46 protein-coding genes, 1 tRNA gene and 1 pseudogene (1 of these 48 running past the window's edge) are annotated in these 57,182 nt (G+C 70.8%); 25 read left to right on the forward strand and 23 right to left on the reverse strand.

Translation table 11 applies throughout. The features are described 5' to 3' along the window. The first annotated feature begins 45 nt into the window (after positions 1-45). From BLV24_RS12170 to BLV24_RS12195, 7 genes are all read left to right on the forward strand, one after another. Entirely contained in the window at positions 46-1,890 is a 1,845-nt protein-coding gene (locus tag BLV24_RS12170; protein ID WP_092682122.1) for a type I restriction-modification system subunit M, read from the forward strand. A 188-nt stretch (positions 1,891-2,078) separates the two neighbouring features. Beyond that, complete coding sequence (locus BLV24_RS12175) at positions 2,079-2,291, forward strand: hypothetical protein (protein ID WP_143040302.1); 213 nt, start codon at positions 2,079-2,081, stop codon at positions 2,289-2,291. After that, entirely contained in the window at positions 2,288-3,652 is a 1,365-nt protein-coding gene (locus BLV24_RS12180; RefSeq protein ID WP_143040303.1) for a restriction endonuclease subunit S, read from the forward strand. The genes BLV24_RS12175 and BLV24_RS12180 overlap by 4 nt, the downstream gene beginning before the upstream one ends. Beyond that, positions 3,649-4,083, forward strand: a complete 435-nt coding sequence (locus BLV24_RS12185; RefSeq protein ID WP_092682129.1) for an AlbA family DNA-binding domain-containing protein — start codon at positions 3,649-3,651, stop codon at positions 4,081-4,083. Before BLV24_RS12180 ends, BLV24_RS12185 begins: the two co-directional genes overlap by 4 nt. Positions 4,084-4,159: 76 nt before the next feature. Further along, positions 4,160-4,723, forward strand: a complete 564-nt coding sequence (locus BLV24_RS21585) for a hypothetical protein (protein ID WP_143040304.1) — start codon at positions 4,160-4,162, stop codon at positions 4,721-4,723. Positions 4,724-4,783: 60 nt separating this feature from the next. After that, positions 4,784-5,161, forward strand: a complete 378-nt coding sequence (locus BLV24_RS12190; RefSeq protein ID WP_342707996.1) for a transcriptional regulator — start codon at positions 4,784-4,786, stop codon at positions 5,159-5,161. 137 nt (positions 5,162-5,298) lie between these two features. Then, entirely contained in the window at positions 5,299-8,427 is a 3,129-nt protein-coding gene (locus BLV24_RS12195; RefSeq protein WP_092682133.1) for a type I restriction endonuclease subunit R, read from the forward strand. Between the two features lie 18 nt (positions 8,428-8,445). Here the strand turns inward: BLV24_RS12195 and BLV24_RS12200 are convergent, their stop codons facing one another. Both BLV24_RS12200 and BLV24_RS12205 read right to left on the reverse strand, forming a co-directional pair. Continuing rightward, positions 8,446-9,036, reverse strand: coding sequence for a recombinase family protein (locus BLV24_RS12200; RefSeq protein WP_218133404.1), 591 nt, complete (start codon positions 9,034-9,036; stop codon positions 8,446-8,448). Positions 9,037-9,553: 517 nt separating this feature from the next. Continuing rightward, entirely contained in the window at positions 9,554-10,897 is a 1,344-nt protein-coding gene (locus BLV24_RS12205; protein ID WP_092682137.1) for a DEAD/DEAH box helicase family protein, read from the reverse strand. Between the two features lie 1,750 nt (positions 10,898-12,647). Between BLV24_RS12205 and BLV24_RS12215 the strand changes: the two genes are divergently transcribed. Together BLV24_RS12215 and BLV24_RS12220 are read left to right on the forward strand one after the other, a co-directional pair. Further along, the gene (locus BLV24_RS12215; RefSeq protein WP_092682141.1) at positions 12,648-13,103 is read left to right on the forward strand and encodes a PAS domain S-box protein; all 456 of its coding nucleotides are present in this window, start codon (positions 12,648-12,650) and stop codon (positions 13,101-13,103) included. 289 nt (positions 13,104-13,392) lie between these two features. After that, on the forward strand, positions 13,393-14,346 hold the full coding sequence (locus BLV24_RS12220) for a DMT family transporter (RefSeq protein ID WP_245710545.1): 954 nt from the start codon (positions 13,393-13,395) through the stop codon (positions 14,344-14,346). Between the two features lie 41 nt (positions 14,347-14,387). On the opposite strand, the gene BLV24_RS12225 is transcribed toward BLV24_RS12220, so the two are convergent. The 4 genes from BLV24_RS12225 to BLV24_RS12240 form a co-directional block, all read right to left on the reverse strand. Beyond that, complete coding sequence (locus BLV24_RS12225; protein WP_092682143.1) at positions 14,388-15,695, reverse strand: TRAP transporter large permease; 1,308 nt, start codon at positions 15,693-15,695, stop codon at positions 14,388-14,390. A gap of 34 nt (positions 15,696-15,729) precedes the next feature. Beyond that, positions 15,730-16,233 (reverse strand): TRAP transporter small permease, encoded by a 504-nt coding sequence (locus BLV24_RS12230; RefSeq protein WP_092682145.1) that lies wholly within the window; start codon positions 16,231-16,233, stop codon positions 15,730-15,732. A gap of 110 nt (positions 16,234-16,343) precedes the next feature. Continuing rightward, positions 16,344-17,483, reverse strand: coding sequence for a type 2 periplasmic-binding domain-containing protein (locus BLV24_RS12235; protein ID WP_092682147.1), 1,140 nt, complete (start codon positions 17,481-17,483; stop codon positions 16,344-16,346). Continuing rightward, positions 17,483-18,154 carry a flavin reductase family protein gene (locus BLV24_RS12240; protein WP_092682149.1) on the reverse strand — a complete coding sequence of 224 codons (672 nt, stop codon included), beginning with the start codon at positions 18,152-18,154 and terminating at the stop codon, positions 17,483-17,485. Before BLV24_RS12240 ends, BLV24_RS12235 begins: the two co-directional genes overlap by 1 nt. Positions 18,155-18,349: 195 nt before the next feature. On the opposite strand from BLV24_RS12240, the gene BLV24_RS12245 reads away from it, so the two are divergent. After that, on the forward strand, positions 18,350-19,240 hold the full coding sequence (locus BLV24_RS12245) for an IclR family transcriptional regulator (RefSeq protein ID WP_092682151.1): 891 nt from the start codon (positions 18,350-18,352) through the stop codon (positions 19,238-19,240). Between the two features lie 22 nt (positions 19,241-19,262). Beyond that, a complete protein-coding gene (locus BLV24_RS12250; RefSeq protein WP_092682153.1) occupies positions 19,263-20,057 on the forward strand; it encodes an enoyl-CoA hydratase/isomerase family protein in 795 nt (264 codons plus the stop codon). 39 nt (positions 20,058-20,096) lie between these two features. Here BLV24_RS12250 and BLV24_RS12255 read toward each other — a convergent pair whose 3' ends face one another. The 7 genes from BLV24_RS12255 to BLV24_RS12285 all read right to left on the reverse strand — a co-directional run bounded on the left by BLV24_RS12255 (position 20,097) and on the right by BLV24_RS12285 (position 33,119). Continuing rightward, positions 20,097-21,230 carry an acyl-CoA dehydrogenase family protein gene (locus BLV24_RS12255; protein ID WP_092682155.1) on the reverse strand — a complete coding sequence of 378 codons (1,134 nt, stop codon included), beginning with the start codon at positions 21,228-21,230 and terminating at the stop codon, positions 20,097-20,099. Between the two features lie 44 nt (positions 21,231-21,274). Then, positions 21,275-22,831, reverse strand: a complete 1,557-nt coding sequence (locus BLV24_RS12260; RefSeq protein ID WP_092682157.1) for a class I adenylate-forming enzyme family protein — start codon at positions 22,829-22,831, stop codon at positions 21,275-21,277. A 355-nt stretch (positions 22,832-23,186) separates the two neighbouring features. Next, positions 23,187-28,565 carry a beta strand repeat-containing protein gene (locus tag BLV24_RS12265; protein ID WP_092682159.1) on the reverse strand — a complete coding sequence of 1,793 codons (5,379 nt, stop codon included), beginning with the start codon at positions 28,563-28,565 and terminating at the stop codon, positions 23,187-23,189. After that, positions 28,562-29,422, reverse strand: a complete 861-nt coding sequence (locus BLV24_RS12270) for a sulfotransferase family protein (protein WP_092682161.1) — start codon at positions 29,420-29,422, stop codon at positions 28,562-28,564. Before BLV24_RS12270 ends, BLV24_RS12265 begins: the two co-directional genes overlap by 4 nt. Before the next feature lie 602 nt (positions 29,423-30,024). Then, positions 30,025-30,101 (reverse strand) — tRNA-Arg (locus BLV24_RS12275). A 134-nt stretch (positions 30,102-30,235) separates the two neighbouring features. Beyond that, entirely contained in the window at positions 30,236-31,321 is a 1,086-nt protein-coding gene (locus BLV24_RS12280; protein WP_092682163.1) for a P1 family peptidase, read from the reverse strand. Between the two features lie 202 nt (positions 31,322-31,523). Then, a complete protein-coding gene (locus tag BLV24_RS12285; RefSeq protein ID WP_245710546.1) occupies positions 31,524-33,119 on the reverse strand; it encodes a sensor histidine kinase in 1,596 nt (531 codons plus the stop codon). A 255-nt stretch (positions 33,120-33,374) separates the two neighbouring features. On the opposite strand from BLV24_RS12285, the gene BLV24_RS12290 reads away from it, so the two are divergent. Next, positions 33,375-34,187: an FkbM family methyltransferase gene (locus BLV24_RS12290; protein WP_092682165.1), complete on the forward strand. Its 813-nt coding sequence runs from the start codon at positions 33,375-33,377 to the stop codon at positions 34,185-34,187. A gap of 152 nt (positions 34,188-34,339) precedes the next feature. Here BLV24_RS12290 and BLV24_RS12295 read toward each other — a convergent pair whose 3' ends face one another. After that, positions 34,340-35,773 carry a dihydrolipoyl dehydrogenase family protein gene (locus BLV24_RS12295; RefSeq protein ID WP_092682167.1) on the reverse strand — a complete coding sequence of 478 codons (1,434 nt, stop codon included), beginning with the start codon at positions 35,771-35,773 and terminating at the stop codon, positions 34,340-34,342. Continuing rightward, a complete protein-coding gene (locus BLV24_RS12300) occupies positions 35,770-36,639 on the reverse strand; it encodes a TVP38/TMEM64 family protein (protein ID WP_092682169.1) in 870 nt (289 codons plus the stop codon). Before BLV24_RS12300 ends, BLV24_RS12295 begins: the two co-directional genes overlap by 4 nt. A gap of 426 nt (positions 36,640-37,065) precedes the next feature. Between BLV24_RS12300 and rpmH the strand changes: the two genes are divergently transcribed. The 3 genes from rpmH (at position 37,066) to yidD (ending at position 38,492) form a co-directional block, all read left to right on the forward strand. Further along, complete coding sequence (gene rpmH / locus BLV24_RS12305) at positions 37,066-37,200, forward strand: 50S ribosomal protein L34 (protein WP_092682171.1); 135 nt, start codon at positions 37,066-37,068, stop codon at positions 37,198-37,200. Between the two features lie 390 nt (positions 37,201-37,590). Then, complete coding sequence (gene rnpA, locus BLV24_RS12310; protein ID WP_092682173.1) at positions 37,591-38,268, forward strand: ribonuclease P protein component; 678 nt, start codon at positions 37,591-37,593, stop codon at positions 38,266-38,268. Beyond that, on the forward strand, positions 38,265-38,492 hold the full coding sequence (yidD, locus tag BLV24_RS12315) for a membrane protein insertion efficiency factor YidD (protein WP_092682175.1): 228 nt from the start codon (positions 38,265-38,267) through the stop codon (positions 38,490-38,492). The genes rnpA and yidD overlap by 4 nt, the downstream gene beginning before the upstream one ends. 74 nt (positions 38,493-38,566) lie before the next feature. On the opposite strand, the gene BLV24_RS12320 is transcribed toward yidD, so the two are convergent. Further along, complete coding sequence (locus BLV24_RS12320) at positions 38,567-39,262, reverse strand: hypothetical protein (RefSeq protein WP_092682177.1); 696 nt, start codon at positions 39,260-39,262, stop codon at positions 38,567-38,569. 567 nt (positions 39,263-39,829) lie between these two features. On the opposite strand from BLV24_RS12320, the pseudogene ttcA reads away from it, so the two are divergent. The 6 genes and pseudogenes from ttcA to BLV24_RS12350 form a co-directional block, all read left to right on the forward strand. Then, positions 39,830-40,642 (forward strand): annotated as a pseudogene (ttcA, locus tag BLV24_RS12325) (tRNA 2-thiocytidine(32) synthetase TtcA); the annotation flags it as partial. A gap of 241 nt (positions 40,643-40,883) precedes the next feature. Beyond that, positions 40,884-41,288 (forward strand): VOC family protein, encoded by a 405-nt coding sequence (locus BLV24_RS12330; protein ID WP_092682181.1) that lies wholly within the window; start codon positions 40,884-40,886, stop codon positions 41,286-41,288. A 235-nt stretch (positions 41,289-41,523) separates the two neighbouring features. Continuing rightward, positions 41,524-42,381 carry an acyl-CoA thioesterase gene (locus BLV24_RS12335; RefSeq protein WP_245710568.1) on the forward strand — a complete coding sequence of 286 codons (858 nt, stop codon included), beginning with the start codon at positions 41,524-41,526 and terminating at the stop codon, positions 42,379-42,381. A gap of 336 nt (positions 42,382-42,717) precedes the next feature. Further along, positions 42,718-43,722, forward strand: a complete 1,005-nt coding sequence (locus BLV24_RS12340; protein WP_092682183.1) for an NADPH:quinone oxidoreductase family protein — start codon at positions 42,718-42,720, stop codon at positions 43,720-43,722. Between the two features lie 151 nt (positions 43,723-43,873). Then, positions 43,874-44,473, forward strand: a complete 600-nt coding sequence (locus tag BLV24_RS12345) for a riboflavin synthase (RefSeq protein WP_092682185.1) — start codon at positions 43,874-43,876, stop codon at positions 44,471-44,473. A 295-nt stretch (positions 44,474-44,768) separates the two neighbouring features. Next, complete coding sequence (locus BLV24_RS12350; protein WP_176954727.1) at positions 44,769-45,887, forward strand: LuxR C-terminal-related transcriptional regulator; 1,119 nt, start codon at positions 44,769-44,771, stop codon at positions 45,885-45,887. Between the two features lie 78 nt (positions 45,888-45,965). On the opposite strand, the gene BLV24_RS12355 is transcribed toward BLV24_RS12350, so the two are convergent. Next, positions 45,966-47,243 carry a serine hydrolase domain-containing protein gene (locus BLV24_RS12355; protein WP_092682189.1) on the reverse strand — a complete coding sequence of 426 codons (1,278 nt, stop codon included), beginning with the start codon at positions 47,241-47,243 and terminating at the stop codon, positions 45,966-45,968. A 268-nt stretch (positions 47,244-47,511) separates the two neighbouring features. Here BLV24_RS12355 and ribB point away from each other — a divergent pair, with 268 nt between their 5' ends. From ribB to BLV24_RS12375, 4 genes are all read left to right on the forward strand, one after another. After that, entirely contained in the window at positions 47,512-48,627 is a 1,116-nt protein-coding gene (gene ribB, locus BLV24_RS12360) for a 3,4-dihydroxy-2-butanone-4-phosphate synthase (RefSeq protein WP_092682191.1), read from the forward strand. 17 nt (positions 48,628-48,644) lie between these two features. Then, positions 48,645-49,121, forward strand: coding sequence for a 6,7-dimethyl-8-ribityllumazine synthase (locus tag BLV24_RS12365; RefSeq protein WP_092682193.1), 477 nt, complete (start codon positions 48,645-48,647; stop codon positions 49,119-49,121). Positions 49,122-49,217: 96 nt separating this feature from the next. Next, positions 49,218-49,706, forward strand: a complete 489-nt coding sequence (gene nusB / locus BLV24_RS12370) for a transcription antitermination factor NusB (RefSeq protein WP_092682195.1) — start codon at positions 49,218-49,220, stop codon at positions 49,704-49,706. A gap of 141 nt (positions 49,707-49,847) precedes the next feature. Then, positions 49,848-51,947, forward strand: a complete 2,100-nt coding sequence (locus BLV24_RS12375) for a putative bifunctional diguanylate cyclase/phosphodiesterase (RefSeq protein WP_176954728.1) — start codon at positions 49,848-49,850, stop codon at positions 51,945-51,947. 403 nt (positions 51,948-52,350) lie between these two features. On the opposite strand, the gene BLV24_RS12380 is transcribed toward BLV24_RS12375, so the two are convergent. The 6 genes from BLV24_RS12380 to hydA all read right to left on the reverse strand — a co-directional run. Next, positions 52,351-53,340, reverse strand: coding sequence for an ABC transporter substrate-binding protein (locus tag BLV24_RS12380; RefSeq protein WP_092682199.1), 990 nt, complete (start codon positions 53,338-53,340; stop codon positions 52,351-52,353). Positions 53,341-53,468: 128 nt separating this feature from the next. After that, positions 53,469-53,684 (reverse strand): hypervirulence associated TUDOR domain-containing protein, encoded by a 216-nt coding sequence (locus BLV24_RS12385; protein WP_092682201.1) that lies wholly within the window; start codon positions 53,682-53,684, stop codon positions 53,469-53,471. Then, positions 53,681-54,553 (reverse strand): ABC transporter permease, encoded by an 873-nt coding sequence (locus tag BLV24_RS12390; protein ID WP_218133416.1) that lies wholly within the window; start codon positions 54,551-54,553, stop codon positions 53,681-53,683. The genes BLV24_RS12385 and BLV24_RS12390 overlap by 4 nt, the downstream gene beginning before the upstream one ends. Before the next feature lie 101 nt (positions 54,554-54,654). Beyond that, positions 54,655-55,524 carry an ABC transporter permease gene (locus BLV24_RS12395; RefSeq protein ID WP_218133417.1) on the reverse strand — a complete coding sequence of 290 codons (870 nt, stop codon included), beginning with the start codon at positions 55,522-55,524 and terminating at the stop codon, positions 54,655-54,657. Between the two features lie 21 nt (positions 55,525-55,545). Next, positions 55,546-56,364, reverse strand: coding sequence for an ABC transporter ATP-binding protein (locus BLV24_RS12400; RefSeq protein ID WP_092682207.1), 819 nt, complete (start codon positions 56,362-56,364; stop codon positions 55,546-55,548). 6 nt (positions 56,365-56,370) lie between these two features. After that, positions 56,371-57,182, reverse strand: the 3' portion of a protein-coding gene (gene hydA, locus BLV24_RS12405) for a dihydropyrimidinase (protein ID WP_092682209.1). Its footprint extends 649 nt past the window's final position; only the last 812 of its 1,461 coding nucleotides appear in the window; the start codon falls outside the window, past its right edge; its stop codon occupies positions 56,371-56,373.

Below are 57,182 nucleotides of genomic sequence, written 5' to 3' on the forward strand. Positions count from 1 at the left end.
GTGCCCCGGTTATCCGGTCGGTCCGAACTCCAGGAGATTTCCCCCGTGTCCCATGCCGACCAAAGCGAGCTCTCCAACCTCATCTGGTCCCTCGCCGAGCTCCTCCGCGGCAACTACCGGCAGTCGGAATACGGGCGCGTAATCCTCCCCTTCGCCGTCCTCCGCCGGCTCGACTGCGTGCTGGAGCCCACCCGCGCGGTCGCCATCGAGGAACACAACAAGCGGGTCGCCGCCGGGACCAACCCGGAACCCTACGTGCTGCGAAAGACCGGCCTGACCTTCTACAACGCCGTGGACAACGACCTCGCCGGCATCGCGGGCGACCAGGACAACGTCGCCGCCCACCTGCTGGCCTATGTCGACGGCTTCTCCCCCGCCGTCCGCGACATCTTCGAGAAGTTCGAGTTCGCCGACCAGGTCGACCGCTTGCGCAAGGAGGACCTCCTCCTCGAAGTCGTCCAGCAGGTCGCCAACTTCCCGCTGCACCCCTCCAAAGTCACCAACATGCAGATGGGCCTCGTCTTCGAGGAGCTCATCCGCCGCTTCGCGGAAGCCTCGAACGACACGGCCGGGGAGCACTTCACCCCGCGCGAGGTCATCCGCCTCATGGTCCACCTGCTGTTCACCGAGGATGACGACGTGCTCGACGGCAAGCAGGTGGTGCGCACCATCTACGACCCCACAGCGGGCACCGGCGGCATGCTGTCGGTCGCCGACGAATACCTCGCCGACCACAACCCCGACGCCCAGTTGGTCATGCACGGGCAGGAGCTTAACGCCCTCTCCTACGCCATCTGCAAGGCCGACATGCTGATCAAGGGGCAGGACGTCTCCAAGATAGTCAACGGCAACACCCTTTCCGAGGACGGCCACCCGACCGAGCGCTTCGACTACATGCTCTCCAACCCGCCCTTCGGCGTGGACTGGAAGAAGGTCCAGCGGGTGGTGGCCAAGGAGCACAAGGAGCAGGGCTACGACGGCCGCTTCGGCCCCGGCCTGCCGCGGGTCTCGGACGGCTCGCTCCTCTTCCTCATGCACCTGCTCTCGAAGATGCGGCTCGCCCAGAACGGCGGCTGCCGCTTCGCGATCGTCCTCAACGGCTCCCCCCTCTTCACCGGCGGGGCCGGGGGCGGGGAGAGCGAAATCCGCCGCTACGTGCTCGAGAACGACCTGGTCGAGGCCATCGTCGGCCTGCCTACCGACATGTTCTACAACACCGGCATCTCGACCTATGTCTGGGTCCTGACCAACCGGAAGCCCGAGCATCGCCGCGGACTGGTCCAGCTGATCGACGCCTCCTCCTTCTGGGTGAAGATGCGCAAGTCGCTGGGCGCGAAGCGGCGGCAGATGTCGGAGGACCACATCGCCACCGTCGCCAACCTCTTCGGCGGCTGCTTCGAGGCCCGCCTCGCCACCGTCTTCGACGCCGAGGGCCGGGAGGTCGAGCGCGCCGTGGTGACCGACGACGACACGCCCCCCGCAGCCCCCGAGGGCGGTCGGGTGAAGCTCGCCCCCCTGTCGCTGCTCCTGCGCAACGAGTCCTTCGGCTACCGGCAGATCACCGTGGAGCGTCCGCTCCGTGACGCGGACGGCGCGGTGGTCACCGTTCAGCGCGGCAAGCGCAAGGGAGAGCCCATGCCCGACCCGGCCCTGCGCGACACCGAGAACGTGCCCCTGACCGAGGACGTGGCCGCCTACATGGCGCGCGAGGTGCTGCCCCACGCCCCCGACGCCTGGGTGGACGAGGACAAGACCAGGGTCGGCTACGAGATTCCCTTCAACCGGAATTTTTATGTGTTCGAGCCGCCCCGGCCGCTGGAGGAGATCGACGCCGAGCTCGACGCCGTGACCGCGAACATCCGCCGGATGATCGAAGAGCTGGCGTCATGAGATACGATGGTCTTCCCGTCCTTGATCACAAGGCAACCAGCAACGCTGTCGTGGCTATGCTGACTAGTCACCCAAACTTGTCTATACGCTCAGTAATTCCGCCGGATGGATTACTCAGATGTTGCGCAACGCGCGGAAACTCATCGCTTGCATTTCAACTAAATATGGTGAGATTTCATAATATTTGGGTGCACGACCGCGACCTCAGGGGCGCCAGTCTGGAAGGCATCCCGTTTGAACCCTATGACCCGAACATATACTTTGCGACCATGCCGGACCGCAGGCTGTTCAAGGAAGATTTTTTCGACAAGACCAAGCCGCTGACATGCTTCAAGGTTACCGATATCTGGCAGGCGGCGCGCATCATTCTTGCGGTTGCCGGCGATGGTTCTCCGGCATGACGAAGCGCTATGCGGAGTATCGCGACAGCGGGGTGGAATGGTTGGGGGAGGTTCCGACGCATTGGCGGCTGACCCGGCTGCGATTTGCCGTGACACTCAATCCATCACGCACTGAGGTTACTGACCTGCGCGAGGACGCGGAAGTCAGCTTCGTTCCCATGGAAGCTGTCGGCGAGCGCGGCGAGCTGAGCTTGTCTCAGACGCGGCCGGTATCCGAGGTGTCGTCAGGCTACACCTACATGCGTGAAGGCGACGTTACGTTCGCCAAGATCACCCCGTGCTTCGAGAACGGCAAGGGGGCGATCATGCGAGATCTGGTGGGCGGCATCGCGTTCGGCACCACCGAGCTTACGGTTCTCCGCGCCCGGCCGGATACCACCGACCCCGCGTTTCTGGCGCGCCTGCTCGGCTCCCCGATTTTTCGTCGGACTGGCGAGGCCGCGATGTATGGCGCAGGCGGTCAGAAGCGAGTTCCGGACATCTTCGTCCGCAACTTCAGTCTCGCCCTCCCCCCTCTCCCCGAACAGCAGGCCATCGCCGCGTTCCTCGACCGGGAGGTGGGGAAGATCGACGGGCTGGTGGAGGCGCAGCGGCGGCTCATCGCGCTGCTGGCCGAGAAGCGCCGCGCCGTCATCTCCCACGCCGTCACCCGAGGCCTGAACCCCGCCGCCCCCCTCAAACCCTCCGGCGTCGACTGGCTGGGGGACATCCCGGCGCATTGGGTGCGCACAAAAGCCGGATTCTACATCAAGGTGATCTCAGGCTTCGCATTCCCCTCCACGGGCTTCCTGCATGGGGGTGACGGCGAACGCCTCCTGAGAGGCACGAATGTTGGGGTAGGGCGTATCGATTGGGATGATGTCGTCTATTGGGCAAGAGAAGAGAACGACGGACTTGAGGGCTTTGAGCTGGAGGATGGGGACTTGGTCCTAGGCATGGACCGTCCTTGGATCAGTGCCGGCGTCAGAGTTGCGCGCATCTCAGCGAAAGATCTACCATGCCTGCTGCTTCAGCGGGTGGCATGTATTCGACCTAAGCCGGCGCTTCACAGCCGCTACCTTGAAAGCCTGCTGGCCACCGATGCCTTTGTTCACCATTTCCTTCCTGAGACCACTGGCGTGAGTGTTCCCCACATAAGCCCAAAGCAGATCGTGGAATTTCCCATTCCGCTCCCCCCTCTCGACGAGCAAGCCGCCATCGTCGCCTACGTCGACGCCCAGACCGGCCGCCTCGACGCCCTCTCCGCCGAGGCCGAGCGCGCCGTCTCCCTCCTCCTCGAACGCCGCGCCGCCCTGATCTCCGCCGCCGTCACCGGCAAGATCGACGTGCGCGACGAAGCGGAGGCGACGGAGGCCGCATGAGCGAGCCCGGCTCCCACACCCTGCGCCTCGTCCAGGCCCTGCGCGCCCGTGGACGGGAGCTCGCGTGGCTGGAGTTCAAGGAGAACAACAAGGACCCCGACCTCATCGGCCGCCTGCTCTCCGCCCTGTCCAACGGCGCGACGCTCGAGGGGCGGTCCTGCGGCTACGTGGTCTGGGGCGTGGAGGACGCGACGCGCGACGTGGTCGGAACCGACTTCGACCCCGGACGGGCCAAGGTCGGCGCGCAGGAGCTGGTAAGCTGGCTCCTCCTCAACTGCCAGCCGCGCATCCATCTCCGCTTGGCCGAGGCCCTGATCGAGGGCAAGCGGATGATGATGGAGATTATTGCGGAAGCAATAAATCAAGATGATGCGCTGGAGATTCGCCTTCTTGATGGTGAGCGACGCTCGCAAAGAAGTTTTCGTTCGTAGCTGGCAAAGTAGAGCTCGCCGCCGAAAGGCACGCACAGCCAATGGGCCTAGATATATGTTAGGAGATATTTGATCAATGTTGGCGATTATCACGGAAGAGCAGATCAGGGAGATCGAAAATAAGAGATCTCTAGTGGGTGTATTTTTGGATAGGGCCTACAATCTTGAAAAAATAGAATGGATACTTGAGGCAAGGCGTGGTTTTGATTTGCATGCTGGAGATTCCTGGCATTTACTGCTTCCTATTCAATCTGGACGTCGCGTCGGCTATCAGTTGCACGAGAAAGTTCGCCCCGAAGATTTTGGAATCCAACTTGCGGCTGCGATCATAGACAGGCTGGAGATCGGGTTCGCAGATCTTCCTTGCGTTGCCTTTAGAGCAATGGACCAAGAGTTCTTCTACCTCAAGCTCGGAGGAAGGAGTAGGCCAGAATTTTTGGAAGAAATTGGAAGAATTGCTGATATATCCAGAAGATGCCAAATAGAAAGCAATTCCGAAGGGCAAGAATTTCGTGAATATGTCAATATGCATGTGGCGAACCACATGAGAAGAAGGCGAATTCTCAGTGCCGCTAGGAGTGCGCTCCCCGCGATTGGAGCCCTGATTGGCGGAGCGGTGGACGTTAGAGAGCTCGTGTAGCTCTAGATGAGTGCGGCTACGTTCCCTTTCCGCCTTGTAAGGGGGTGAGCTGCGCGCATCCTGTGGCGGACGGGCCTGTGCGAGGAGCGGGGCAGCGGAATCGACAAGGTGGTGGAGCAGACCGAGCTTTTTCAGTTGCCGCCGCCGAGCTGGGCGGTGTCCGGGGATTGCTCGGTCGCGACGATGTTCGCGCATCGGCAGCTTCGGGAGATGGACAAGGACTTGCGCGTCCATGCCCGCTACCTTCATGCAAGCTTACGTTGGGTCTCGCATGAGCCGATCACCAACACGACCCTGCGGGACCGCTTCGGCATCGACCCGAAGAACGCGGCGGCGGCGTCCCGTATCATCCGGGATGCGCTGGAGGCGGGGGTCATCAAGCCGGTTGACCCGAGCCAGGGGAAGCGGAACGCTCGGTATACGCCCCACTGGGCCTGACTTTGTTTGATGGTTGTTTGATGAAGTGGGGCGGCCGAGTGACAGGCTCAATGCCAGCCCATTGAAGTTCCTGCAGGTTCCTGGGCCGGGTTGTTTGATGCGAAGCACGCCTGGGGGCGTTGCAGGGGGAGCGCGCCATGAACGTCCACCATGAGATCGGTCTTGAGGACGAGATCTGCGCCTCCCTCGCGGCGGCCGGCTGGCTCTACGATGAGGGCGACGCGAAGCGCTACGATGCCGAGCGGGCGTTGTTCCCCGAGGACCTCGTCGCATGGGTGCGGGAGACGCAGCCTGACGCCTGGGAGCGGCTTGAGGGGACCTGGGGGGCATCGGCCGCTGACAAGCTTTGCGACTCCGTGCGGCGCGCTCTGGACCGCTCAGGCGCCGTCCACGTCCTGCGGCGGGGCATCGAGATGGTGGGCCTGCGGCGGGAGCTGCAGCTCGCCCAGTTCCGCCCGGCCATGGGGCGCACGCCCCGCTTGCTGGAGCTCTACGCGGCCAACCGTCTGCGCGTGGTGCGGCAGGTGCGCTATGCGGTGGACGCGGGGGACTCGATTGATCTGGTCCTGTTCCTCAACGGCATCCCCGTCGCAACGGCCGAGTTGAAGACCGACTTCACCCAGTCGGTCGACAACGCCGTGGACCAGTATCGGCTCGACCGCCCCCCGCACCCCAAGGGGAAGCGGGCGGAGCCTCTGCTCGGCTTCCCCGGCGGGGCCATCGTTCATTTCGCGGTGTCGGACTCCGCGGTGAAGATGACCACGAAGCTGGAGGGGGAGAAGACCTTCTTCCTGCCTTTCAACCAGGGCGACCGCGGGGCGGCCGGCAACCCGCCGAACAAGAACGGGCACGCGACGGCCTACCTCTGGGAGGAGGTCTGGGCGCGGGAAAGCTGGCTCGAGATCATCGGCCGCTATGTGATCGAGGAACGCGACGACAAGTCCGAGATCAGGAAGCTGATCTTCCCCCGCTACCACCAGCTCGACGCCACTCGGAAGATCGTGAAGGCGGTGCGGGAGGAAGGGCCGGGGGGCCGCTTCATCATCCAGCACTCGGCGGGGTCGGGCAAGACCAACTCCATCGCCTGGACCGCGCATTTCCTGGCGGACCTTCACGACGCCGAGGACCGCAAGATGTTCGCCACGGTGATCGTGGTGTCCGACCGGCGCGTGATCGACGGTCAGCTGCAGGACGCCATCTTCAGCTTCGAGCGCAACACCGGCGTGGTCGAGACCATCAAGGGCGAGGGCGGGTCGAAGAGCGGGCAGCTGGCTGAGGCGCTGAAGGCCGGCAAGAAGATCATCGTCTGCACCATCCAGACCTTCCCCTTCGCGCTGGAGCAGGTGCGCGCCCTGACCGCGGCCGAGGGCAAGAGCTTCGCGGTGATCGCGGACGAGGCACACAGCTCGCAGACCGGACAGGCGGCGGCGAAGCTGAAGGAGATGCTGTCGGCGGAGGAGCGGGAGGCGCTCGAGGATGGCGGCGAGCTGAGCGCCGAGGACATCCTGAACGCACAGATGACGGCACGCGCGCGAGAGACCGGCGTCACCTACGTGGCCTTCACCGCCACGCCCAAGGGCAAGACCATCGAACTTTTCGGGCGGCGTCCGGACCCTGCGCAGCCCGGCGGACCGGATAACCTTCCTGGCCCATTTCACGTCTACTCGATGCGGCAGGCCATCGAGGAGGGCTTCATCCTCGACGTCCTGCGCAACTACACCCCCTACGATCTGGCCTTCAAGCTCGCCCAGCGCGCCGAGAACGGCGAGCTGGAGGACGCCTTGGCGGGGGCGGGCGATGCGAAGGTGGACAAGAAGCAGGCCACCTATGAGCTCATGAGGCTCGTCGCCCTGCACCCCTACAACATCAGCCAGAAGGTGGCGCTGATCGTCGAGCACTTCCGACGCAACGTCGCCCCGCTGCTGGGAGGGCGGGCCAAGGCCATGATCGTGGTCCACTCGCGCAAGGAGGCGGTGCGCTGGAAGCTCGCGCTCGACCGCTACATCGCGGACCAGGGCTACAAGCTGGGGGCCCTGGTGGCCTTCTCGGGCGAGGTGCAGGATGATGAGGCTGGCGGGGAGGGCCTGACCGAGAAGAGCGAGCGCCTGAACCCCGGCCTGCGCGGCCGTGACATCCGCAAGGTGTTCGACGGGGCCGACTACCAGTTGCTGCTGGTCGCGAATAAGTTCCAGACCGGTTTCGATCAACCCCTGCTGTGCGGGATGTATGTCGACCGGAAGCTGTCAGGCATCCAGGCGGTCCAGACCCTGTCGCGCCTCAACCGCTGGGCTCCGGGCAAGACCACCACCTATGTCCTCGATTTCGCCAACAGCGCAGAGGACGTGCTCAAGGCCTTCCGGACCTACTACGAGACCGCGGAGATGGCGGCCGAGACCGACCCCGAGCTGGTCTTCGACCTGCGCCGCAAGCTGGACGCCACCGGGTTCTACGATCAGCACGAGGTCGACCGAGTGGTGGAGGCCGCCCTCGCCCCCAAGGCGTCGCACAAGCGGCTGTCCGCCGCCGCCGCCCCCGTCGCCGACCGGCTGATGAAGCGGTTCGCCGCAGCCAAGCAAGAGCGTGACGACGCCCTGCGTGCGGGTGACGAGGCGACCGCCGCCAGCGCCAAGGACAGGATGGATGCGCTGCTCCTCTTCCGGTCGGACTGCCAATCTTACGTCAGCCTCTACGGGTTCCTCTCGCAGGTGCTCGATTTCGGGTCGACCGAGCTGGAGAAGCGCTCGATCTTCTACCGGCTGCTGACACCGCTGCTGGAGTTCGGACGGGACCGGGTGGTGGTGGATCTCGGCGAGGTCGAGCTGACCCACCATCGCCTGATCAAGCGGGAGGATGCCGCGATGGCGCTCGGGGCCGAGCCGGGGGCGAAGCTTGCCGGCATGACGGCCGTGGGCGGTGGTCGGGTGCAGGACAAGAACGCCGTGCTGCTGGCCGAGATCATCGACAAGCTCAACGATCTCTTCGGGGCGGCGGCCAGCGAAGAGAACAAGGTCAACTGGTTTCGGGCGCTCATGGACACTACGGCTGCGAACCCGAAGCTTAAGGCTCAGGCCCGGCACAACACGAGCGACCAGTTCGACTCCTCTCCGACGTTGGACAACTGCATCGAGGATGCGGTGCTGGGCAACGAGGAGGAGTTCGGGGCGATGACGGCGGTTGCGCTCAACAGCCCCTCCAAAATGGCTGCGCTGAAGGACCTGCTGCTCAGGGTCGGGGGGCTCTATGAGCGGCTGCGCGAGGAAGCGTAACCTCCCGAAAACAACAGATCACGTCCCACCCTGCACCTTCACCCTGACATCAGTCAGGCCTTCCAGCAGACGATAGACCGAGGCGCGGCCGATGCCGAGGCGCTTGGCAATCTCGGTAGCCCCGAGGCCTTCGCCGCGCAGTCGGGCGACCTCGTCGCGGTCGATGGTCGGCTGACGCCCCTTGTAGACCCCGCGCGCCTTCGCCCGGTCGATGCCCTCCCGCTGACGCTTGCGGATGATGGACCGCTCGAATTGGGCGAACGCCGCCATCATGTGGAGCTGGAGGCGGGCGAAGGGGTCGTCCACGGCGTCCTTGCCGGCTTTGAAGGTGAGGCGCTCCGTCACGAACGACACGGTAACGCCCTTGCCGTTCAGCTTCTCGATGATGTCGAGAAGGTCGCGCATGTCCCGGCCAAGGCGGTCGAGGCTGTGAACCTGGACCTCGTCCCCGTCCCTCGCGAAGTCGATCAGGTCGCGCAGGGCGGGGCGGTTGCGGTCCGCGCCGCTGGCCTTCTCCTCGAAGACCTTGTCGGCGTCGGGGAACTGCTGGCGGTCGAGGTTCTGGTCCTCGGAGCTGACACGGCGGTAGGCGATCATCATGGTGGGCATTCCGTCTTGCTGGGGTCTAGAGCCACCATGAATCGTGCGGGATGGATTTACAAGACACCCTTATGGAGCGCATTCCGTGTCTCGCGTAGTCGCCTTGCTGAGGTAAACCCCACCGAGACAATCGGCCGAGCAGCCCCGACGCCTCCGCCGTCCCCCCGCCCTCCCGCTGATCGACGACATCTCACAGCCCCCCGGCAGGTGAGAGATTCCAGCTGGAGCGCAGCCGGTGCGCCGCGGGTGACAGGAGGCGTCGCCCGCGAAGCCGCAAGCGCCCGCGCCGTCAGAAAGACCACCCCCCAAGGGGGGAGATCGCGGACCCTTAGATATGATTTCACCCGCTCGGATCTTTCGGTTGGAAAGTCCGGCTGCCTTGGCGAACCTCGACGCGGACGCCTCCGACGACGTTCAGGGCGGCCGTTCGGGGCCTTGCCAGCGCCCTCGGTCGCCTCAGCCGGGGGGTGGAGAGGGGGCAACCGCGGACGGCTGCTCTCCCACCCTCCCGCTCGGCCGCTGGGCGTCATCCGCTCGCGGGCTGCGGAGCCCTCCCGGTTTCAAGCCAGGTCAGCAGCAGGCCCCGCATCCGCTCCGAAGGGATGAACAGCTCGACCGGCTCGTCGTTGCGGATTGCCGACCGCCAGATCCATTGGACCATCTCCGAGAGCGCATAGGCTTCGGCGTTGAAGGGCAGGCCTCCCGCCGCGCAGTGGTTGGCCAGCACCGGGAGGGGGAAGATGTTCGCGAGGTAGGCGAGGGAGGTCTTGTGGGCATGTTCGTTGGTCGCCCTGGCGTTGACCGGGATGAAGCCCCGCGTGTAGCCCTCGCCCTGCAGCGCTTCGCGGTGGTCTTTGAAGGTGGTCCAGGCATTCACGCGGGATTTCGTCTTCGCGACCGTCCTGAAGTAGTATGTGGCCGCGCCCCGGAGCTTCTTTGCCTCGACATACCCATTGTCACTGTCCCGCTTCAGCCAACTGGACGACAACGGCTGTGAGCGGCGCGCTCCGGGCTTCTGACGGGGGCTGCCGACCCGGTTCGACTCGCCGTCGTATATCTCGAGGTTCCGAGCGATCTGAGCCAGCCGCGGACGGTCATCCACCGCGCTGCGGTCCATCAGCCTGCCCTCGTGCACCGTCTTCCGCGCCCACCGAACCCCATGCGAACGGAACCAGCTCTCCATCAGCGACCCCTCGAACAGGTAGGTGAGGACGAAGACCTCGGCGAAGGGCTCCAGGGCGCTGATCGGGAACTCCCAGATCAATGGACCCGCGGGGCTTTGGTGGAGGCTGCCTTGGATGCAGAGGCCCCGCTCCGTCGAGAACTTGCCGTAGTAAGCTGATGAGCCTGCGTCGTTCCAAGTGAGCCGGCCCCGGTCATCTCCGACCCTCATCAGGCCTCCGCCAAACAGCAGCTTGCGGTCGCCCGGCGTGATTTTGAATTCCTCCACCGTGGTCAGGGCCTCGTCGATGATCAGGACATAGCGACGCCTGCGGACCAACTCGACATGCTCGGGCGTCAAGGCCCGGAACAGGGCGTGGGTCGTGCAGATGTTCTCTCCCGAAGCGAGAAGCTCCAGCAGGTGGTCGGCCTTGCGGCAGCCGAGCTGGAGCGGTTGACGGAACCCGACGGTCGGGCATGACCGGATGACCCGCTCTACTTCTTTCAGCAGAGGGGCGACGTAGATGTAGCGCGTCGCGTCGACCTCGCCGAGAAGCCGCCGGCCTTTGGCGCGCGTGACCTCGTCTTCGAGTTTCTTCATCATCCAGGTCGTCTTTCCCGACCCCATGATGGCGTCGACCACGGTAATCTCGGGCATGGGCTTGGAAGGACGGGAGTGGGGGTGGGGGTGCATGGTGGAGGTGATCATCTTGGTCCGATCATTGAATGTGGTTGGGGTGACCTGACCCACCAGAACCCCGTCGTCCCCCTCCTTCCTCTTCTAAGGATGGGGGTCGTATCTCCCTCAAATCATTTGGGAAATTTGATCACGGTCGGGTTCGGAAGAGCACGAAACCCGCGTCGCTCGGCAAGCCGCATGACGGGGCTGCTCAAGGGAAGGGTCGCCTCGGCCGCCGATCAGGGCGAGGAGGTGCTGGTGGCTTCTGTAGTCGTTGGTGCGGAGTAATGAACCATCGACGCCTGCATCACCGGACTTCGGTCACCCCGGTCGCTGCCCTCAGAGGGTGTCGACCCGGTCCCTTGGCTGGATCGAGGCAATGATGGAGGGGGTCGGGGAGCCATGGGGCGAGGGACCATGCGCCAGCCTGCGGCCCGGATGCGGGAGAGGGGGCAGCCGACATTCGCGCCGGCGGGGCGTCTGCTTGATGGCCGCCCCAGCGCCCATGTGTCGGGGTTGGCGGCATCTGCGGCCGAGCTGATGCGCCTTTGAGCTGCGCCGGAAGCTGGGATGAGGGGGGGCGGGATGTCGGAGGCATCCGCCGGCGGGTCCGTCAGATCTGGTCGGTGGGGACGCTCGTCCCCCGATGCGGGCGGAATGTGCACGGTAGTCGACGTGGCCCTCGGCTGACGGCACCGTCTTGCTGCCGCTCATCTGCGGATGTCGGGATGTCGGAGGCGCTGTCGCCGGCCGAGAAGGTGGAGCCGGTCCTCCTGATCAAGCTGCGTCCCCAACATCAGCAGTCCATCCATGGTCCCGCCCGCCTCGCGCTGGGAAGCCCCCAAAGGCCCTTCCAGATGCCAGCCTCCCAGTTCCGCGTCTCGCTTGCAAAGCGCCCTCCTGATGGCGCTGAGGGCCTCTTGCGGGGCCTTCGGGCGGCGACGGCCTGACCACTGGCCTGTCGGCTCAACTGCGCATCTGGCGTCGTGATCGGCGCTGCGCACGGGCAATGGAATTGAAGTGCCTGAGCGTTTCCGCTATGAGGTCCGTGACGGACAACAAGGTGAATTGTGCCACATCATGTCGATTTTCTATTGAATATCAGTTGCTTAGGCTTTTGAGCGAAGAGTCCCTGTCTCTCCGCCACCATGCCCGCCTGACGGCATGAAACCACATTAATAGCCGGAACCGGGCGCGATAGCGGCCCTCAGTTCGTCCCTCACCTTTACGGTGGGAGCGATCTGAGCCATCGCGCGCGCCCGTGCGCATCACGTGACATTCACGAGTGCGAATACCTAGTTCCGCGCACCTCAAGTCGGGCTGTTGACTGCCCCCCCTTGGGAATCGTCGCGCCTCGGCTCTGGCCCCATGAGCGGGAGCCTCCTGACGGCTCGGATTCGATTCATCGTCCGAGAGGAGGAGGTTTCGCTGCGCCGTCACGACCTGAGCGACCGGGAATGCGCGATCCATCCAGCCGCCGCCGCCGCCGCAGAAGTCTCACGGCGTGCCGCGGGTGGACGAACAGCGGGTGATCCTCGGCATCCTGCGGCGATTGCGGGCCGGAACGACGTAGCGGGGGCCAAGCGATCGCGGAAGTCGGTCCGCGCAGGTTATGGATCCTGGCGAGGACGCCGACGCGCGATTCCCCTAGTGTCGCCGTCACCGCGAGGTCCCCGAACGGACCACGCGACAACGCCTCGAGACCATCGACGCCGCCCAATGCGCGCCGAGAGCCCGAGTCCGGCGCAGCCCGCGCCGCAGCAAGGGAAGGAGCCCCCCGATGAGCCAGGACCACACCCCCGTCGACCTGTTCGCCCCCGAGACCCTCGGCGCCCGGCTGGTCGAAGAAATGTCCGACGCGCTGGTCGTCTCCGACCGCGAGGGCGCGATCCGGGTCTGGAACAAGGCGGCCGAGCGCATCTTCGGCTTTTCCGAAGCCGAAGCTCTGGGCGAAAGCCTGGACATCATCACGCCCGAGCGGCTGCGCGCCCGCCACTGGCAAGGCTACGACCAGACCATGCGCACCGGGCGGACGCGCTACGGGGCCGGCGACCTGCTGTCGGTTCCCGCGATCCGCAAGGACGGGCGCACGATCTCGGTGCAGTTCTCGATCCTGCCGCTGACCGACGCGGAGGGCGAAATGCAGGGCGTGGCCGCCATCATGCGCGACGTCACCGACGACTTCGCCGAGCGCAAGGCGCTGCGCGCCGAACTGGCGCGACTGAAGCGCGGCTGACCTCCGCTCGCCCACACGGACGCTGGCCCCACGGACGCTTGTCCCACGGACGCTTGCCAGCGGGACAGGGCGCGGTCTTGCGTCGCCGTCGTCACGGCGGCGGCGGGCTTGACCCGCCCCATGCCGGGGACCTATCGCTCGCCCGAAGGCCGCGATGGCGTCGCGCCTCGACAACGCCAGCGGGCGGGGCGTGCCGCATCCCCCCTCCGCGTCGGTCGCCCCCGGTTTCGTCCTGAACGCCCGGATGCCCCGCCCTGTTCCGGCGGGGGTCGAGCATGGAGTCGTGGCGATGACCCTTGTCCTCCGCTTTCCGTTCCTTTCGTTTCGCGGCGCCGCGGGCGTCGATCCGGGCATGATCTTCATGACCGCCGCGATGCTGCTGCTGCCGGTCGGCGACACCCTGTCCAAGCTGCTGGCCGCCGAGATGGACCCGCTGGCCGTGACCTTGTTCCGGCTGCTGGCCCAGGGGGCCTTTCTGTTGCCGGCGGCGGCGCTCCTGCACGGGCGGGGCGCCGGTTTCGCGTTCACGCGCGGGGCCGTCCTCTCGGGCTGCCTTGTGGCGGGAATGCTGGCCAGCCTGATCTCGGCCTTCGCGGTGATGCCCATCGCCACCGCCATCGCGATCTTTTTCGTCGAGCCGCTGCTGCTGACCCTGCTGGCCGGCCCTCTGCTGGGGGAGCCGCCGGGGCCGCGCCGGCTGGCGGCGGTGGCGGTCGGCCTGCTGGGCGCGCTGGTCGTGATCCGGCCCGGCGGCGCCGATTTCGGCCCCGCCATGCTGCTGCCGCTGATCGCCGCGACCTGCTACGCGCTCAACATGGTCGTGCTGCGCAAGGCCGGCGCCCATACGCCGGTGCTGAACCTGCAATGCGGCGCGACCCTGGTCGCCGCGGGGATCTCCCTGCTGGCCGTGGGCGCCCTGGCGACATTCGGCGACATCCGCCTGCCGCTGACCACCCTGCCCGGCTGGAGCTGGTGGGCGATCGCCGGCTCGGGTCTCTGCGCCGCGCTGAGCTTCGCGCTGATCGGCGAGGCCTTCCGGCGGACCGAAGCGCGCACGCTGGCGCCGTTCCAGTATCTCGAGATCCTGGGCGCCACGGCGATGGGCTTCCTGGTCTTCGGCGACTTCCCCGACGCCGCCACCTGGCTGGGGGTGGCGATCATCCTGGGCTCGGGCCTCTATATCGTGCAGCGGGAGCGTCGCATTCACCGCCCCCCCGCGCCCCGGGCCGCCGGCCGGTCCTGAACGTCCGGCGTCCGCCTCGACGCCGGCCGCCGTTCCGGAGCTCAGCCGATCAGCGCGGGAAGGAAAGTGACGATCTCGGGGAACAGGACCAGCAGGACCCCGATCACCAGGTCGACGACCAGGAACCACACGATTCCGCGGAAGATGCCCGAAAGCGGGATCAGGTCGCCGACCACGCCCTTGATGACGAACACGTTCATGCCGACCGGGGGCGTGACCATGCCCACCTCGAGCAGCTTGGTCAGGAACACGCCGAACCAGATCAGCGACCAGCCCGCGTCGCCCACGATCGGCAGCACGATGGGCAGGGTCAGCAGCATCGCCCCGATCGGCTCCAGGAACATGCCCAGCACCAGGTAGATCAGGGCGATGCCCAGCACGATCATCACCGGGTCCGCCCCGAAGCCGGTCACCGCCTCGGTCAGGAACACCCCCGCCCCGCTGAGCGCCAGGAACCGGATCAGCAGCGCCGCGCCGCAGCCGATGATGAACAGCGTCGCCGTGGTCATCAGCGTCTCGCGGATCGCGTCGATGAAGGCGCTCCGGGTGAGGCTGCGGGTGACGAGCGCGATCAGGGTCGAGAAGGTCGCGCCGAGCGCGCCGGCCTCGGTCGGCGTGAAGAAGCCGCCGAACAGGCCCCCGAAGATCAGCGCGATCAGCGCCGCGATCGGGGCCACGTCGCGAAAGGCGGCGAAGCGCATCCGCCAGGTCACCTCCTCCTCCACCCGCGGGGCGAGGGAGGGATCGAGCGTCACGCGCACGACGATCAGCGCCGCGTAGCCCAGCGCCGTGATCAGCCCGACGACGGCGCCGCCCAGGAACAGCTGGCCGATAGAGACCTGCGCGATCATCCCGTAGAGGATCATCAGGATCGAGGGCGGGATCAGCGCGCCCAGCGTCCCCGCGACGGCGAGCGAGCCGGTGGCCAGCCGCGCGTCGTAGCCGTAGCGCGTCATCTCGGGGATCGCGATGCGCCCCATCGCGGCCGAACAGGCGACCGACGAGCCCGCCACCGCCGCGAAGCCCGCCGCCCCGAAGATCGAGGCGATGGCCAGGCCCCCCGGCAGCGCCGAGGTCCACAGCCGCGCGAAGCGGAACAGCCCCGCGGTCAGCCCGGCCGCGAAGCAGATGTAGCCCATCATCAGGAACATCGGGATCGAGCTCATCGTCCAGGTCGCGGCGAAGGTGTAGGGGACCAGCGACAGCGTCCCCCAGGCCGCGCGCTCGCCCCCCACGATCCACAGGCCCGCGAAGGAGACGGCGATCAGCGCGAAGGCGATCGGCACGCGCATCGCCACCAGGACGAACAGGATCGCCACGCCGGTCAGGCCGATTTCGATATTGCTCATGTCGGAAAGGTCCGGTGTCGGGCGGGGGACGGGCTCATTTCGGCGGCGCGAGCCGGCCCAGCGCGTATTCCAGCAGGCGCAGGGCGCTGATCAGGGTCATCAGCGCGCATCCCGCCGGCAGCAGGAAATAGCTCGGCCAGGTGGGGATGCGGGTCCCGAACTCGACCGAGAAACTGTTGATCCTCCACTTGGTCAGCGCGTCGAGCGAGGCGCTCCAGGTCAGCAGCGCGAAGACCGCGACGGCGATCAGCAGGGCGAAACCGGCCATGTGGCGCTGCGCGCGGGGCGGCGCGAGATGGGCGGCCGCGTCCATCGAGATGTGCCCGTCGATCGCCTGCGCATAGGCCAACGGCAGGAACGCGCAGGCCACCATGTAATAGTCCGAGACGATCAGCGTCGTCCCCGGCAGCGGGCGGCTGAGGAAGGGGCGGGTAAGCACGTCCAGCGAGACGTGAAGCATCATCAGCACCACCGCGATCCCCGCGACGATCATGGCGAGGGTCACGAGGCGGTTGGTCACGGCGAAGACGGTCTTCATCCCGTAGCTCCGGGCAGGTCAGGGTCCGCGGGAAACGGCGGGCGCGGCGGCCGTCCGGGCCGCCGCGACTGTCGAGGGGGGGCGCGGCGACCGCCGCGCCCGAGGGGGGCTCAGTTCAGGCCGTAGGTCGCGTAGTCGACCTTCGCCAGGACCTCGGTCCACAGCAGATCGGCCAGGGCCGCCTGGTCGGTGGGGTCGAGCGGATCGGTCAGACCCTTCCACTTCGCCAGCAGCTCCTGGAACGTCGCGGCCTTGGCCTCGGCGTCCCGCACGCCGTACTGCTCGGAATAGAGCTGCACGATGGTGTCCACATCGGCGCGGGTGAAGGCGGCGGTCGCCTCGACCAGCGAGGCGTCGGGCTCGTGCACCTCGATCCCCATCTCGCGGGCCCTGGCCAGGTCGGTCCGCGCCTGGCGGACATAGGCGGTGGACATGAAGGCGGCCGTCTCGGCCATGCCGCGGGCCATCATCTCGCGCTGCTCGACGCTCAGGTCGGCCCAGTAGCCCAGGTTGAAATGGCCGATGCCCGTGCCCCCGAAGGTGCCGCCGGGAACCGCGAGGGTGATCCCCTTCACCACGTCGAAGAGCGAGAAGTTCGACATCTCGCCCACCGCGTTCACGGTGCAGTCGATCAGGCCCTGGTTCAGCCCGTCATACATCTCGTTGCCCGAGATCGAGGAGGCCGTGGCCCCCATCGCCTCGGTCCAGCGCCGGAACGTGTTGGTCGAGGAGCGCAGGACCTTGCCCGCGACGTCGTCCAGGGTCGTCAGCGGCTCGCGGCACAGCAGCGAGAACTGCGTGCCCGGCGCCGTGGCCAGATAGACCTGGTTCTGCGCCGCGATCTGCATGCGGCAGTCGGGGCAGTTGAAGATGATGTATTCCATCATCGCCCCGGCCATCGCCGCCGCGATCGAGGTCGGCTGGCCGTCGATATTGGCGGCCATCGACAGGTCGGCGGGGAAGTTCGCCTCCGAGAACTCGTTCTGGAAATAGGGCGTCAGCACCATCGACACGTCCGCCACGCCCGAGGTCAGCCCCGGAGAGGCCTGGCGCAGGTCGAGCAGCGTCAGGGCGAAGACCTCGGCCTCGATCTCCGAATTCGCCTCGACGTATTCGGCGAAGTGGTCGTAGGTCGCGCCGATGATCGACTGCGCCGGATAACCGTGGGCGATGCGCAGGCTCTGGGCGCCGGCGGGCGCGGCGGCGAGGCCTGCCGTCAGCGCGGCGGCGAGCGTAAGGGTCCGTTTCATCAATTCCTCCCGGGTAGGTCGTTCTTGTCCGCGCCGGCTTCGGCCGGCCGCAGGCTCCAGTCCGCCGGGTTCAGCCGGCGGAGCTGGAAGAGATCGGACGTGCGCGCGTACCAGCCCGGGTTGTGCAGGCGGGAGACGAGGGCGAGCGTGGCGGTGTCCACCCGCATCCGCTCGACGTCGAGCAGCGCGTCGCGGATATGCATCGCCACGATCTCGCCCAGCGCGATGCCCTGCGCCTCGCCCAGCGGGATCGCCTGGAACAGGCGGCATTCGAAGGCGACCGGCGCCGCGAGGATCCGCGGCGCGGCCACGAGATCGCCGGGCCGGGTCTCCAGCCCCGCCTGAAACAGCTCGTCGACCTCGGGGCCGAAATCCATCGCGGTGACGTTCATCGCCTCCAGCAACGGCTCGTCCACGAGGTGAACGATGAACGCCTGCGTCTCGAGGATGTTGGCCCAGCTGTCCTTCCCCGACGCGGGGCCGCGCGGCTCGAAGCCCAGCGCGAGCAGCGGCGGGGTCGATTGCAGGCAGTTGAAGAAGCTGAACGGCGCGGCGTTCGCCCGTCCCTGCCCGTCCAGGCTGGTGGCCAGCGCGATCGGCCGCGGCGTGACGGTCGCGGTCAGCAGCTTGTAGCGATCGCGCTCCGACAGGGTTTCGAAGTCCAGCCGCACGGCGGCGCCTCCCTGATGCGTTTCCTCTGGCGACCCGATTCCGGGCGTTTTGCGCAATCTAGTTTCGCTGGGCGAAACATGCAATAAACAAACGCGGCTGATTGCGGAGCCGTTCGCCGCGTCGCGCGGTCGGTGGCGAAATCCTTTCGGTTGGACGATGATGCCGTTCCAGCGACGGACCGAGGGAAGGACGCGATGACGAAGACTGGCAGACCGCAGCGCGGAGACGGCGCGGACGCCCCGCCCTCGCCCAAGCGCGAACGCAAGGCCTCGCGCTCGGCGATGCCTCTGATCTTCGACGACGACGACCTGTCCGAGGAGCTGAGCGCCGACCGCAAGTTCAACTGGTCGCTGGCGCGCGGGCTGGAGATCCTGCGCGCCTTCTCGGGGGGCAACGCCTCGCTGGGCAACGGCGAGCTGGCGGAGATCACCAAGCTGCCCAAGCCCACGATCTCGCGGCTGACCTACACGCTCAAGCAGCTGGGGTATCTCCAGCTCAACGCCCGCTCCGGCAAGTTCGAGCCGACGCCCGCGATCCTGGCGCTCGGCTACCCGGTGATGTCGACGATGAAGATCCGCATGATCGCGCGCGACTACCTCCAGCAGCTCGCCAACGAGGTCGGGCTGACGGTGGCCATCGGCGGGCGCGACCGGCTGGGCATGATCTACGTGGACGCCAGCCACCCCTCGACGATGATGACCCTGCGCCTGGACGTGGGCAGCCGGGTGGACATCGCCACCTCGGCCATGGGGCGGTCCTTCATGCACGGCATTTCCGCGCCGGAACGCGAGCTGCTGCTGGGCGTGATCGAGCAGCGCGCCGGCGACGACTGGCCGACGCTGCGCGACGCGATCCAGCGCAGCTTCGACGAGATCGACCGCCGCGGCTTCTGCATCGTGGACGGCGAGTTCCAGGAGGATATCCGCGGCGTCGGCGTGCCGCTGGTCGCCTCGGACGGCGGCGCGGTGCTGGCGCTGAACGCCGCCGGCCCCCGCTTCGCCGCCACGCTGGAGACGCTGGAGACCGTGGTCGGCCCCCGCCTTGTGCATCTGTCGCGCTCGGTCGCGCCGATGCTCAACCGCTGAAAAAACGAACCGGAGGAACCGCATGACCCCTGACCACGAGACGCCCGCCGGCGCCGTCCGCCGCACGCTGGAGAACGGGATCGGGACCCTGATCCTCGACAATCCCGCCGCGCGCAACGCCATGTCCGCGCCCCTGCAGGCCGACCTGATCGAAGGGCTCAAGGTGCTGGGCGCGGATCCGGAGTGCCGGGTGATCGTGATCGCGGGCGCCGGCGGCCATTTCTGCGCCGGCGGCGACGTGAAGGGCATGACCACGCTCGACGGCGACAACGCCTATGACAAGCTTCTGAAGATGCAGGAGATGGTCCGCGGCGTGGTCGAGGCGCCCAAGCCGGTGATCGCCGCGGTCGAGGGCGTGGCGGTGGGCGGGGGCATGGCGCTGGCCTCGGCCTGCGATTTCGTGGTGGCCGCGCGCGACGCCCGCTTCGCCTCGGCCTTCGTGAAGATCGGTCTGATGCCGGATCTGGGCGCGATGTGGACGCTGAGCATGCGCATGGGCCTGGGCCGGGCGCGGGCCTTCCTGATGTCGGGCGAGATCATGGGCGCCGGGGCCGCGCGCGACGCCGGCATGATCGAGGAGGTCGTCGAGCCGGGCCAGGCCCTGCCCCGCGCCCAGGAGATGGCCGCCGGTTTCGCCACCATGGCGACCCGGGCGCTGGCGCGCACCAAGTCCTACATGGCGCGGATGCCGATGGGCTTCGACGAGGCCCTGAAGCTTGAGGCGGACGCCCAGACCGCCTGCATCATCTCGGAGGATTTCGCGGAAGGCCGCGCCGCCTTCCTCGAAAAGCGGGCGCCGGTTTTCAAGGGGCGCTGAGCCCCCCGGGCCGGGGGCGCTCCGCAAGAAGCGCCCCCTTCAGAGCGACCGCCCAACGATCTCCAGCATCACCTCGCTGGCCCCGCCGGCGATCCGCTGGTAGCGGCTGTCGGCCCACAGGCGCGAGATCGGGTATTCCTTCATGTAGCCGTAGCCGCCGTGAAGCTGCAGGCAGATGTCGAGCACCCGGTCCTGCATCTCTGTGCCCCACAGCTTCGCCATCGCCCCTTCCTCGGGCGTCAGCTCCTTCGCGATCTGGGCGGCGAGGCAGCGGTCGACGAAGGCATGGCCGACCTCGATGTCCGTGGCGCAGCGGGCCAGCTGGAAGCGGGTGTTCTGCAGATCGAACAACGTGCCGCCGAAGGCCTGTCGCTGCTTGACGTGCTCCAGCGCCCAGGCCGTGGCGGCCTCGGCCACCGCGACGGTGTTGATGGCGATGATCAGCCGCTCCCAGGGCAGGTTCGCCATCAGCATGCCGAAGCCGCGCCCCTCCTCCCCCAGCAGGGCCGAGCCGGGCAGGCGCACGTCATCGAAGAACAGCTCCGCCGTGTCGGCGGCGTGGGTCCCGATCTTCTCCAGCTTGCGGCCCTTGCGGAAGCCCGGCAGCGAGGTGTCGACGAGGAACAGGCTGACGCCCCGCGCCCCGGCCGAGGGGTCGGTCTTGGCCGCCACCACCACCAGGTCGGCGGTCCAGCCGTTGGAGATGAAGGTCTTCTGCCCGTTCAGGACATAGCCGTTCCCGTCCCGCTTCGCGGTCGTGCGCAGCGCCTTCACGTCGGAGCCGCCCGAGGGCTCCGTCATCCCGATCGCCGCGATCGCCTCGCCCGTGGCCATCCGGGGCAGCCATTCCCGCTTCTGCGCCTCGGTCCCGTAATTCAGCAGGTAGGGCGCGATGATGTCCGAGTGCAGCGACCAGCCCGGACCGGTGAGGCCGAGGCGATACTGCTCCTCCAGCAGGATCGCGGCATAGCGCTCGTCGACGCCGGCGCCGCCGTATTCCTCCGGGATCAGGGTGCACAGCCAGCCCTGCCGGCCCATCTCCCGCCACGCCTCGCGTGAGACTTCGCCGGCCGCCTCCCACTCGGCGTTGCGCGGCAGGAACTCGGTCTCGAAACAGCGGCGGACGGTGTCGCGGAAGAATTCGTGCTCGGGCTCGAACAGGGTGCGGCGCATCGGGGGCTCCGGGGATTGAGGGGGGAGGGGTCGGATGCGCGGCCTCAGCCGGCGCCATGGCCTTCCCAGTAGGGGGCGCGCAGTTCGCGCTTGAGGATCTTGCCGGCCGAGCTCAGCGGCAGCGGCTCGGTCCGGATCTCGACCCGGCGGGGGCATTTGTAGGGGGCCAGACGCTCGCGGCAGAAGGCGATCACCGCCTGCCCGTCCACCTCCGCGCCCGGGCGCGGGACGATCAGGGCCAGCACCGTCTCGCCCCATTGCGGGTCCGGCGCGCCGATCACCGCGCATTCGGCGACGCCCGGGATCTCGGCGATCACGTTCTCGACCTCGATGGCGAAGACGTTCTCGCCCCCGGTCTTGATCATGTCCTTCAGCCGGCCCGCGAGGAACAGGAACCCGTCCTCGTCCAGCCAGCCCAGGTCGCCCGAATGCATCCAGCCCGCGCGCAGCGCCTCGGCCGTCTCCTGCGGGCGGTTCCAGTAGCCCTTCATCACGTTGGGGCCGCGGATCACGATCTCCCCGACCTCGCCCGCGGCGGCGCGCGAGCCGTCCTCGCGGCGCACCTCCACTTCGCACAGCAGCCCGGCCTGCCCGCAGGAGCGCCGCTTGGCGGCGTGCGGGCCTTCGGTCACCGCGTATTTCCCCGGCAGCATCGTGGCGATCGAGGAGACCTCGGTCATGCCGTAGCCGTGCACGAACCGCGCGTTGGGCAGCAGGCTCAGCGCGCGGCGAAGGGTCTCGTCCTCGATCGGGCTCGCGCCGTAGAGGACCTTGCGCAGGCTCGACAGGTCGCGCGTCCGCGCGTCGGGGTGGTCGAGCAGCATCTTGATCATCGTCGGCACGAACTGGGCGTGGGTCACGCCGCAGGTCTCGATCCGGTCGAGGCAGGCGGCGGAATCGAAGCGCGGCACATAGGCATGCGCGCCCCCCATCATCGTCACCGCGAAAGTCGAGGTCCCGTCGGCCAGATGAAACATCGGGGCCGAATGCAGGTAGATCGAGTCCTGCGTGAACTGCAGCGAGGCCAGCGCGTTGATCGCGTTGGCGCAGAGATTGTCGTGGCTGAGCATCACGCCCTTGGAGGCGCTGGTCGTCCCCGCCGTGTAGTAGAGGCCCGCCAGATCCTCGCCTCCCCGCTCCGCATCCGCGACGGGTTCGGCGAACGCGGCCAGGTCCTTGTAGGGGACCAGGTCCGCGCCGCGGTCGTCGGCCGCGCCGATCAGCACCGTGCGCGCCCAGGCGGCGGGCCGCGGGGTCATCCGCCGGGCCAGGGCCAGGCCTTCGGCGTCGGCGATCAGCACGCCCACGCCGGCGTCCTCCATCAGGAAGGACAGCTCCATCGGCGTCAGCCGCCAGTTCATCGGCACGGCCACGGCCCCGCACCAGGGCACGGCGAAGAGCGTTTCGAGATAGGCTTCGCCATTGAAGGCCAGGATGCCCACCCGGTCCCCCGGCGCGATCCCGAGCGAGCGCAATCCCCCCGCCAGGCGGGCGACCCTCTCGATCGCCTCCCGATAGGATCGCCGCCCCTCGCCCGAGACGCGGATCGCGCCCCCCGGGTTCGTCGCGGCCGCACGTTTCAGGCCATGCGTCAGTTGCATGCGCGCTCCTCCCCGAGGCGTCCGTCCGACCTCCCGCAGCCGATCCGCAGCGGAAGGGTCATGGTCAAAGGCGGCATAGCAGTTTCGCCTGGCAAAACTCAAGAACGCATTGCCGCCCCAGCCGCGCGGGCGCCGACGCACGCATCGAGACCAGACGGGAGCCCCCTGTGGGAGTTCTTCGGCAAGAAGCGGGGTTTTGCTGACCTGCCCTGGGCGTCGGCAGGCGCCGGGCGAAGGCAGGAGAACGTCCGGCGACACGCCCCTCCCCTTCCGGCATTCTCAGCCGGGGGACCGGGCCGCGCCGTCACGGCCGCCAGCCTGCGTCCGGCCCGGGGACCGGACGCAGGCGACATGCTCACATCAGCGCGTCGGGCGCGGTCACGGTAAAGGTCGCGACCGCCGTGTCGGTGCCGCCGAAGCCGTCCGAGATGGCGTAGGAGAACGAGGTCTCGGCGCTTTCGCCCGGCGCGAGCCCGTCGAAATCCCCGTCCGCCACGAACCAGAACCGTCCGTCGGACAGCAGCCGCACCGCGCCGCCATCCGCGAGGTCCACCCGCTCGCCCACATTGGCGGCGGATCCCTCGAAGCTCGACACCGTGATCGCCTGGCCATCCGGATCGCCATCGGCGCCGAAGCCGTTGTCGTCGAACACGGATCGGGCGTAGACCGCCGAAGGATTCGTCGCGAAGGCGTCGTCCTGGGCCACCGGCGGCGCGTTCGGCGCGGTCACGGTAAAGGTCGCGACCGCCGTGTCGGTGCCGCCGAAGCCGTCCGAGATGGCGTAGGAGAACGAGGTCTCGGCGCTTTCGCCCGGCGCGAGCCCGTCGAAGTCCCCGTCCGCCACGAACCAGAACCGTCCGTCGGACAGCAGCCGCACCGCGCCGCCATCCGCGAGGTCCACCCGCTCGCCCACATTGGCGGCGGATCCCTCGAAGCTCGACACCGTGATCGCCTGGCCATCCGGATCGCCATCGGCGCCGAAGCCGTTGTCGTCGAACACGGATCGGGCGTAGACCGCCGAAGGATTCGTCGCGAAGGCGTCGTCCTGGGCCACCGGCGGCGCGTTCGGCGCGGTCACCGTGAAGGTCGCGACCGCCGTGTCCGTGCCCCCGAAGCCGTCCGAGATGGCGTAGGAGAACGAGGTCTCGGCGCTTTCGCCCGGCGCGAGCCCGTCGAAATCCCCGTCCGCCACGAACCAGAAGCGTCCGTCAGCCAGCAGCCGCACCGCGCCGCCATCCGCGAGGTCCACGCGCTCGCCCACGTTCGCGGAGGCCCCCTCGAAGCTCGAAACCGTGATCGCCTGGCCGTCCGGATCGCCGTCGGCGCCGAAGCCGTTGTCGTCGAATACGGAGCGGGCGTAGACCGCCGAAGGGTTCGTCGCGAAGGCGTCGTCCCGGGCCACCGGCGGCGCGTTCGGCGCGGTCACGGTGAAGGTCGCGACCGCCGTGTCGGTGCCGCCGAAGCCGTCCGAGATGGCGTAGGAGAACGAGGTCTCCGCGCTTTCGCCCGGCGCGAGCCCGTCGAAATCCCCGTCCGCCACGAACCAGAACTGTCCGTCAGCCAGCAGCCGCACCGCGCCGCCATCCGCGAGGTCCACCCGCTCGCCCACATTGGCGGCGGATCCCTCGAAACTCGACACCGTGATCGCCTGGCCATCCGGATCGCCATCGGCGCCGAAGCCGTTGTCGTCGAACACGGAGCGGGCGTAGACCGCCGAAGGATTCGTCGCGAAGGCGTCGTCATGGGCCACCGGCGGCGCGTTCGGCGACGTCACGGTCAAGCTCACCTGCGCCGCATCGCTCAGTCCCAGCGCGTTGACCAGCGTGTAGGTGAAGCTCACCGTCCGGCTTTCGCCGCTGGCGAGGTCGTCGAAATCGCCGTCCCGCGCGAACCAGAACTGGCCGTCGGCGTTCACCCGCACGCGCCCGCCTTCGGCCAGGTCGAAGCTGACGCCGACGCGGGACGCCTCGCCGTCGACGGCCGAGACTACGGTCGCGAGGCCGCGATCCAGGTCCGGCCCCAGCCCCCCGTCCGCCATCACGTTCTTCGAGAAGACGCCCCCCGTCACGCCCAGCGCATAGGCGTCGTCCACCGCGTCCGGCGTCGCCACCACCGCCGCGGCGCCCAGATCGGGCGCCCCGCTGCGGATCGCGACCCCGTTGGCCGCGATGGGCAGCGGCTCGCCGAAATCGAAATCGTCGTCCACGTCGTTGATGTCCAGCGGCAGGACCCCCGGATCGCCGCTGGCGAGCGCCGGGTTGGACGCGTCGAGCCTCAGCGCCGCGGTCCGCACCGACCCGCCGTTCGCGGCCAGCGTCGGCGCGCCGTCCGGCTCGATCCCCGCGAACACGTCCGCCAGCGTCCGGGGCCCGTCGGCCAGCACCGTCACCGTTCCCGGCGTGTTCAGCGTCCCGCCCGTGGCGTCGGCCGCGGCCCCCAGGATGACCCCGCCCGCCAGCGTCGCGACGCCGGCGCCGTTCACCGAAAGGTCCTGGTCCGCCGAGGAGAAGGCGAGGTTCCCCGCCAGGATCGAGTTGCCGATCGTCAGCCCGCCGGAGTCGCCGTCGACCTGAACGCCTCCATAAGCGCTGCTCGCGACATTGCCGGTGATCGTGCTTTGCGTGATCGAGCCCTCGGTTCTGAAGAACCAGGCCCCGCCGCGCTGAAAACCGGCGGTGTTGTCGGCGAGGGTGAGGTTGGCCAGCGCCACGTTGCTGTCGAAGATCGCGATCCCCCCGCCCGCGTTGCTCGCCATGTTCTGCGCGACGGTGACGGAGCCCATGGCGAGCGTCGAGTTCCAGACCGCCATGCCGCCGCCATAGCCGGCGGCGTTGCCGCGGAACTCCGTGTTGGCGACGCGCAGGTCGCCGGCGAAGGCGTAGAGACCCCCGCCGAAACCGCTCGCGTTGCCTTCGATCACGCTGTCGCGCAGGTCGAGCGAGGCGTTGTTCACCAAGATCCCGCCGCCATTTGCGAAACCGGCGTCGCCGCCGGTCACCACAAGGCCGCTCAGCGTGGCCGACCCGCCCGAAGTCACCGACATCACCCGGCTCAGCCCCTGCCCGTCCAGGGTCACGTCGGCGGTGCCGTCGCCGTCGATATCGCCGTCGATGCCGACATCGCCGGTGATCCCGATCTCTCCGCCCGCCAGCAGCAGCCTCGGCGCGCCGACCCCGGCCCCGGAATCGAGCGACGCGTCGAAGGTGATCAGCCCGCCCGTCGCCGCGGCGTTCGCCACCGCCACCGCTTCGCGCAGGGAGACGAGGCCGTCGTTCTCGTCCACCACATCCTCGACCGTGGTGACGATCAGCGCCGCCGGGTCGAGCGGGGACGGGTCGAGCGGCGCCGCTTCCAGCGCGCCGACATCGGTCTGGTTCCAGTCCCGCGCGGCGCCGGCGGCGTCCTGCGACAGGCGCTCGCTCACGTCGCCGTCCCCGTCGAGGTCCAGCGCGTCGTCCGCCACAAGGCCCGGGTCGGTCACCGCGCCGCCGAGCGCGGGATTGTCGGCCGAGAGCTTCAGGGCGACGGTGCGCCCGAAGCCGCCATTGTCGGCCGCGAGCCCGCCGCCGGTCGCGCCGTCGATCTGCGCGAACAGGTCCGCCGCCGGGGCCACGGTCGCCACGGGCGCGGGCGCCCCGTTCTGCAGTTCGGCAGCCGTTCCCAGGATCAGCCCGCCGCCGCTGGCGAGGTCTTCCAGGAGATAAGCGTCATTGCCCGCACCCGCGTCATTGCCCGCGAAAATCGAATTGGTCGCGGTCATGGTCGCGCCGTCGCCGACATAGAGCCCGCCGCCCAGGTTGGCGGCGTAATTTCCGGTGACGGTGGAGGACTGGACGACGACCGTGCCCCGATAGGCGTCGATGCCGCCCCCGGAACCGTGGGCGTGATTTCCATGCACCACGCCGTTGACCAGCACCAGGGACGCGGCCGGGTCCTCCATCTCGATTCCGCCGCCAAAGATCGCGCTGTTTTCGGCGATCTCCGCGTTGACGAGGGTGGCGTCGCCCGTGACGTTGATCCCGCCGCCTTCCGAGCCGGCGGTGTTGCCCTTCAACACAAGATCCCGCCCGCGGAGCGTCGAGCCGGCCCCGAGCGCGATGCCGCCGCCGTCCGAGGACGCGATGTTGTCCGAGATGATCGCGCGCGACAGCATCAGGGTCGACTCGCCGTCGATCAGCAGCCCGCCGCCGCTGATGGCATCGCCATCGGTGAAGTTCACCCCGTTGATGGTCGCGTCGGCGCCGCCGGTCACCTGCATCACGCGGCTGAGCCCGCCGGCGTCGAGCGTGACGTCGCCGTTCCCGTCGCCGTCCCGGTCGCCCTCGATGATGACATCGCCGGCGATCTCCAGCTGCGTCCCGTCCAGCGCGATGGTCCCGCCCATGGCGAAGGTGATCCGCCCGCCGGCGACGCCCGTGGCCTCGACCAGCGCGATGGCCTCGCGCAGCGACAGCAGGCCGTCATCGGCGTCGACCACGTCCAGAAGCGTGGTGACCATGGCGCTCGCCGGATCCGAGGTGGATTCGTGGGCGCCGATGTCGAAGATCGCCCCGCGCTCGACCATGCGGGCGTCGACGGGCATCGTCTCGTCCGTCGTCCCGTCGCCGTCGAGATCCTGCGCGTCGCGCCCGACCGACCCGTCCGCCCCGCCCAGCGCGGGATTGTCCACGCTCAGCGCCAGGGCCGCGCTGCGCACCGGACCGCCGTTGTCCTCGACCCGCCCGCCGCCGGTCCCGGCGTCGACCTCCGCGAACAGATCGGCGAGGGTCAGCCCCTCGTCATCCAACACCGTCACCTTGTCGGCCGGCGCCGCGAAGGCCCCGGACGGGGTGCGCGCCTGCGTGCCCAGGATCACGCCCCCCGCGAAGTCGAGATCCTGCCCCGCGAGGAACATGTCGTGGCCCGTGATGACCGAAGCCGCCGCGTTGCCCGCGAAGATGCTGTTGGCGACCGAGGACTGGTGGTCGGAGGACACGAACATGTAGATCGCGCCGCCGCGCCCCCCGGCGGTGTTGCCGGTGAAGGTCGAGGAGACGACGCTCAGCGCCCCGTTCCACGCATCGACCCCGGCGCCGCCATTGACCGCGGAATTGCCATGGACGGTGACGTTGACCAGCGACAGCGCCCCGCCCCCGTCGAGGTCCACCCCTCCGCCCCATTTGCCGGCCGAGTTGCCGCCGATCTCGGAATTGAGGAAGGTCGCGTCGCCGTTCACGATCAGCCCGCCGCCGTAGAGGCCGGTGGCGTTGTCGATCACCGCGGTGTCGCGGGCGGTCAGCGTCGCGCCCGAGGCGACGTGAATGCCCCCCGCGCCGCCGCTGGCCGTGTTGTCGCCCACGGTCACGCCGGTCAGCGCGGCCGAGCCGCCCGATTGCAGTTCCAGCCCGCCGCCCTTGCCGGTGACGGCGCCGTTGATCAGCGACAGGCCGGACAGGATCGCGTGCCCGCCGGTGACCTGCATCACCCGGCTCGCGCCCTGCGCGTCGATGGTCAGGTCGGCGGCGATCGACATGTTCGCGGCAAGGCTGAGCTGCCCCTGGGAGAGCAGCAGCACGCCGCCCGCCAGGGCCGCGTCGAGCTCGATCCCGGGTCCGTCGCCCGCCGCGTGGAGGCCGGTATTGGCCAGCCCGATCGCCTCGCGCAGCGACAGCCCTCCGCCGTCCGCCATTTCCTCCGCAAGCGTGCCGTTGTCGAAAAGCTCGTCGTCCAGGGTGTCGACGGTGAACGTGGTCATGCTGTCGGTCTCTCCGTGAGGGCCGGCGAAGATGCCGCGGCGTGCTGGTCGGGAATGATCCGGAAGGCGCGGCTGTCGCTGAGGTCGTTCCAGAACGCCATGCCGGAGAAGCGCTTGAAGAGATCGGGCGGCAGGATCGTCCGGCGCGGCCGCGGGGCCACCACCGGATGCACCCGATGCAGCCCGTCGAGCCCGAGCTGCGCGTCGTAGGCCGGCGCGTCGTATTCGACCGCGGCGAAGTCATGCGCGAAGGCGGGCTCGCCGAGGAATTCGTAGAGCAGGCCCATCACCTCGGCCGGACGCCGGGTCAGCAGATCGTAGTCGACCAGCACCAGGCGGTCGGCATGCTCGCCGTAGCAGGCCTCGCGCAGCGCGTGCCAGGCGTAGCCGACGAGCCGGTTGGCGGAGGCCAGCGCCTCCAGCCGCGTATAGACGGTGGCGCGCTCGGCCGGCGTGTTGAACAGGCGGGTGTTCTCGAAGGCGTTGGCGCGCCATTGCCGCTCGAGGCTGTCCATGACCCAGGCCACGTCGCGCACGCAGCAGATCAGCCGGGCGTCGGGGAACAGCCGGAGCAGCGCCGGAAGCTGCGCGGTCCAGGCCCGGTTGGTGTCGAAGATCACCGGCTGCTCGCGGTCGGCGTAATAGCTCTCGAACAGTCCCCGCAGCAGGCGCGCGCGCTGCTCGGCGTCGACCATGGCCGAGAGCTCCGTCCCCGCCGAGACCTGCGCGATCACGCTTTCGAACAGCGTCGCCACGGGCGAGGACATGCCGGCATGGAAGCGCGGATTCTGGCGCAGCAGCGCGCCAAGCAGCGTCGAGCCGGAGCGCGGCAGGCCGGCGAGAAAATGAAAGGTCATCCTGCGCCCGGACCGCACGGCCAGGACCGCCCGGCGGCGCGTGCGCGGGGAACGCGCGGAGCCTTTCCGGCGGCCGTCATCTCCCGCCTTTCAAGGCCGTCGCCGGCGCCTGGAACGGACCCGAACGGCAATATCTGCAGGCTATATTCATAAAACGCATCCTATCGCTCCCCTGGTCGGATTGATAGCGCGACGCAGCGCGCCGCGGAAGAACGCGTGCCCGAAACCCGCGGTCCGGTCCCGCGGTCCTCACCCGCGCCGACGCGGCCGACATGACCGCCATGCGCGGTCGCGGCGCGCCGGCGGCCCGGTCAGGGCGGAGGTTTCGGAAAAGCGGGCGATGCTTCGAGACGGACGCCCTGCGCCGAGCATGGCCCCGGCGCTCACCCTGTGGGAGATCGGGCCGCGCCTCGTGGAAGACCGGCCGCCGCGTCTTCCGCCTGCTGTAGGATGTGGAGGCCGTCATCGCCGGGAGCCGACGGGTTGGCGCCGCCGGAGGCTGGGCCAAGCCGTCGCCGCGAAAGAGCGCGAACGGGAACACCCGCGGAACATCTGCGGCGCAGAGTGTTCCTCGGGCGATTCTCGTAAGTCATTGAGATTAATGGCGCACCGGGGAGGATTCGAACCCCCGACCCCCAGATTCGTAGTCTGGTGCTCTATCCAGCTGAGCTACCGGTGCAGGGCGCTGCGGGCTCTGCCGCGGCGCGTGGCGGTGTGTAGCGAGCGGGCGGGGGGGATGCAAGAGGGGAATTTCACTCAAGGCGTCGCGACCTTGCGGCGCCCCCGCACGTCCCGCCGACAGCCCCCGCGAACTTACGCTAGGTCACGCCAGGCCGGGCGCTCTCCGGGCGCGGACGTCGCCTCGAAGGCTCCCCGCGCCACCGCCCGCGCCACGCAGTCCGCCGCCGCCGCGCCCAGCGCCGCAAGCGCCCGCAGGCGTCCCCTGCCCTCGCCCAGCGCCGCCCGCCCGGTGGCCAGGCCGAAAACCGTGTCCCCGTCCATCGGCGAATGCGACGGCCGGATCGCGCGGGCGTAGCCGTCCTGCCCCATCATCGCGAGCCGCAGGCACTCGGCGGTGCCCAGGTCCGCGTCCGTCGCCACCACGCCGATCGCCGTCGCGGCCCCCGGCGGCGGCGGCGGGCCGGCGAAACGGCTCTCGGCGGGGAACGGCTCGGCCGAGGGGCGCCAGTCCGGCCCCGGGCGGAGGCCGCCGAACTCGGGGCGGCCGTCGATCTCCTGCTCGAAAGGCCAGGCCCAGAAGGCGCGCGAGCCCGGCATGGTCACCGCGCCCACCGGGTTGACCGCCACCAGCGCCGCCACGGTCAGCGGCCCGCCATCCGCGGCCATCCCCGGCAGCACCATGGAGGCCGAGCCCAGCCCCCCCTTCAGCGCCCCCGCATTGGCCCCGCGCCCCGCCCCGACCGAGCCGAGGGCGAAGCGCCCGCCGGACCCGGCATCGGCCGCCGCCAGCGCGGCGCGGGCGAGCCGGGGATGAGGGGGACCGCCCTCCGCGGCGAAGGCGGCGCGGGAATGGGGGCCGAGGTCATAGAGGATCGCCGCCGGCACGATCGGCACCGGCGGATGCTCGGGATGCACGGCGAGCCCCCGCCCCGAGGCCGAGAGCGCCGCCGCCACCGCGTCCGCCGCCCCGAGCCCCAGCGCCGACCCGCCCGAGAGCACAAGCGCATGGACCCCGCCGACCTGGTTCTCGGGGGCGAGCGCCTCGGTCTCTCGGGTGCCGGGGCCGCCGCCGCGCACATCGACCGCGGCGCGGGCGAAGGCGTCGGGCAGGATGAGCGTGACGCCGGTGCGGGCGGTCTCGTCCTGGGCGTTGCCGACCGAGAGGCCGGCGACGTCGGTCAGCAGGTTGAGCGGGCCGGGCGCGGGGCGGTCGGTCATGCGAGGTCTCCGGATCGTGTCAGGCGCAAGGCGGGCGGGATCGCGCGCCGGGGGTAGGCAGGGCCGGCCAGGGCGGCAGGGGACCGGAAATCGCCGCGGAGACAGGCCCCGACCCGCGGCGGGCGGCGGGGCCGCGGCGATACCGCGGACGGGCCGATACTGCGGAGGGGGCGATACTGCGGACGGGCCGATGCGGAGGGGGTCACGTCTCGTCCCGCTTGCCGGCGCCCGACGCGGCGCCGGGGCGGCGGACGAAGGCGCGGATCACGCCGCCGGCGCCCGGGCCCGCCTCCGACCCCGCGTCCCGGTCCGGCGCGGCGGGGGAAGGCTCGCGCTCCTGCCCGGCCGTCGGCGCGGGCGCGCCATCGCCCGCGGACGGAGGGTTGAAGACCGCGCCGACGGCGGGCAGCGACAGGCGGAACCACGCGCCCTCGGTGGTGGAGCCCGCCAGTTCGACCGAACCGCCATGGCTGCGCGCCAGCTCCGCCGCGATGGCGAGGCCCAGTCCCGCCCCGCCCCGGGTCTGCCCGCCCTTGAACGGGGTGAACAGATGGGCGCGGGCCTTCTCCGGCAGGCCGGGCCCCTGGTCGGTGACGTCGATCACCACCCGCTCGCCCTCCAGCCGGGCGGCGATGCGCACCTCGCCGCCCCGCCCCGCGGTCTCCATCGCCTGGCGGGCGTTGCGGGCGAGGTTCACGAGGATCCGGTGCAGCTGATCCGGGTCGGCCGGGGCCGCCAGCCCCTCCGGCGCGGCGTTGACGAAGCGCACCTCCCCCGGCCCCGCGGCGCCGGGTTCGAGCCGGTCGGGGAACACGCTCTCCCCCACTTCCTCGACCAGCGCGCGCAGGGCGGTCATGCGGATCACCGGCGCCGGCTCCTCGGCCTTGCCGTAGTCCAGCGTCGAGGCGCAGAGCGTCGCCGCCCGGTCCAGCGCCCGTATGATCTTGGGCCCGACCCGCGCCACGCCCGCATCCGCCGAGCCCTCCAGCCGGTCGGCCAGCAGCTGCGCCGTGGCCAGCATGTTGCGCAGGTCGTGGCTGACCTTGGCCAGCGCGGCCCCCATCGCCGCCAGCCGGGCGCGCTGACGCAGGGCGGCGCGCAGCTCGGTCTCCAGCCGGGCGAGCGTGGCCTCGGCCTCGGCGATCTCGGTGATCGAGGAGGCGGGGCGGATGACGCGGGAGCCGTCCTCGGGGTCCTCGGCGAAGGCGCGCATGTTGTCGATGACCCGGGTCATCGGGCGCACCAGGAAGCGGCGCAGGGCGAGCGCGATCAGCACGCCCGTCACCGCCGAGATCACCAGCGACAGCAGCAGCACCCGCAGCGCGTAATCGGCCATGGCCCGGCGCAGCTGGCTTTCGCGCATCGTCGCCTCGATCGCCACGCCGCCGCCATGCACCGGCATCCCGATCACCCGGATCACCCGGCCGCGGGGGGCGAGAAACGTCGCGAAGGCGTCGCGGATCAGGCCCAGCGCGCCGGCGTCGCGCAGGTCGAAGGTGGCGTTCACCGTCAGCGCCGGGGCCGGCAGCGCCAGGATCAGCTCCCGCGCCTCGTCCCGCCGCAGCACGATGTTGAGCACCTCGGAGGTCTTGAGCAGCTCCGTCTCCAGCTCCGGCGTCACCATGTCGTCGGGCGTGGCGAGCAGGGCCAGCGAGGCGATCTGGGCGCGCTCCAGGCGCTCGGTCAGCCAGGCTTCGCGGAAGCGGGCGACCGAGGGCACGAAGATCAGCACTTCGGTGATCATCACGAAGACCACGGTCAGCGCGAGCAGGCGGCCCGAGAGGCTTCGGAACAGCATGAGGCGGGGTCCCCGCGGCCGGTTCGACGGACGCGCCTCCGGCGGGGCGGCGGCCGGCGGCGAGGGGTTCGGGCGTCAGCCCTTCAGTCACCCGGCCGGTCGCGTCCCGCGTCGCGCGCGATTGCCGCGATCCTAGTCCTGCGGTAGGACGCGCGCCAGTGGCCGTGCGCCCCGACGCGTCGCGCAGGAGCGACGCGCGAAACGCTGGCCGTCCTGCGCGCGCCTTTCGGCCGCGCCATTGGGAGGGGTCGAGCGATGCCCAGCACCGTGATGCAAGCGACACTGGCCGGGAAGACCCTGCGGGTGGCCGCGCGTTCGGAGGCCGAGCGTGAGTTCTGGGAGGCCCTCGCCCCCGGCGCCGCCGGCGGGTGGGAGGACGAGACCCTGGCCTGGGTCGCCGCCCGCGCCCGCCCGGGCACCGTCTTCGTCGATATCGGCGCCTGGATCGGGCCGGTCGGCCTGCTCGCCGCCCGGCTGGGCGCGCGGGTGGTGGCGCTGGAGCCCGATCCGGTGGCCCGCGCCTCGCTCGAGGAGAACTTCGCGCTCAACGGCCTGCGGGCGGAGGTGATTCCGGCCGCCCTTCATGCCGATGGCGACGGGCTGACGCTCTATGGCGGGCGCAAGGGGCTGGGGGCCTCGATGACCTCGGCGCTGGGGGTGCATCGGGGGGAGCCGGTGCATGTCTCCACCGTGACGCCGGCGGAGGTCGCGGACCGGGCCGGGCCGGGTCCGGCGCTGATGAAGGTGGATATCGAGGGGCACGAATACGCGCTGGGCGCCGAACTGGCCGCGCTGCGCGCGCGGCTGGGGAGCCTTCGGCCCGAAACCGGCGCCGCGCTGCACCTGTCGCTGCATCCCCGCCAGCTCTGGAAGAAGTATCGGCGGGACTGGAAGCTCTTCGCCCGGCGCAAGTCCTTCGAGGCGACGCGCGCGCTCCTGGCCGGTTTCGGCGAGGCGCCCATGCGGGTCTCGGGCGAGACCGAGCCGCTGACGCAGGAGCGCCTGCGCGCCCGCTTCGGCCCGGTCTACGCCAACAACCGCAATTTCGCGGTGGAGATCGGGGACTGACCCGCGCCGCCCTCATGGCCCGAAGCGCGCCCCGTCCCGCCCGAGACGTCGCCGCCGGCGCCCCCCGCGCCCGCGCGCCGCGGCGGAACGCGACGGCCGGGCGCGACTTTCGGCGGCGCGCCCGGCCGAAAGGCCGCCTCTCCTATCCCATCCTATCCCAGTCGGGCCAGCAGCCGCACCACGCGCCTGACCATCGGGCTCTCGAACAGCCGGGGTGAGAAATGTTGGCCGGCGGCGCGTTTGGACAGCTCCCCCAGCGTCGGATAGGGCGCGATCATCCCGGCCACGGCGCCCAGCTTCATCTTCGCCCCGATGGCGAGCGTCCAAAGCCCGATCAGCTCTCCCGCCTGGGCGCCCACGATGCCCGCCCCGACGGGCCGCCCCTTCACCACCAGCAGCTTCAGAAGCCCCGCCGTCGCCCCCTCCGCCACCGCCCGGTCGGAGCCGGCGAAGGGCACGCGGATCACTTCCAGCCGGTCGCCATGGGTCGCGCGGGCCTCGGCCTCGGTCGGGCCGACGCGGGCGAGCTCGGGGTCGGTGTAGACCGCCATCGGCATGGCGCGGGTCTCCGCCGTGACCGGCAGCCGGAACAGGGCCGAGCGGATCACCAGCCCCGCCTGCCAGCCCGCCGAATGGGTGAAGGCCGGCAGCCCCGCCGCGGCGTCGCCGATGGCGTAGACCCGGCGGTTGGTCGTGCGCAGGCCCGCGTCCACCTTCACCCCGGCCCGGTCGGCCGCGATCCCCGCCGCTTCGAGGTTCAGGCCCGAGACATCCGGCGCCCGCCCCGTGGCCACCAGCAGATGCGAGCCGGTCCAGGACCGCCCGTCCTCCACCGCCAGCCGCACGCCGCCCGAAGGCGCGGGACCGGCGCCGACCGAGGCCGCGCGGGCGCCCTCCACGATCTCGATCCCCTCGGCGCGCAGCGCGTCCAGCGCGATGGCGGCGAGCTCCGGGTCCTCGCGCCCCAGCGCCCGGTCGGCCTCGATCACCGTCACCTCGCAGCCCAGCCGGCGATGCGCCTGCGCCATCTCCAGCCCGATCGCCCCGCCGCCGAGGATCAGAAGCCGGGACGGCGCCTCGCGCAGCCCGAAAATCGTCTCGGAGGTCAGGTGCGGCGTCTCCGCCAGCCCAGGGATCGGCGGGATCGCGGGCTTGGCCCCGGTGGCGATCACGAAGCGCCGGGCGCGGATGCGGGTTCCGTCGGCGGAAACCTCGTCGGGCCCCTCGAACCGCGCGAAGGCCTTGAGGACGGTGACGCCGAGCCCCTCGAACCGCTCCACCGAGTCATGCGGCGCGATGGCGGCGATGGCGGCCGCCACATGGTCCTTGGCCGCGGCGAAGTCGACCGCGACCGGCCCCGCCGTCACCCCGAAGCGCGCGCCCGCGGCGGCGTGATGCGCCGCCTTGCCCGCCGCCAGCAGCGCCTTGGAGGGCACGCAGCCGGTGTTGAGGCAGTCGCCCCCCATCTCGCCGGCCTCGATCAGCACCACCGACGCGCCCATCTGCACCGCGCCCGAGGCCACCGACAACCCGCCCGAGCCCGCGCCGATCACGCACAGGTCGGGGGTCAGGATCCGTTCGCTCATGCCTTGGTCTCCGTTTCGGGTTGGGGCGCGGGTTGGGGCGCGTCTTCCAGCGCCGCGGCGGTCTGCGGGCGCAGGGCGCGCAGGATCATCGGCAGGGCGGCCAGCAGGCTCAGCCCCGCCAGCGGACCGAGGATCGGCCAGGTGAAGATGATGCCGAGTTCCGGCGCCTCGCCCCGGTCGAAGACCTCGCCCAGCCCGGCGCCCACCCAGGTGTAGACCGCCGTGCCCGGCAGAATGCCCACGAAGGTCGTCCACATGTAGGTCCGCAGCCGCACGCCCAGGAAGGCGGGGGCGAGATTGGCGAGGAAGAACGGCACCGCCGGCACCAGCCGCATGATCAGCAGGACCGAGATCTGGTTGGTCTCCGCCCCCCGCCGCAGGCGCGCCATGAAGCCGCCGCGCCCCTTCAGCTTCGCCTCCAGCCGCGCCCCGAAAGCGGAGCGGGCGGCGAGGAAGATCGCCGTCGCCCCCAGCGTGGCCGCGACCGCGGTCAGCGCGGCGCCGGTGAAGAGCCCGAACAGGAAGCCTCCGGTCAGGGTCAGGATCAGGGCGCCGGGCAGCGACACCGCGACGGCGGCGGCGTAGATCGCGATATAGACGAGGCCGGCGCGCAGGGGGGCCGCGTCGCGCCAGGCGATCAGCGCCTCGCGGTTGTCGGCCAGCGCCTGGAAGGACAGCCGGTCGCCCAGGCCCCACCACGCCGCCACGGCCGCGAGCAGCAGGCCGGCCGGAGCCGCCCAGCGCCGCCAGGCGGGGGCGGCGCGGGCGGCGGGGGCCGAGGCGGACGGCGGGCTCTCCGGCGCCGGCTCGGGCCGGGGAGCGCCGGGCGCTTCGGCGAGGGGGGCGCGGGTCGGGGCGCTGGGCATTTGGGGCTCCTCGGGCTTACGGAACGGGGCGCGGGGGGGCGGGACGTGCGGGCAGGACGGTGGGGCGGGCCGGGAATCGGCCCGGAATCGGTCTCGGTCAGGACCGCGCGCTGCGGCTCTGGGGTGGATATGCCGCCTCGCTCCGCGGCGCGGATAGGGGTCTCACGGCGCGTTGATGGGCTGCGACGGGAATGTTTCAGCCCGCAGAGCCCGCCGGAAGCGCCCATCGGCCGGGTTCCGCCCTCCGCGAGCCCCGGTTCCGGCCCCCGGGCATTGACAGCCGGCGGGGCGGGCTTTATCCGACGCGCTCCGGTTTACAGACGCCGTGCGCGCGGTCTGGGAGACGGGCGGCATTCGGGCCGCCGCTCCGGATCGATATCGCAGCGGCTGGGGTCGTCCAGAGGCCCCGCAAAAGGAGAAAGAGCGATGAAGCGCACGTACCAGCCGAGCCGGCTCGTCCGCAAGCGCCGCCACGGCTTCCGCGCCCGCATGGCGACGAAGAACGGCGCCAAGATCATTGCGCGTCGTCGCGCCAAGGGCCGCCACAAGCTGAGCGCCTGATTCCGCGCCGCGCCGCGCGCCTGCCAGAGGCGGGCGCCGGCGCGCGTGCGAATGCGGCCGGGACGGCGCCTGCGGGCGTCGGGGCCGATGGCGACGATGCGGCGAGACATGTGGACAGGCCCGGCCTTGCGCCGGGCCTGCCGCGATTCCGGCGTCGCGTCCGCGCGATGTTCGCGCGCCTCGCCCCCGCCTGACAGGGGCGGCGACGCGCGGCGCCCCGCGAGCGTTCAGGCCCGTGTGAACGTCCAGGCCCGGGCGAGCGTTCAGGCCCGGCGCCGCCAGGCCTGACGCCCCGCGTGGCATGACGTCCACGGCCATGCCAGCCCTCCGCCCGCCCCTCCGCCGGAGGCTTGGGCGGACCGTTCCGACCGGCCCCGGAGGCCCGCGCCGATGACCGCGCTCCCCCCGTCCGATCCCTCCGCCCCCGCGCCCCCGGCGCAGGCGGCTCAGGACGTCGCCCCGGACAAGGCGGCGGGCGGGGCGGCGGGCGGGGCGGCGGGCGGGGCGAATGGCGGGGCGACGGGCGCGGAGCCCTCGGTGGCCCCCTCGGTCGCTCCCCTGCCCCGCGCCGCCTTCTCCACCCTGCGCCGGCGCAAGGAATTCCTCGCCGCCGCCAACCGCGGGCGCAACTGCGCGACGCCGGGCCTGATGCTCCAGGCCCGCCTCCGCCCCGGCGACGAGCCGGCCGAGACCCCGGTCCGCATCGGCTACACCTGCTCCAAGAAAGTCGGCAACGCCGTCGCCCGCAACCGCGCCAAGCGCCGGCTGCGCGCCGCCGCGGCGGCGGCCATGCCCGCCGCCGCCCGCGCCGGATGGGACTATGTGCTGGTCGGCCGCGCCGCCGTGACCGCCGCGCGTCCCTTCGCCGAGCTGGTCGAGGATCTGGCCGGCGGCATCGCCCGCCTCCACGCCCGCGAGGACGAGGGCCGGCCCGAACGTCCCCGCCCCCCCTCCGGCCGACGTGGAAAGGGTGGGGGCAAGGGCGGCAAAGGCGGGAAAGACGGAAAAGGCGGGGCGAAGCCGGCCGGACATCCCGCAGGCAAGCCCGCGGGCCGAGGCGGCGCATGAGCCCGCTGGCCCGGGTCTTCGCGCTGCCGGTCCATGCCTATCGGCTGCTGGTCTCGCCCTGGCTCGGCCGCAACTGCCGGTTCGCGCCGACCTGCTCCGCCTATGCGCTGGAGGCGCTGGAAACCCACGGCGCCCTGCGCGGCGGCGCGCTGGCGCTGCGCCGGGTGCTGCGCTGCCATCCCTGGGGCGGCGAGGGTCACGACCCGGTGCCGCCGAAGCGCTGAGGCCCGGCGCCCCCGCGCCATGGTCGCGGCGCATGGGCCGGGCGCGCCGGGCGCCGCGCGGCCCGGCTTTCCGGTCAGCCGCTGCTCAGCAGTTCCCGCAGCAACAGCGCCGGCGCCATGCCTGGCGCGATGCGCTGCGCGTCTCCGCGCGCCGCGCGATCGGGCATGTCCGCCCTCAGCATCGCCGGGCCCGAGCCCGCCGGGAATGTCCAGGCCGCGCGCCCCAGATGCATCGCCTCGCCGGCGCCGAGCCGCAGCTCGTCCTCCGCCCCCGCCTCGGCCGTCCGCAGCGAGACCGCGACGCCCGGCTCGCCCGCCAGCGGCGCCACCGCCGACAGCCGCCAGCGCCCGCTCGGGGCCAGCCCGTAGGCCACCGTGCGCCCCGCGCCGGTCCGGGAACAGCCCAGCCGCACGCGCTCGCCGGTGTCGATCTCTTCAAGCTCCAGCGTGACCGGGCGGGGCGAGGCCTCGGCCCCGCGCCCGGCCGTCGCCTCGACGAAGACCAGCGCGACGCCCCGGTCGGCGAGGCTGCGCGGGGTCGCGCCGGCGATCTCCTGACCGCAGCCCAGCACGGTCTCGGGGCGCAGCGGCGGCGGGCCTCCGTCCTGCCCCTCGGCCCCGCAGGCCCCGAGCAGGGCCAGGGCGCCCGCGACGAAGACCCCGCCGCGAAAGCGCGGACCAACGGCCGGACGGGCGCCGGAAGGGGCGAGGGCGCGGCGATGCCCGGGACGGGCCGGACGGGAGGAGGGGAGGGGGGAGGCGTGCGGCATGGCTCCGGCCTTTGCGAACGGGACGAGCGGATCGGCTGGGGCCGAAACCCTAGTCTCCTTGCGGAAACCTCCGCAACCGGGCCCGCCGCGTCAAGCCGCAAGGGCGAGGGGTGTAGGGCGAGGGGCGAGGGGCGAGGGGCGAGAACCGCCGCAACCGCCATCCCGTCGCGCGGCGCCAAAATATTCCGAGTCCCGCGCGCCCTGCCCCACCCCCGGAAGGGCGCCGCGCCGGCCGGGCCCCCTGCCGCCATGGGCGCCCGCCGCGCGAAAGGGCCTGCGAAGACGGCAGGCGCGACGCCAGGAGATGCGCCGCGCCTCTCCGCCCTGGGCCTTGCCAGCGCCCCGCCTGCGCGACGGACGCGCCGGCAGCGCCGTTCGACAAACGCGCCCGCGCCCGGCCCCCCCGGCCGGAGCCCTGCAACCGCGCCCCGGCGCCGCCCGCCCGCCGTCTCGGCGCGGCGCGGGCGCCCCGGCGCCGCCTACGGGCCGGCCGACGCGCCGCTCCCTCCCCCCGGGCCCCATCGATTCCGGTTGCGCGCGCCCCGCCGCTGGCCTAGCTCTGCCCCCATGCTCGACGCCGAAGACGACCTGCCGCGCCTGCTCGCCGGCGCCCCGAACTCCACCGAGTTCCGCAAGCTGCGCAAGCGCCTGGTGCGCGAGACCCGCGCCGCGATCGAGGCCTATGGCATGGCCCGCCCCGGCGAGCGCTGGCTGGTCTGCCTCTCGGGCGGCAAGGACAGCTACGCGCTGCTCGCCGCCCTGGTGGAGCTGCGCTGGCGCGGCCTCCTGCCCGTCGACCTGCTGGCCTGCAATCTCGACCAGGGCCAGCCGGGCTTTCCCTCCACCGTGCTGCCCGAATTCCTCGAGCGCATGCAGGTGCCCCACCGGATCGAGTATCGCGACACCTATTCCATCGTCACCTCCAAGGTGCCGGAGGGGCGGACCTATTGCGCGCTCTGCTCGCGGCTGCGGCGGGGCAACCTCTACCGCATCGCGCGTGAGGAGGGCTGCCAGGCGGTGGTGCTGGGCCATCACCGGGACGACATCCTGGAGACGTTCTTCATGAACCTCTTCCACGGCGGGCGGCTGGCGACGATGCCGCCCAAGCTGGTGAACGAGGACGGAGACCTGACCCTGCTGCGCCCGCTGGCCTATGTGTCGGAGGCCGATTGCGCGAAATACTCGCGGCTGATGGGCTATCCGATCATCCCCTGCGACCTCTGCGGCAGCCAGGAAGGGCTGCAGCGCATGCAGGTCAAGGCGATGCTGGACGGGTGGGAGAAGAACAGCCCCGGCCGCCGCCAGGTGATGTTCAAGGCGCTGACCAATGTGCGCCCGTCGCATCTGGCCGACCCGAACCTCTTCGATTTCGCCGGCCTGATGGCGGGCGGCCCGCCTCCCCACGGCGCCAATGCCGAAGCCGCATCGGGGGCGGGAACGGGGGCGGGGACGGGGGACGTGCCGGACCTGATGGGCTCGGGCGGGTTGCGGGCCATGGCCGCGCTCGCCGCCCCCCGCGAAAACCTCCGCGAAAACCCCGCCGAAGACGATCACGACGAGGACCGCCACGCGAACCACTGAGCCGGCGCCCCGCGCAGCCGGACCGAGAAGGGAGCCGCCCATGCCGCCGAGCGTGCTGGAAACCTGCCTCTACGCCGAGGATCTCGACGCCGCCGAGGCCTTCTATCGCGATGTGGTGGGGCTGGAGCTGATCCTCTCCGAACCCGGGCGCCACCGCTTTTTCCGCGCCTCGGGCGGCATGGTGTTCCTGTTCGACCCCCGCGCCACCCCGATCCCGCCGCCCGAAGGCGCCCTGCCCGTCCCGCCCCATGGCGCGCATGGGCACGGGCATGTGTGCTTCTCCGCCGAAGGTCCGGGCGTCGAAGGCTGGGCCGCGCGGCTCGAGCAATGCGGGGTGGAGATCGAATCCCGCGTCGCCTGGCCCAACGGCGCCCTGTCGATCTACTGCCGGGACCCGGCCGGAAACTCGGTGGAATTCGCCGAACCGCGGCTCTGGGGGCTCTGAGCCGGCCGGAAGGGCGTCGACGCCCCCCCCCCCCCCCCCCCCCCCCCCCCGGCCCCGCCGCCCCCCCCCGCGGCAGTGAAAACTTGCCCCGGGTCATACGCGCGCGTATGGCTTGCTGCGGCGCCGCGCCATGATGACGCCGCGCCGCAGCAAGAGAAGGACCTGCCCCTTGAGCGATCCCGCCTCCAGCCCCGAGACCGCCCCCGGCTCCGCCTCCCGTCCTGTCGAAGAGCCGGTGACCAAGCTCTTGCGCCTGCTCGATATCGAGCAGCTTGAGCTGAACCTGTTCCGGGGCGACGGCGGCGGCGGCGACACGGTGATCCGCATCTTCGGCGGCCAGGTGATCGCCCAGGCGCTGGCCGCGGCCTGCCGCACGGTGGAGGGGCGGACCTGCCATTCGCTGCACGCCTATTTCATCCGCCCCGGCGACCCGTCGATCCCGGTGATCTACGAAGTCGACCGCGCCCGCGACGGCGGCAGCTTCACCACGCGGCGGGTGATCGCGGTGCAGCACGGCAAGCAGATCCTGAACCTCGCCGCCTCCTTCCAGGTGGAGGAGGAGGGCTATCATCACCAGCACGACATCCCCGACGTGCCCGGTCCCGAGGGCCTGCCCAGCCGGTCCGAGTTCCGCGGCGCGCTGGCCGAGGCCTCGGGCAACGCGCGGCTGGCGGAGATGGTCAAGAATTTCCCCATCGAGATCCGCGAGGTCGACCCGGTCAACCCGCTGGCGCCGGTGGCCTCGGGCGACGTCAACCACGCCTGGATCCGGGTGTCGCGCCCGATCGAGGCGGAGCCCTGGATGCAGCAATGCATCATGGCCTACGCGTCGGACATGAACCTGCTGAGCTCGGGCAGCCGGCCCCATGCGGTGAGCTGGCTGTCGGGGGACATCATGTCCGCGAGCCTCGACCACGCCATGTGGTTCCACGGGCCGGTCAAGGCCGACGAGTGGCATCTCTACACCATGGACAGCCCCTTCGCGGGCGGGGCGCGCAGCTTCAACCGCGGCCGCATCTACGACCGGCAGGGGCGCCTGGTGGCCAGCGTCGCCCAGGAAGGCCTGATGCGGCCGATCAAGAAGAAAGGCTGAGCGCGGGCGGGCGCGAAGGCGCCGCGCAAAGCGGGCGCCAGGCCGCCCCGTTCCGTCCGCGGCGCGCGGAGCCGGGGGCACGGGCGGCGCCGGGGGCGGGGCGCAGGCGGCTGACGCCGAACGGGCCGCCGAACGGGACGCGGGACGACCCCAGGGCGCGGAACGGACGCAAGACGCGGAACGGACGCAAGACGGGGCGCCGCGCGGCGTGGCAGCCTTCGCGCCTGCGCGGCGGCGGACCACGGCTCCGCCGCAAGGCCGATCCAAGAGCCAGTCCCGGAGGACCCCCATGCCCCATGCCACCGCCCGCCGCCCCCGCGCCGAGAGCCCCCGCGCATGAGCGGCGGAACCCTCAGCCTGCGCGCCATGCAGTGCATGACCCTCGACGGCCCCGACGCGCTGGCGCTCAACACATTGCAGAGCCCGCCCCCGGGGCCGGGCGAGGTGCGGCTTCGCCTCGGCGCCTCGGGCGTCAATTTCCCCGACCTGCTGATGACCCGCGGCCTCTACCAGCACAAGGCCGAGCCGCCCTTCATCCCCGGCCTGGAGGCCGCCGGCACGGTGGTCGACATGGGCGAGGGCGTGACCGGCTGGGCGCCCGGCGACCGCGCCGTGGCGATGACCGGCGCCGCCGGCGCGGGCTTCGCCGAGCTCACCACCGTCGCCGCCGACCTGCTGCTGCCGGTGCCCGAGGGCATGTCGGACGTGGACGCCGCCTGCCTCTATGTCGGCCATTCCACCGCCTGGAACGGGGTCGTGGACCGCGGCCGCCTGCAACCGGGCGAGACGCTGGTGGTGACCGGCGCCGCGGGGGGCGTGGGCCTGGCCGCCGTGCAGCTGGGCCGGGCCATGGGCGCGCAGGTGATCGCCATCGCCTCCTCCGAGACCAAGCGCGCCGTGACGCTGGAGGAGGGCGCGCATCACGCGCTCGACCCCGCCGACCCGGACCTGCGCGACAAGGTGAAGGCGCTGACCGGGGGCGTGGGCGCGGACGTGGTCTACGATCCCGTGGGCGGGCGCATGTTCACCGAGGGCGTGCGGATGCTGCGCCCCGAGGGCCGGCTCGCCATCATCGGCTTCGCGGGCGGGGAGATCGCGCAGTTCGGCTCCAACATCGTGCTGATCAAGGAGATCGAGCTGATCGGCGTGCGCGCCGGGCAGTATGGGCGCCGGCATCCGGACCGGAGGCTGGCGGCGTGGAAGCGCATGTCCGCCTGGGTGGCGGACGGGACCTTCCGCCCGCGGGTCTCGCGCACCTTCCCGCTGGCCGAGGGGGCGGCGGCGCTGAAGGCGCTGGAGGACCGCTCGGTCATCGGCAAGGTCGCGGTGACGATGGACTGACGCGGGGGACGGGACTTCGGGGGCGAGCGTGGCACGGACCCGCCCCGCCTCCCGCTCTCCCCCCCCGCTCGCCCGCCGCACTTGCCGATGCCCGCCGGCTTCAATAAGTCCGAAGCGCGGCGGCCGCGCCGCAAGCTCGAAGGAGACGCGCATGTTCACCGGGATCGTCACGGATATCGGCGAGATCGCCACGCTGGAGCGGACGGGCGACCTGCGCGCCCGCATCCTCTGCACGCCCGCCACCGCGCGCGCCGACCTGGGCGCCTCCATCGCCTGCGACGGCGTCTGCCTGACGGTGGTCGGCGCCGGCGAGACCGACGGGCGCGGCTGGTTCGACGTGGACGTCTCGGCCGAGACGGTGTCCAAGTCCAACCTCGCGTCCTGGGCGCCCGGATCGCGCATCAACCTGGAGCGCGCCCTGAAAGTGGGCGACGAGCTGGGCGGCCATATCGTGACCGGCCATGCCGACGGGGTGGCCGAGATCCTGTCGGAGACCGACGAGGGCGACAGCACCCGCGTCCTGTTCCGCGCCCCCGGCCCGCTGGCGAAGTTCATCGCCCCCAAGGGCTCGGTCACGCTCAACGGCACCTCGCTGACCGTCAACGAGGTCGAGGGCGACGTGTTCGGCGTCAACCTGATCCCGCATACCAAGCAGGTGACCACCTGGGGCGACCGCAGGCCGGGCGACCGGGTGAACCTGGAGATCGACACGCTCGCCCGCTACGTGGCGCGGCTGGCCGAGGCGGGCTGAGGCGCGCCGCCGGCCCGCAGGGAAACGCCATCGACGAAAAAACGGCCCGGGCTCCGACAGGAGACCGGGCCGTTGCGCTTCTGGAAAAGGGCTTGTGCGGCAATCGGATCGTCGCGGAGGCCAGGGCGCGAAGAACGCCCCCCGAGGTCCCTCTCCGGGCCGGCCGCATCCCGCGCCGAACCGGAGCGGGATCACGCCGCCCCCGGACATGTTCCCATCATGAAGCTGAACAGGATGACGCGCATACCTCGCATGAGGTATGTTCCGCGGGAATATCGTGTTGCGGGAGCCGGCCATGGCGCAGCCGAACTATGCGGAACCGGGCGCGCTCGCCCGGCTGGCGCTCGCCATCACGCTGGGCGACGCGGCGCCGGACGCGTTCCTGCACGCCCTCTCCGCGCTGCCCGAGGTCCGCAAGGCGGTGTTCTTCGAGCTCGACCGCGACGGCGGCGCGCATGACGAACACTTCGCCGCGAACATGCCCGACAGGGCCTGGGACCTGTACTATGCGCGCTACCACGCGCTCGATCCCTGGGCGGGGCCGGTGCTGGCCTCCGGCGAACGGTTCAACACCGCGAGCCGGCTGGTGTCGCTGGACAGCGTGAAGCGCGGCGAATTCTACAACGACTTCCTTCGGGCCAAGCGGCTTTTCGACGACGCCGCCTCGGTGACGACCCCCACCAGCTGTGGGAAGGTCGGGGCGCTGGCGCTCTACACCGAATTCGGACACGGCGCCTTCGAGGACGCGTCGCTGCGCGTCATCGCGGCCGCGGCGCCCGATATCGAGATGTTCATGCGGCTGCGCGACCGGGCGATGCGGACCGCCGACGGCGAGGCGCTGCATGCGGCGCACCAGGGGGCGGGGGCGGGGCCGAGTCCGGCGGCGCTGGTCGACGGGGCCTTGCGCGTGCTGGTCGCCGATCGTGAATTCGAAAGCCCCGCCGGTCCGGAAACCGACGTCCCCTGGCGGGTGATCCACGGGCGGGCGGAACTGCGCGACCGCCGCGCGCAGGCCCGGCTGGAGGCCTTCGCCGCCGCCGGCGCGCGGCTCGGCGCCTCCGGAGCGGCGCCGCTGGACCTGCCCTTGCTGGAGACGGCGACGCTGCGGATGGAGGCGCGGCGGGTGGTGGTCGCCGATCCGCTCTGGAAGGCCGAGCGGGGGGCGACGCTGATCTTCGTCTCGCCCTCCGCCGCCGCGGTCGCGGCGCGACGCCGGCAGGGGCTGATCGCCCGCGGGCTTACCGGGGCGGAGGCCGACGTGGTCCTGCTGCTGGCGGCCGGCGCCTCCCCGGCCGAAGCGGCCTCGGCGCGCGGGGCCGCGCGGGCCACGGTGCGCGTGCAGATCCGCGAGGCGATGGGCAAGCTCCACTGCCATCGCCAGTCCCAGCTCGTGGCGGCGGCGCTGGCGCTCTGACCTTCCGCGCCGCCCTCCCGACATGCGAAAGGGGCGGCCACGGGGCCGCCCCTCGTCGGTTTCCGGTCCGGATACGGCTCAGTCCGCGGCGCCCTCTTCGGTCATCGCGGCGTAGACCATGCTCTTGAGCCAGGGCCGCATCTCGGACCCTTTGGGCCGCGACTGGATCATGAACACGACCTGCAGGTCGTTGACCGGATCGTTCCACCAGGCCGTGCCCGCGGCGCCGCCCCAGCGGTATTCGCCGGCCCGGCCCATGGTCGGCGCGACGCCGTCCGCCAGCCGCACCGCGACGCCCAGCCCGAAGCCGTAGCCCGGTCCGGGCAGGTAATACTTGCCCGGCTTGATGCGGTCGCCGAGGTGATCCGAGGTCATGAAGGCCACGGTCTGCGGCGACAGCAGCCGCGCGCCGTCCAGCTCGCCGCCGTTCAGCAGCATCTGGGCGAAGCGCGAATAGTCGTCGAGCGTGCTGACCAGCCCGCCGCCGCCGGATTCGAAAGCCGTCTCCACCCGCGGATCGGAGAAGTCGTAGGGCCCGACCTTGCCGTATTGGGGATAGGGCTCGGCGATGCGGTCATGCTGGGCGGGGTCCTCCACCCAGAACGCGGTGTCCTCCATGCCCAGCGGCGTGAAGATCATCTCGTCCAGCGCGACGCCGAGGGACTTGCCCGACACCGCCTCGACCACGGCGCCCAGCACGTCGGTGGCGCGGGAATATTCCCAGACCTCGCCCGGCTGATGCTCCAGCGGCAGGCCGGCGAGCTGGTCGATCATCTCCATGTTGGTCAGCGCGGAATCGCCGGCGCGGACCTTGAGATATTCCTCCCGCGCCGGACCCGCGCCGAAGAAGCCGTAGGTCAGCCCGGCGGAATGGCGCATCAGGTCCTGGATCGTGATCCTGCGTTTGGCCGGCTCGGTGATCAGCGCGCCGTCCGCGTCGCGGCCGGTGGCGACCTGCAGCTTGGCCAGCGCCGGCAGGTGCCTGGCCACCGGATCGGACATGGACAGGCGCCCCTGCTCCGCCAGCATCATGATCGCCACCGAGGTGATCGGCTTGGTCATGGAATAGATGCGGAAGATCGTGTCGCGCGCCATCGGCGGGCCGTCCGGCGCCACCTTGCCGAGGGTGGAGGCGTGCACGATCTCGCCATGACGCGCGATCAGGATCGAGGCGCCGGGCATGTCGCCGGCCTCGATCGCGGCGGTCAGGCGGCTGTCGATGGTGGCCAGCCGCTCGGGGTCGAAGCCGAGCGCGGCCGGATCGCCCTGCGGCAGGGGCTCGGCGAAAACCGGGGTCGCGAACGGCGACGCCAGCGCGATCACGGCCGAAAAGGCCGCGGCGGCAAGGGGTTTCATGGTCATCCTCCCTGGGATCGTCTTGTTCGTTATGCGCCGCGCGGGGACGGGCGGCGCCGAAATGCTATGGGAGGCTTACGCGCCGATCAACCGCGGAACGCCCCGCGGCGGCGGCGGCGCGGCGTCCGGGACGCGCGCCGCTCCCGGCCGCTCCCGCGCCGTGAACAGACCGTTCCCGGGCCTTCCGCCTGCGCCCTGCCTCTGGAACTCGGGGCCCGGGCGCCATAAGTCCGGACGCAACGATATTTCGGGAGGGGACGAGGGACTCATGGCCGACACCGACTTCACCGACGCCATCTCCTCGGTCGAGGACATCATCGAGGACGCCCGCAACGGGCGCATGTTCATCCTCGTCGACCACGAGGACCGGGAGAACGAGGGCGATCTGGTGATCCCCGCCCAGATGGCCACGCCCGACGCCGTGAACTTCATGGCGATCCACGGCCGCGGGCTGATCTGCCTGGCCATGCAGGGCGAGCGGATCGACCAGCTCGGCCTGCCGCTGATGGCCTCCAACAACCAGTCCCGGCACGAGACCGCCTTCACCACCTCGATCGAGGCGCGCGAGGGCGTGACCACCGGCATCTCCGCCCATGACCGGGCGCGGACCGTGTCGGTGGCCATCGACCCGCGCTCCGGCCCCTCCGACATCGCGACGCCGGGGCATGTGTTCCCGCTGCGCGCCAAGGACGGCGGCGTGCTGGTGCGCGCCGGGCACACGGAGGCCGCGGTGGACATCTCGCGGCTTGCGGGGCTGAACCCGGCCGGCGTGATCTGCGAGATCATGAAGGAGGACGGGACCATGGCCCGCCTCCCCGACCTGATCGGCTTCGCCCAGAAGCACGGGCTCAAGATCGGCACCATCTCGGACCTGATCGCCTATCGCCGCCGCCACGACAACCTGGTGCGCGAGACCGCGGCCCGGGCGATCCATTCCGCCCATGGCGGCGAGTGGCTGCTGCGCGTCTTCGCCGACGCGCCCGGCGGGGGCGAGCATCTGGCGCTGAGCAAGGGCGACCTGAACGCCCCCGGCCCGGTGCTGGCGCGGATGCATGTGCTCAACCCGCTCGACGACGTGCTGGGCGCCAATCCGGAACGCTCCGGCCATCTCGCGGCGGCCATGAACGCCATCGCCGAGGAAGGCCGCGGCGTGGTGGTGATCCTGCGCGACCTGTCGCCGGGGATGCTGACCGCGGCGCTGGGGGGCGAGGCGCCGGGCGTGTCGCCGCAGACCCTGCGCCAATACGGGATCGGGGCCCAGATCCTCGCCGCGCTGGGGGTCCATGAGATGACCCTGCTCACCAATTCCAAGGCGCCGAAGGTGGTGGGGCTGGAGGGCTACGGGCTCTCCATCGCCGGCACGCGCGCCATTGCCCACGACTGACGCGAGGAGCCCCCGCCATGGCCAGCACCGACCAGGACGGAACCCTGCCCGCCCCCAGCTTCGAGGGCCGCGCCCCGCATGTGCTGCTGGTGGCGGCGCCCTTCTACCGCAAGGTCGCCGACGGCATGATCGCCGGCGCCCGCGCGGCGCTGGAGGCCGCCGGCGCCACGCATGAGCTGATCGAGGTCCCCGGCGCGCTGGAGATCCCGGCGGCCATCCGGCTCGCCCATGCCCGCGGCGGCTACGAGGGCTTCGTGGCGCTCGGCTGCGTGATCCGCGGCGAGACCTACCACTTCGAGCTGGTGTGCAACGAAAGCGGCCGCGGCCTGACCCTGCTGGGGCTGGAGGGCATCGCCATCGGCAACGGCGTGCTGACCACCGAGGACCTGGCGCAGGCCGAGGTCCGCGCCGATCCGGCCCGCATGAACAAGGGCGGCGGCGCGGCGGAAGCGGCGTTGCACCTGATCGCGCTGGCCCGCCGCTTCGCGGCCTGATAAGTCCGGCGCCCGCCTACAGGGAATCGGCCTCCGCGCGCATGTTTCGCCGGGGGCCGGCGCCCCTCGCTGTTTGACCGCTCCGGAGCCGCCGCCATGCCTCGTCCCCCTGTCTCCCCCGCAAGGGAAGAGCGCCGCCTCCAGCGGTCCGCCGCCCGCCTCGCCGCCGTCCAGGCCCTGTTCCAGATGGAGGCGTCCGGCGAGGACTGGCGCGAGATCGCCAAGGAATTCGAGACCCATCGTTTCGGCCAGACCGTCGAGGGCGACGAGTATCGCGAGGCCGACCCCGAGCTGTTCCGCGCCCTGCTGGAGGGCGCCGTGGACCGGCAGGCGGAGATCGACCAGGCCACCCACCGCGCGCTGGTCGAGGCCTGGCCGATCAACCGCATCGACCCCACCCTGCGCGCCCTGTTCCGCGCCGCGGGGGCCGAGCTGCGGACCCGCAAGGACACGCCCCCCAAGGTGACCATCGTGGAATTCGTCGACGTGGCCCGCGCCTTCTTTCCCGAGGGCAAGGAGACCGGCTTCGTCAACGCCGTGCTCGACCGCATGGCGCGCGAGGCGCGGCCCGAAGCCTTCCGCTGAACCCCGCCCGCGACCGAGCGGGATGCGGACGCGGGCGCGGGCGCGGGCTCTGTCCGCGTCCTCACGCTTTCTTCACTGCTCCGGCACTAGACCCATCCGACGGCCGACCGCCGTCTGACAAGGTCCGATATGCCCGGGGACATGAGCGCAAAACTGACACTGGCCGCGATCCTCGGCCTGTTCGCGATCTACGCGGCCGGGTGCGGGGCGCTGATGCTGCGGCAGGCGGAGGCGATGCGCAGCGCCGACCTCTCGGTGCAGGCGATGCAGGCGGAGGAAACGCAGGCCGCGGCGCTGGCACGGCAGGCCCGGCGTCTGCTCGACCCCGATGCGGATCGCGCGGAGGCGCTGGACCGCTTCTCCGCCCTGCTGCGCGGCTTCCGCTCCGGCCGCTTCGCCCAGCCACGGCTGGAGGATGAGACGCCTCGCCAGGGCGACGCCCTCAACGGCGAGGATGAGGCGGCCCGGGCGTTCCAGTCGCTGATGCGCGCCGCCGCGGCCATCGCGGAGAGCGCCGGGGCGGATGACTGGGACGCCGGAAGCGAGCGGTTCGATGCGTTCCGGGACGCGTCGCCCGGCGCGTCCTCCTCCCCGGCCGGGGCCCTCGCCACCGCCGACCAGGAAGCCCTGGCGCAGGATCTGGAAGCCGCCGCCCACGCCCTCGCCTTCGCCCATCGCGGCCGGCTGAACCGGGAGAGGCTGGAAGCCTCCCGCGCCGAGTCGCGGCTCCGCAACCTCGCGCTGGCCGGCCTCGGCGGCGGGGCGGCGCTGTTTTTCGGGCTTGTGCGCTTCGGGCTCGCGCCGCTCGCCCGGCGGATGAACAGCCGGGCCGACACGCTCGAATCGCTGCTGGCGCGGGAGCGGGCCGAGGCCACCCATGACGCCGCCACCGGCCTGCTCAACAGCCGCGGCGTGCGGGAGCGTCTGGCCAAGGCCATGGCCGCGCCGGACTGCCGGCCCGCGCTGCTGCACCTCGCGCTCGACCACGCCCGGCTGACCCGCGGCGCGCTGGGGGCGGACCGCACGGACCCCGCCCTGCGCGCCGCCGCCCGCCGGCTCGCCGCCCTGCTGCGCCCGGGGGAGACGCTGGCCCGCGTCGGGCTCGGCGAATTCGTCGTGGCCCTCGATCATGTCGCGGCGCCCAACCAGGCGGAGGCCGTGGCCCGCCGGCTCATAGACGGCATGAACCGGACCATCGTCGAGGATGGCGAAGTGCTGAGCCTGCCGGTCCGCGCCGGCGTGGCGGTGTCGCTTCAGCGCGACCGCGACCCGGACGCGCTGCTGTCCGACGCCGCGCTGGCGCTGGACGAGGCGGTGCGGGCGGGCGACCGGCGCTGCGCGCTCTACGCCCCCGCCATCCGCGCGGCGCAGGAGGCCCGCGCCCTGACCGCGGTGGAGCTCGCCGGCGCCTTCTCACGCGGGGAGATCGTTCCCTATTTCCAGCCGCAGGTGCATCTGGGCACGGGCGCCCTGCTGGGCTTCGAAAGCCTGGTTCGCTGGCGCCACCCCGAGCGCGGCGTGCTGGGCCCGTCGGAATTCGTGCGCATCGCGGAGGAGACGGGCCAGATCGAGCGGATGGGCGATGTCGCCATGCGCGCCTCGCTGGCCGCTCTGGCGGAATGGCGCAATCTCGGGCTGGGAGTGCACCATGTGGCGGTCAACGTCTCGGCGCGGGAGCTGCGCGACCCCGCGCTCGCCGACAAGCTGGCCTGGGACGTGGACGCCGCCGGGCTGAGCCCGCGCAACGTGGCGCTTGAGGTGCTGGAGAGCGTGCTGGTCGAGGACGACCACGACCCCGCGATCCGCACCGTGGCGGCGCTGGCGGCGGCCGGGTTCTCCGTGGAGCTGGACGATTTCGGGACCGGCCACGCCTCGATCAACAATCTCCTCAAGATGCGGGTGCACCGGATCAAGATCGACCGCGCCTTCGTCACCGCCCTCGATCGGCGGGAGGAGAGCCGAAAGATCGTCGGCGGCATCGTCGGGCTCGCCTCCAGCCTCGGCATCCAGACCCTGGCCGAGGGGGTGGAGACGACGGAGGAAGCCGCCGCCGCGCGCGCCCTGGGCTGCGAGCTGGCGCAGGGCTTTCTCATCGGCCGCCCGATGCCCCGAGAGGCGGCGGAGCGCTGGATCCGACACTGGGATGCGGAGGCCTTCATGCGCGCCCTCACCGGGGTTGAGGACGCGGCGCCGGGCCTCTCCGGACGCGCCTTCGCGCCGGGGCGGATGCGGCAGGGCTGAGCGCGCGTCGGGGCCGCGCCGGCCGCGGGCGTGGTCCGCATCGCCTCCCGCAGCGTCGGGCGTCGACCGATGAAGGGGTGGATGCAAGCGGCCCTTGGCCATCGAAGCCAGGCGCCACGCTCCGGCGCCCCGGCCGGCCCCAGGGCGACCCGCTGTCGGAGGGCGGGCCCGCCCCGGATGACGCGGCTCTGGCGGACGGTGCCTCGGACCCTGCCCCGGCGCCCGTCCGATAGCCCGATACACCGGCCTCCACCGGCGCTTGCGGCCGCCCCGGCACGAAACCCGGCGCGAAACGTGAAAGGGGGGACGCCGATGCGGCGCCCCCCCCCTCTTGTCTTCCTACCGCGGCGGCGCCGGTTCCCCGAGACGCCGCGGGCGAAGCCGCCCTGTCAGGGCGACCCGATCAAAGCGCCTCGTCGGTGATGGCGTGGGTCCAGGCGCCCTCGGGGGCCTTGGTGATCACCGGGTCCGACCCGCCGGCCAGCAGCGATTCCACCGTGCGCTCGTAAGCCGCCGGGTCCAGCGCGCCGTTCGAGCCCGCGGTCAGCTTGGCGATCTCGCCCATCATCCGCTTCTGGTGCTTTTCGGTCTGGGCGCCGGTCGCGTCGTTCTCCAGCACGATCTCGGCGGCCTCGTCCGGGTTGGCCTCGGCGTATTTCCAGCCCTTCATCGAGGCCCGCACGAACTTCACCATGGTCGCGGCGAATTCGGGATCGGCCAGCTTGTCCTCCAGCGCGTAGATCCCATCCTCCAGCGTGGCGACGCCCTGATCCTCGTATTTGAAGGTGATCAGATCGTCCTCGGAGATGCCGGCGTCGATCACCTGCCAGTATTCGTTATAGGTCATGGTCGAAATGCAGGCCGCCTGCTTCTGCAACAGCGGATCGACGTTGAAGCCCTGCTTGAGCACGGTCACGCCGTCCGCGCCGCCCTCGGTCGGGATGCCGAGATGGCCCATCCAGGACAGGAACGGGTATTCGTTGCCGTAGAACCAGACGCCGAGGGTCTTGCCCGGGAAGTCCTCCGGCGTCTTGATGCCGCTTTCCTTGAGGCAGGTCAGCATCATGCCCGAGGACGTGAAGGGCTGGGCGATGTTGACCACCGGCACGCCGCGTTCCCGCGCCGCCAGCGCCGAAGGCATCCAGTCCACCATCACGTCGGCGCCGCCGCCGGCGAGCACCTGCACCGGGGCCACGTCCGGGCCGCCGGGGAGGATTTCGACGTCGAGGCCCTCTTCCTCGTAGAACCCCTTGTCCGCGGCGACGTAATAGCCGGCGAACTGGGCCTGGGTGACCCATTTGAGCTGCAGGGTCACGTCCTCCGCCTGGGCGGCGGGGGCGGCGAGGCCCAGGGCCGCGGCCAGCGCCGCGCCGAGTTTCAGAGCTTGGGTCATCGGTCTCTCCTGTTGCTTCCGACGCGCTTGCGGCGCCTGTTGGCTGTCAAATCGCTACCGCGGCGCGGAAGCGTGGTCAAACTCCGTTCACGCTCCGCCGCGGCGCCTTCGTCGCAGGCGCCGACTTCTCAGGCGAGGCTCAGTTCCGAATGCGCCTTGAGCACTTCTCCGCCGTTCTCCAGCCGCAGCAGATAGGCCGGGTTGTCCGGCGTCGCGTTGCGCACCACGCGGGTTCCCTTGATCACCCGCTCGACGCGCTCGGTGTAGACGGTCTCGACCCGGCCGGCGCCGGAGCCGCGGCCCCAGGCCCAGGTCACCCGCTCGCCCTCGCCGAAGGGGGTCATGCGCGCGCCCCCCGCTGCGAGGGATGCCAGAAGGTCACCGCCTGCTCGATCAGCGCGATGATCCCGTAGAAGGCCGACCCGGCGAGCGCCGCCAGCGCGATCTCGGCCCAGACCATGTCGACGTTCATGCGCCCGACCTCGGTCGAAATCCGGAAGCCCATGCCCACGGTGGGGGTGCCGAAGAACTCCGCCACGATGGCCCCGATCAGGGCGAGGGTGGAGGCGATCTTGAGCCCGTTGAAGATGAAGGGCGCGGCCATCGGCAGGCGCAGGCGCAGCAGGGTCTGGCGATGGCTCGCCGCCCAGGTGCGCATCAGGTCGAGCTGCATGCGCTCGGCCGCCTTCAGCCCCTCGACCGTGTTCACCAGCATCGGGAAGAACACCATGACCACCACCACCGCGGCCTTGGAGGGCCAGTCGAAGCCGAACCACATGACCATGATCGGGGCGATGCCGACGATGGGCAGCGCGGCGACGAAATTGCCCACCGGCAGCAACCCGCGCTGCAGGAAGGGGGAGCGGTCGATGGCGAGCGCGCAGACCACCGCCGCGGAGCAGCCGAGCGCGTAGCCGATCAGGACCGAGCGCAGGAAGGTCTGGGAGAAGTCCGCGTAGAGGATCGGAAGCGACCCCGCGAAGCGCGCCGCGATGGCGGAGGGCGGCGGCAGCAGCACCGGCGGGATGCGGGCCCCGACGGCGACGGCCTCCCACAGGAACAGAAGCGTCGCGCCGAAGATCAGCGGGATGGCGAGGCGCAGGGCGCGGTCTCCGCCCCCGCCGGACTGCCCCACGCGGGCCGCCAGCGCCGCCACCAGCGCCCAGGCGCAGGCCCAGGCGCCCAGCACCAGCGCCCAGCCCCAGGCGGGCATGCCGTCCCGCGCCAGCATCAGCGAAATCAGCCCCAGCCCCAGGGCGGCCGGGGCCAGCAGCAGCGGCTGGCGCGCCAGCCCGTTGAGCGCGAGATCCCGCATCACACGCCCCCCGCCTGTCCGCGCCGCGCCAGCGTGATCCGCCCCGCCAGCCCGACCAGCGCCACCAGCACCGCGGCCAGGGCCGCGGCGGCGAAGAGCGCCGACCAGATCTGCACGGTCTGTCCGTAATAGCTGCCGGCCAGCAGCCGCGCGCCCAGCCCCGCCACGGCGCCGGTGGGCAGCTCGCCCACGATGGCGCCCAGCAGGCTGGCCGCGACCGCGACCTTGAGGGAGGCGAACAGGTAGGGCGTCGCCGCCGGCCAGCGCAGTTTCCAGAACACCTGGCCCCGGTCCGCCGACCAGGTGCGCATCAGGTCCAGCTGAATGGCGTCGGGCGACCGGAACCCCTTCACCATCCCCACGGCGACGGGGAAGAAGCTGAGATAGGTGGAGATCAGCGCCTTGGGGATCAGTCCCGACAGGCCGACCGCGTTCAGCACCACGATGATCATCGGCGCGATGGCCAGGATCGGCACGGTCTGCGAGGCGATGACCCAGGGCATCACCGACAGGTCCATGGCCCGGTTGTGGACGATCCCCACCGCCAGCGCCATGCCCAGCGCCGTGCCGAACACGAAGCCCAGCATCGTCGCCGACAGCGTGATCCAGCCATGGTAGACGAGACTGCGCTTGGAGGTGATCTTCTTCTCGAAGGTCGTCTCCCAGATCTCCACCGCCACCTGGTGGGGGACGGGCAGCACCGGGCGGTCCTGCGCCATGGTGTTGGCGAGCATCGTGGCGAAGGGGACCTCGGTCTTGGCCCGCGCGGCCTGGTCCCGCTCCCATTGCAGGTTCAGCCCGGCGGCGGCGACATACCAGAGCGCCAGGATGGCCGCGACCACCGTGAGCACCGGAAACGAGGCGCGCAGCCTGTTCATCGCGCCCCCGCCTCAGTCATAGGAGTGCCCAGCCCGCAGCCCCTCGCGCACCCGGTGGGCGACGTCGAGGAATTCGGGGGTCTCGCGGATGTCCAGCGGGCGCTCACGGGGGAGGGGGCTGTCGATGATCTCGGTGATGCGGCCGGGACGGGGGCTCATCACCACGATCTTGGTCGAGAGATACACCGCCTCGGGGATCGAATGGGTGACGAAGCAGATGGTCTTGCCGGTCTCGTCCCACAGCTTGAGGAGCTGTTCGTTGAGGTGGTCGCGCACGATCTCGTCCAGCGCGCCGAAGGGCTCGTCCATCAGCAGGATGTCGGCGTCGAAGGCCAGCGCCCGGGCGATGGAGGCGCGTTGCTGCATCCCCCCCGAAAGCTGCCAGGGGAATTTCTTCTCGAACCCCGCCAGTTCGACCAGCTCCAGCACCCGCGCCGTGCGGGCGGCCTGCTCGGCCCTGGAAAAGCCCATGATCTCCAGCGGCAGGCGGATGTTGCCGCCGATGGTCCGCCACGGATAAAGCGCCGCGGCCTGGAACACATAGCCATAGGCCCGCGCCAGCCGCGCCTCCTGCGGCGTCATCCCGTTGACCGAGATCGCGCCGGAGGACGGCTGCTCCAGGTCCGCGATCACCCGCAGGAACGTGGTCTTGCCGCAGCCCGAAGGCCCGATGAAGGAGACGAACTCGCCCTTCCCGACGTCCAGATCGACGTTCGAGAGCGCGTGGACCGGCCCGTCATTGGTCTGAAAGGTCAGGTTGAGGTCCCGCGCCTCGATCACGGCGCGGGAGGCGGCGGCGGCTGGGGTCGCGGAGGACGCGGCCTGGCTCATGGGCGCTCAGACCCCCGAGGGGATGTTGAGCGGATCGCGGTCGATCCGCCGCGGCGCGGTCAGCGCCTTCCACTTCGACAGCGCCTGGTTGGGCGCCGGGAAGGCGGGACGCGGGATGAATTTCCCCCGGCCGGGTTTGGGGGAGACATTGGAGCCGGCGGACCAGACCACTTCCCCGCGCGAGAGCGTGTAGCGCGGCAGGCCGTTGACCTCGAACCCTTCGAAGACGTTGTAGTCGATGATGGATTTCTGCGTGGCGGCCTGGATGGTCTTGGAGGCCTTGGGATCCCAGACCACCAGATCCGCGTCCGCCCCGACGGCCACCGCGCCCTTGCGGGGATAGCAGTTGAGGATCTTGGCGATGTTGGTGGAGGTGACGGCGACGAATTCCTCGGGCGTCAGGCGCCCCGTCTCCACCCCCCGCGACCACAGCACCGAAAGCCGGTCCTCCAGCCCCCCGGTCCCGTTCGGAATCTGGGTGAAGTCGTTGAGGCCGAAGCGCTTCTGTTCGGTCGAGAAGGCGCAATGGTCGGTGGCCACCACTTGCAACGAGCCCGCGATCAGCCCGTTCCACAGCCCGTCCTGGTGCAGTTTCGAGCGGAAGGGCGGGGACATCACCCGGCGGGCGGCGTAGTCCCAGTCCTTGTCGAAATACTCGCTCTCATCCAGCGTCAGGTGCTGGACCAGCGGCTCTCCGTAGACGCGCATCCCCTTCTGGCGGGCGCGCCGGATGGCCTCATGCGCCTGCTCGCAGGACACATGCACGATGTAGAGCGGCACACCGGCGGCGTCGGCGATCATGATGGCGCGGTTGGCGG

The sequence above is a fragment of the Albimonas donghaensis genome, from assembly GCF_900106695.1.
GTDB lineage: Bacteria > Pseudomonadota > Alphaproteobacteria > Rhodobacterales > Rhodobacteraceae > Albimonas > Albimonas donghaensis.

Bases quoted from the DNA above. Each gene is read 5' to 3' on its own strand.
- BLV24_RS12225 (WP_092682143.1), bottom strand. From the start codon at position 15,695: ATGAGCAATATCGAAATCGGCCTGACCGGCGTGGCGATCCTGTTCGTC.
- BLV24_RS12285 (WP_245710546.1), bottom strand. From the start codon at position 33,119: ATGCTGTTCCGAAGCCTCTCGGGCCGCCTGCTCGCGCTGACCGTGGTC.
- BLV24_RS12390 (WP_218133416.1), bottom strand. From the start codon at position 54,553: ATGCCCGCCTGGGGCTGGGCGCTGGTGCTGGGCGCCTGGGCCTGCGCC.
- nusB (WP_092682195.1), top strand. From the start codon at position 49,218: ATGCCTCGTCCCCCTGTCTCCCCCGCAAGGGAAGAGCGCCGCCTCCAG.
- rpmH (WP_092682171.1), top strand. From the start codon at position 37,066: ATGAAGCGCACGTACCAGCCGAGCCGGCTCGTCCGCAAGCGCCGCCAC.
- BLV24_RS12350 (WP_176954727.1), top strand. From the start codon at position 44,769: ATGGCGCAGCCGAACTATGCGGAACCGGGCGCGCTCGCCCGGCTGGCG.
- BLV24_RS12195 (WP_092682133.1), top strand. From the start codon at position 5,299: ATGAACGTCCACCATGAGATCGGTCTTGAGGACGAGATCTGCGCCTCC.
- BLV24_RS12300 (WP_092682169.1), bottom strand. From the start codon at position 36,639: ATGCCCAGCGCCCCGACCCGCGCCCCCCTCGCCGAAGCGCCCGGCGCT.
- BLV24_RS12295 (WP_092682167.1), bottom strand. From the start codon at position 35,773: ATGAGCGAACGGATCCTGACCCCCGACCTGTGCGTGATCGGCGCGGGC.
- BLV24_RS12185 (WP_092682129.1), top strand. From the start codon at position 3,649: ATGAGCGAGCCCGGCTCCCACACCCTGCGCCTCGTCCAGGCCCTGCGC.
- BLV24_RS12245 (WP_092682151.1), top strand. From the start codon at position 18,350: ATGACGAAGACTGGCAGACCGCAGCGCGGAGACGGCGCGGACGCCCCG.
- ribB (WP_092682191.1), top strand. From the start codon at position 47,512: ATGGCCGACACCGACTTCACCGACGCCATCTCCTCGGTCGAGGACATC.
- BLV24_RS12290 (WP_092682165.1), top strand. From the start codon at position 33,375: ATGCCCAGCACCGTGATGCAAGCGACACTGGCCGGGAAGACCCTGCGG.
- BLV24_RS12205 (WP_092682137.1), bottom strand. From the start codon at position 10,897: ATGATCACCTCCACCATGCACCCCCACCCCCACTCCCGTCCTTCCAAG.
- BLV24_RS12365 (WP_092682193.1), top strand. From the start codon at position 48,645: ATGGCCAGCACCGACCAGGACGGAACCCTGCCCGCCCCCAGCTTCGAG.
- BLV24_RS12270 (WP_092682161.1), bottom strand. From the start codon at position 29,422: ATGACCTTTCATTTTCTCGCCGGCCTGCCGCGCTCCGGCTCGACGCTG.
- BLV24_RS12385 (WP_092682201.1), bottom strand. From the start codon at position 53,684: ATGACCCCCTTCGGCGAGGGCGAGCGGGTGACCTGGGCCTGGGGCCGC.
- BLV24_RS12260 (WP_092682157.1), bottom strand. From the start codon at position 22,831: ATGCAACTGACGCATGGCCTGAAACGTGCGGCCGCGACGAACCCGGGG.
- BLV24_RS12400 (WP_092682207.1), bottom strand. From the start codon at position 56,364: ATGAGCCAGGCCGCGTCCTCCGCGACCCCAGCCGCCGCCGCCTCCCGC.
- BLV24_RS12340 (WP_092682183.1), top strand. From the start codon at position 42,718: ATGAGCGGCGGAACCCTCAGCCTGCGCGCCATGCAGTGCATGACCCTC.
- BLV24_RS12230 (WP_092682145.1), bottom strand. From the start codon at position 16,233: ATGAAGACCGTCTTCGCCGTGACCAACCGCCTCGTGACCCTCGCCATG.
- BLV24_RS12330 (WP_092682181.1), top strand. From the start codon at position 40,884: ATGCCGCCGAGCGTGCTGGAAACCTGCCTCTACGCCGAGGATCTCGAC.
- BLV24_RS12255 (WP_092682155.1), bottom strand. From the start codon at position 21,230: ATGCGCCGCACCCTGTTCGAGCCCGAGCACGAATTCTTCCGCGACACC.
- BLV24_RS21585 (WP_143040304.1), top strand. From the start codon at position 4,160: ATGTTGGCGATTATCACGGAAGAGCAGATCAGGGAGATCGAAAATAAG.
- BLV24_RS12235 (WP_092682147.1), bottom strand. From the start codon at position 17,483: ATGAAACGGACCCTTACGCTCGCCGCCGCGCTGACGGCAGGCCTCGCC.
- BLV24_RS12215 (WP_092682141.1), top strand. From the start codon at position 12,648: ATGAGCCAGGACCACACCCCCGTCGACCTGTTCGCCCCCGAGACCCTC.
- yidD (WP_092682175.1), top strand. From the start codon at position 38,265: ATGAGCCCGCTGGCCCGGGTCTTCGCGCTGCCGGTCCATGCCTATCGG.
- BLV24_RS12220 (WP_245710545.1), top strand. From the start codon at position 13,393: ATGACCCTTGTCCTCCGCTTTCCGTTCCTTTCGTTTCGCGGCGCCGCG.
- BLV24_RS12200 (WP_218133404.1), bottom strand. From the start codon at position 9,036: ATGCCCACCATGATGATCGCCTACCGCCGTGTCAGCTCCGAGGACCAG.
- BLV24_RS12320 (WP_092682177.1), bottom strand. From the start codon at position 39,262: ATGCCGCACGCCTCCCCCCTCCCCTCCTCCCGTCCGGCCCGTCCCGGG.
- BLV24_RS12280 (WP_092682163.1), bottom strand. From the start codon at position 31,321: ATGACCGACCGCCCCGCGCCCGGCCCGCTCAACCTGCTGACCGACGTC.
- BLV24_RS12375 (WP_176954728.1), top strand. From the start codon at position 49,848: ATGAGCGCAAAACTGACACTGGCCGCGATCCTCGGCCTGTTCGCGATC.
- BLV24_RS12265 (WP_092682159.1), bottom strand. From the start codon at position 28,565: ATGACCACGTTCACCGTCGACACCCTGGACGACGAGCTTTTCGACAAC.
- BLV24_RS12180 (WP_143040303.1), top strand. From the start codon at position 2,288: ATGACGAAGCGCTATGCGGAGTATCGCGACAGCGGGGTGGAATGGTTG.
- rnpA (WP_092682173.1), top strand. From the start codon at position 37,591: ATGACCGCGCTCCCCCCGTCCGATCCCTCCGCCCCCGCGCCCCCGGCG.
- BLV24_RS12250 (WP_092682153.1), top strand. From the start codon at position 19,263: ATGACCCCTGACCACGAGACGCCCGCCGGCGCCGTCCGCCGCACGCTG.
- BLV24_RS12380 (WP_092682199.1), bottom strand. From the start codon at position 53,340: ATGACCCAAGCTCTGAAACTCGGCGCGGCGCTGGCCGCGGCCCTGGGC.
- BLV24_RS12345 (WP_092682185.1), top strand. From the start codon at position 43,874: ATGTTCACCGGGATCGTCACGGATATCGGCGAGATCGCCACGCTGGAG.
- BLV24_RS12355 (WP_092682189.1), bottom strand. From the start codon at position 47,243: ATGAAACCCCTTGCCGCCGCGGCCTTTTCGGCCGTGATCGCGCTGGCG.